The sequence below is a fragment of the Bradyrhizobium sp. CCBAU 51627 genome (genome assembly GCF_028128765.1).
Lineage (GTDB): Bacteria > Pseudomonadota > Alphaproteobacteria > Rhizobiales > Xanthobacteraceae > Bradyrhizobium.
In genome coordinates this window covers 1-55,209 of sequence record NZ_LBJG01000019.1, presented here as the reverse complement: position 1 = coordinate 55,209, position 55,209 = coordinate 1, and the positions used below count along the sequence as shown (strand labels likewise).

General features: G+C 63.7%; 56 protein-coding genes, 1 tRNA gene, 1 other RNA gene and 2 pseudogenes (1 of these 60 only partly in view). 34 read left to right on the top strand and 26 right to left on the bottom strand.

Annotated elements, in window-relative coordinates:
• Window positions 1-260, top strand: partial view of an Rrf2 family transcriptional regulator gene (locus XH88_RS10135; protein WP_271615247.1) — the 3' portion only. Its footprint begins 199 nt before the window's first position; only the last 260 of its 459 coding nucleotides appear in the window; its start codon lies beyond the left edge, outside the window; the stop codon is at window positions 258-260.
• Between the two features lie 62 nt (window positions 261-322).
• Window positions 323-970, top strand: a complete 648-nt coding sequence (locus XH88_RS10130; RefSeq protein ID WP_442868432.1) for a class I SAM-dependent methyltransferase — start codon at window positions 323-325, stop codon at window positions 968-970.
• Window positions 971-1,222: 252 nt separating this feature from the next.
• On the opposite strand, the gene XH88_RS10125 is transcribed toward XH88_RS10130, so the two are convergent.
• A complete protein-coding gene (locus tag XH88_RS10125; protein WP_271615245.1) occupies window positions 1,223-2,008 on the bottom strand; it encodes a transglycosylase SLT domain-containing protein in 786 nt (261 codons plus the stop codon).
• 814 nt (window positions 2,009-2,822) lie between these two features.
• Here XH88_RS10125 and XH88_RS10120 point away from each other — a divergent pair.
• On the top strand, window positions 2,823-3,560 hold the full coding sequence (locus XH88_RS10120; protein ID WP_271615244.1) for a DUF4396 domain-containing protein: 738 nt from the start codon (window positions 2,823-2,825) through the stop codon (window positions 3,558-3,560).
• Between the two features lie 103 nt (window positions 3,561-3,663).
• On the opposite strand, the gene XH88_RS10115 is transcribed toward XH88_RS10120, so the two are convergent.
• The 4 genes from XH88_RS10115 to XH88_RS10100 form a co-directional block, all read right to left on the bottom strand.
• Window positions 3,664-4,017 (bottom strand): hypothetical protein, encoded by a 354-nt coding sequence (locus tag XH88_RS10115; protein ID WP_271615243.1) that lies wholly within the window; start codon window positions 4,015-4,017, stop codon window positions 3,664-3,666.
• Window positions 4,018-4,325: 308 nt separating this feature from the next.
• Window positions 4,326-5,132: an ABC transporter permease gene (locus XH88_RS10110; protein ID WP_271615242.1), complete on the bottom strand. Its 807-nt coding sequence runs from the start codon at window positions 5,130-5,132 to the stop codon at window positions 4,326-4,328.
• Window positions 5,129-5,725, bottom strand: coding sequence for an ABC transporter ATP-binding protein (locus XH88_RS10105; protein WP_271615241.1), 597 nt, complete (start codon window positions 5,723-5,725; stop codon window positions 5,129-5,131). The genes XH88_RS10110 and XH88_RS10105 overlap by 4 nt, the downstream gene beginning before the upstream one ends.
• Window positions 5,726-5,735: 10 nt before the next feature.
• Window positions 5,736-6,764 carry a Cj0069 family protein gene (locus XH88_RS10100; RefSeq protein ID WP_271615240.1) on the bottom strand — a complete coding sequence of 343 codons (1,029 nt, stop codon included), beginning with the start codon at window positions 6,762-6,764 and terminating at the stop codon, window positions 5,736-5,738.
• A 169-nt stretch (window positions 6,765-6,933) separates the two neighbouring features.
• Here XH88_RS10100 and XH88_RS10095 point away from each other — a divergent pair, with 169 nt between their 5' ends.
• The 3 genes from XH88_RS10095 to XH88_RS10085 all read left to right on the top strand — a co-directional run bounded on the left by XH88_RS10095 (window position 6,934) and on the right by XH88_RS10085 (window position 9,382).
• The gene (locus XH88_RS10095; RefSeq protein WP_271615239.1) at window positions 6,934-7,956 is read left to right on the top strand and encodes an LLM class flavin-dependent oxidoreductase; all 1,023 of its coding nucleotides are present in this window, start codon (window positions 6,934-6,936) and stop codon (window positions 7,954-7,956) included.
• Window positions 7,957-8,224: 268 nt separating this feature from the next.
• Window positions 8,225-8,572, top strand: a complete 348-nt coding sequence (locus XH88_RS10090; RefSeq protein WP_271615238.1) for a DUF1236 domain-containing protein — start codon at window positions 8,225-8,227, stop codon at window positions 8,570-8,572.
• 411 nt (window positions 8,573-8,983) lie between these two features.
• Window positions 8,984-9,382: a VOC family protein gene (locus XH88_RS10085; RefSeq protein ID WP_271615237.1), complete on the top strand. Its 399-nt coding sequence runs from the start codon at window positions 8,984-8,986 to the stop codon at window positions 9,380-9,382.
• Window positions 9,383-9,529: 147 nt separating this feature from the next.
• Here XH88_RS10085 and XH88_RS10080 read toward each other — a convergent pair whose 3' ends face one another.
• Window positions 9,530-10,150 carry a TetR/AcrR family transcriptional regulator gene (locus tag XH88_RS10080; RefSeq protein ID WP_271615236.1) on the bottom strand — a complete coding sequence of 207 codons (621 nt, stop codon included), beginning with the start codon at window positions 10,148-10,150 and terminating at the stop codon, window positions 9,530-9,532.
• Between the two features lie 76 nt (window positions 10,151-10,226).
• Here XH88_RS10080 and XH88_RS10075 point away from each other — a divergent pair, with 76 nt between their 5' ends.
• The 3 genes from XH88_RS10075 (at window position 10,227) to XH88_RS10065 (ending at window position 13,520) form a co-directional block, all read left to right on the top strand.
• Entirely contained in the window at window positions 10,227-11,537 is a 1,311-nt protein-coding gene (locus XH88_RS10075) for an MFS transporter (RefSeq protein WP_271615235.1), read from the top strand.
• A gap of 201 nt (window positions 11,538-11,738) precedes the next feature.
• Window positions 11,739-12,836 (top strand): glycoside hydrolase family 3 N-terminal domain-containing protein, encoded by a 1,098-nt coding sequence (locus tag XH88_RS10070; protein WP_271615234.1) that lies wholly within the window; start codon window positions 11,739-11,741, stop codon window positions 12,834-12,836.
• 21 nt (window positions 12,837-12,857) lie between these two features.
• A complete protein-coding gene (locus XH88_RS10065; RefSeq protein WP_271615233.1) occupies window positions 12,858-13,520 on the top strand; it encodes a hypothetical protein in 663 nt (220 codons plus the stop codon).
• 62 nt (window positions 13,521-13,582) lie between these two features.
• Here the strand turns inward: XH88_RS10065 and XH88_RS10060 are convergent, their stop codons facing one another.
• Window positions 13,583-14,446, bottom strand: a complete 864-nt coding sequence (locus XH88_RS10060) for a copper chaperone PCu(A)C (RefSeq protein ID WP_271615232.1) — start codon at window positions 14,444-14,446, stop codon at window positions 13,583-13,585.
• A gap of 335 nt (window positions 14,447-14,781) precedes the next feature.
• On the opposite strand from XH88_RS10060, the gene XH88_RS10055 reads away from it, so the two are divergent.
• The 4 genes and pseudogenes from XH88_RS10055 (at window position 14,782) to XH88_RS10045 (ending at window position 17,707) form a co-directional block, all read left to right on the top strand.
• Window positions 14,782-15,021, top strand: coding sequence for a hypothetical protein (locus tag XH88_RS10055; protein WP_271615231.1), 240 nt, complete (start codon window positions 14,782-14,784; stop codon window positions 15,019-15,021).
• Window positions 15,022-15,705: 684 nt separating this feature from the next.
• Window positions 15,706-16,332, top strand: a pseudogene (locus XH88_RS39210) (integrase core domain-containing protein); the annotation flags it as partial.
• A gap of 569 nt (window positions 16,333-16,901) precedes the next feature.
• Window positions 16,902-17,222: a Rap1a/Tai family immunity protein gene (locus XH88_RS39205; RefSeq protein WP_442868430.1), complete on the top strand. Its 321-nt coding sequence runs from the start codon at window positions 16,902-16,904 to the stop codon at window positions 17,220-17,222.
• The gene (locus tag XH88_RS10045; protein ID WP_271615229.1) at window positions 17,201-17,707 is read left to right on the top strand and encodes a hypothetical protein; all 507 of its coding nucleotides are present in this window, start codon (window positions 17,201-17,203) and stop codon (window positions 17,705-17,707) included. The genes XH88_RS39205 and XH88_RS10045 overlap by 22 nt, the downstream gene beginning before the upstream one ends.
• 42 nt (window positions 17,708-17,749) lie before the next feature.
• Here the strand turns inward: XH88_RS10045 and XH88_RS10040 are convergent, their stop codons facing one another.
• Window positions 17,750-18,508, bottom strand: a complete 759-nt coding sequence (locus XH88_RS10040) for a hypothetical protein (protein WP_271615228.1) — start codon at window positions 18,506-18,508, stop codon at window positions 17,750-17,752.
• Between the two features lie 731 nt (window positions 18,509-19,239).
• Between XH88_RS10040 and XH88_RS10035 the strand changes: the two genes are divergently transcribed.
• Window positions 19,240-19,791 (top strand): recombinase family protein, encoded by a 552-nt coding sequence (locus tag XH88_RS10035; protein ID WP_271615227.1) that lies wholly within the window; start codon window positions 19,240-19,242, stop codon window positions 19,789-19,791.
• A 572-nt stretch (window positions 19,792-20,363) separates the two neighbouring features.
• Here the strand turns inward: XH88_RS10035 and XH88_RS10030 are convergent.
• From XH88_RS10030 to XH88_RS10010, 6 genes and pseudogenes are all read right to left on the bottom strand, one after another.
• Window positions 20,364-21,773, bottom strand: a complete 1,410-nt coding sequence (locus tag XH88_RS10030; RefSeq protein ID WP_271615226.1) for a hypothetical protein — start codon at window positions 21,771-21,773, stop codon at window positions 20,364-20,366.
• Window positions 21,774-21,852: 79 nt separating this feature from the next.
• A complete protein-coding gene (locus tag XH88_RS10025) occupies window positions 21,853-22,206 on the bottom strand; it encodes a hypothetical protein (protein WP_271615225.1) in 354 nt (117 codons plus the stop codon).
• Window positions 22,207-22,210: 4 nt separating this feature from the next.
• Window positions 22,211-23,509: a site-specific integrase gene (locus XH88_RS39200; protein WP_442868431.1), complete on the bottom strand. Its 1,299-nt coding sequence runs from the start codon at window positions 23,507-23,509 to the stop codon at window positions 22,211-22,213.
• 357 nt (window positions 23,510-23,866) lie between these two features.
• Window positions 23,867-24,040: pseudogene (locus XH88_RS39045) on the bottom strand (DUF6538 domain-containing protein); the annotation flags it as partial.
• Window positions 24,041-24,166: 126 nt separating this feature from the next.
• Window positions 24,167-24,243, bottom strand: a tRNA-Arg gene (locus tag XH88_RS10015).
• A 262-nt stretch (window positions 24,244-24,505) separates the two neighbouring features.
• Window positions 24,506-26,023 carry a sensor histidine kinase gene (locus XH88_RS10010; protein WP_271615223.1) on the bottom strand — a complete coding sequence of 506 codons (1,518 nt, stop codon included), beginning with the start codon at window positions 26,021-26,023 and terminating at the stop codon, window positions 24,506-24,508.
• Window positions 26,024-26,380: 357 nt separating this feature from the next.
• Here XH88_RS10010 and rpmH point away from each other — a divergent pair, with 357 nt between their 5' ends.
• The 12 genes from rpmH to dapE all read left to right on the top strand — a co-directional run bounded on the left by rpmH (window position 26,381) and on the right by dapE (window position 36,362).
• Entirely contained in the window at window positions 26,381-26,515 is a 135-nt protein-coding gene (gene rpmH / locus XH88_RS10005; protein WP_008542748.1) for a 50S ribosomal protein L34, read from the top strand.
• A gap of 28 nt (window positions 26,516-26,543) precedes the next feature.
• Window positions 26,544-26,945, top strand: coding sequence for a ribonuclease P protein component (gene rnpA / locus XH88_RS10000; protein WP_271615222.1), 402 nt, complete (start codon window positions 26,544-26,546; stop codon window positions 26,943-26,945).
• Between the two features lie 16 nt (window positions 26,946-26,961).
• Window positions 26,962-28,815 carry a membrane protein insertase YidC gene (gene yidC / locus XH88_RS09995; protein ID WP_271615221.1) on the top strand — a complete coding sequence of 618 codons (1,854 nt, stop codon included), beginning with the start codon at window positions 26,962-26,964 and terminating at the stop codon, window positions 28,813-28,815.
• A 112-nt stretch (window positions 28,816-28,927) separates the two neighbouring features.
• On the top strand, window positions 28,928-29,581 hold the full coding sequence (gene yihA, locus XH88_RS09990; RefSeq protein ID WP_271615220.1) for a ribosome biogenesis GTP-binding protein YihA/YsxC: 654 nt from the start codon (window positions 28,928-28,930) through the stop codon (window positions 29,579-29,581).
• Window positions 29,581-29,940, top strand: coding sequence for a DUF423 domain-containing protein (locus tag XH88_RS09985; protein WP_271615219.1), 360 nt, complete (start codon window positions 29,581-29,583; stop codon window positions 29,938-29,940). Before yihA ends, XH88_RS09985 begins: the two co-directional genes overlap by 1 nt.
• 174 nt (window positions 29,941-30,114) lie before the next feature.
• Window positions 30,115-31,002, top strand: a complete 888-nt coding sequence (gene argB / locus XH88_RS09980; RefSeq protein WP_271615218.1) for an acetylglutamate kinase — start codon at window positions 30,115-30,117, stop codon at window positions 31,000-31,002.
• 155 nt (window positions 31,003-31,157) lie between these two features.
• Window positions 31,158-32,144 carry a DUF1036 domain-containing protein gene (locus tag XH88_RS09975; protein WP_271615261.1) on the top strand — a complete coding sequence of 329 codons (987 nt, stop codon included), beginning with the start codon at window positions 31,158-31,160 and terminating at the stop codon, window positions 32,142-32,144.
• 14 nt (window positions 32,145-32,158) lie between these two features.
• Window positions 32,159-32,851: a pyrimidine 5'-nucleotidase gene (locus XH88_RS09970; protein WP_271615217.1), complete on the top strand. Its 693-nt coding sequence runs from the start codon at window positions 32,159-32,161 to the stop codon at window positions 32,849-32,851.
• A gap of 130 nt (window positions 32,852-32,981) precedes the next feature.
• Entirely contained in the window at window positions 32,982-33,827 is an 846-nt protein-coding gene (dapD, locus tag XH88_RS09965) for a 2,3,4,5-tetrahydropyridine-2,6-dicarboxylate N-succinyltransferase (protein WP_271615216.1), read from the top strand.
• Window positions 33,828-33,911: 84 nt separating this feature from the next.
• The gene (locus XH88_RS09960; RefSeq protein ID WP_271615215.1) at window positions 33,912-34,445 is read left to right on the top strand and encodes a DUF805 domain-containing protein; all 534 of its coding nucleotides are present in this window, start codon (window positions 33,912-33,914) and stop codon (window positions 34,443-34,445) included.
• 160 nt (window positions 34,446-34,605) lie between these two features.
• Window positions 34,606-35,199 carry a DUF805 domain-containing protein gene (locus XH88_RS09955; protein WP_271615214.1) on the top strand — a complete coding sequence of 198 codons (594 nt, stop codon included), beginning with the start codon at window positions 34,606-34,608 and terminating at the stop codon, window positions 35,197-35,199.
• The gene (dapE, locus tag XH88_RS09950; RefSeq protein ID WP_271615213.1) at window positions 35,196-36,362 is read left to right on the top strand and encodes a succinyl-diaminopimelate desuccinylase; all 1,167 of its coding nucleotides are present in this window, start codon (window positions 35,196-35,198) and stop codon (window positions 36,360-36,362) included. Before XH88_RS09955 ends, dapE begins: the two co-directional genes overlap by 4 nt.
• A 40-nt stretch (window positions 36,363-36,402) precedes the next feature.
• Here the strand turns inward: dapE and truA are convergent, their stop codons facing one another.
• From truA to def, 3 genes are all read right to left on the bottom strand, one after another.
• A complete protein-coding gene (gene truA, locus XH88_RS09945; protein WP_271615212.1) occupies window positions 36,403-37,140 on the bottom strand; it encodes a tRNA pseudouridine(38-40) synthase TruA in 738 nt (245 codons plus the stop codon).
• Entirely contained in the window at window positions 37,140-38,063 is a 924-nt protein-coding gene (fmt, locus tag XH88_RS09940; protein WP_271615211.1) for a methionyl-tRNA formyltransferase, read from the bottom strand. Before fmt ends, truA begins: the two co-directional genes overlap by 1 nt.
• An 86-nt stretch (window positions 38,064-38,149) precedes the next feature.
• Entirely contained in the window at window positions 38,150-38,674 is a 525-nt protein-coding gene (def, locus tag XH88_RS09935; RefSeq protein WP_271615210.1) for a peptide deformylase, read from the bottom strand.
• Between the two features lie 171 nt (window positions 38,675-38,845).
• Between def and XH88_RS09930 the strand changes: the two genes are divergently transcribed.
• The 3 genes from XH88_RS09930 (at window position 38,846) to XH88_RS09920 (ending at window position 41,940) form a co-directional block, all read left to right on the top strand.
• Window positions 38,846-40,045 (top strand): DNA recombination protein RmuC, encoded by a 1,200-nt coding sequence (locus XH88_RS09930; protein WP_271615209.1) that lies wholly within the window; start codon window positions 38,846-38,848, stop codon window positions 40,043-40,045.
• Window positions 40,046-40,107: 62 nt separating this feature from the next.
• A complete protein-coding gene (locus tag XH88_RS09925; RefSeq protein ID WP_271615208.1) occupies window positions 40,108-40,446 on the top strand; it encodes a GIY-YIG nuclease family protein in 339 nt (112 codons plus the stop codon).
• Between the two features lie 126 nt (window positions 40,447-40,572).
• Entirely contained in the window at window positions 40,573-41,940 is a 1,368-nt protein-coding gene (locus tag XH88_RS09920) for an AmpG family muropeptide MFS transporter (protein ID WP_271615207.1), read from the top strand.
• Window positions 41,941-42,098: 158 nt separating this feature from the next.
• Here the strand turns inward: XH88_RS09920 and XH88_RS09915 are convergent, their stop codons facing one another.
• From XH88_RS09915 to ffs, 5 genes are all read right to left on the bottom strand, one after another.
• Window positions 42,099-42,533, bottom strand: coding sequence for a hypothetical protein (locus XH88_RS09915; protein WP_271615206.1), 435 nt, complete (start codon window positions 42,531-42,533; stop codon window positions 42,099-42,101).
• A 27-nt stretch (window positions 42,534-42,560) separates the two neighbouring features.
• Complete coding sequence (gene recR / locus XH88_RS09910; protein ID WP_271615205.1) at window positions 42,561-43,163, bottom strand: recombination mediator RecR; 603 nt, start codon at window positions 43,161-43,163, stop codon at window positions 42,561-42,563.
• A gap of 1 nt (window position 43,164) precedes the next feature.
• Window positions 43,165-43,485, bottom strand: a complete 321-nt coding sequence (locus XH88_RS09905) for a YbaB/EbfC family nucleoid-associated protein (RefSeq protein ID WP_212303945.1) — start codon at window positions 43,483-43,485, stop codon at window positions 43,165-43,167.
• Between the two features lie 26 nt (window positions 43,486-43,511).
• Window positions 43,512-45,350, bottom strand: coding sequence for a DNA polymerase III subunit gamma/tau (locus tag XH88_RS09900; protein ID WP_271615204.1), 1,839 nt, complete (start codon window positions 45,348-45,350; stop codon window positions 43,512-43,514).
• A gap of 95 nt (window positions 45,351-45,445) precedes the next feature.
• An RNA gene (gene ffs, locus XH88_RS09895) (signal recognition particle sRNA small type) lies at window positions 45,446-45,542 on the bottom strand.
• A 251-nt stretch (window positions 45,543-45,793) separates the two neighbouring features.
• Here ffs and XH88_RS09890 point away from each other — a divergent pair.
• The 5 genes from XH88_RS09890 to XH88_RS09870 all read left to right on the top strand — a co-directional run bounded on the left by XH88_RS09890 (window position 45,794) and on the right by XH88_RS09870 (window position 49,669).
• The gene (locus XH88_RS09890) at window positions 45,794-46,549 is read left to right on the top strand and encodes an SDR family NAD(P)-dependent oxidoreductase (protein ID WP_271615203.1); all 756 of its coding nucleotides are present in this window, start codon (window positions 45,794-45,796) and stop codon (window positions 46,547-46,549) included.
• Between the two features lie 212 nt (window positions 46,550-46,761).
• A complete protein-coding gene (locus XH88_RS09885; RefSeq protein WP_211405294.1) occupies window positions 46,762-47,181 on the top strand; it encodes an HIT domain-containing protein in 420 nt (139 codons plus the stop codon).
• 11 nt (window positions 47,182-47,192) lie between these two features.
• Window positions 47,193-48,131: an NAD(+) diphosphatase gene (gene nudC / locus XH88_RS09880; RefSeq protein ID WP_271615202.1), complete on the top strand. Its 939-nt coding sequence runs from the start codon at window positions 47,193-47,195 to the stop codon at window positions 48,129-48,131.
• A gap of 6 nt (window positions 48,132-48,137) precedes the next feature.
• Window positions 48,138-49,061, top strand: coding sequence for a sugar kinase (locus XH88_RS09875; RefSeq protein ID WP_271615201.1), 924 nt, complete (start codon window positions 48,138-48,140; stop codon window positions 49,059-49,061).
• Between the two features lie 98 nt (window positions 49,062-49,159).
• Window positions 49,160-49,669, top strand: coding sequence for an Lrp/AsnC family transcriptional regulator (locus XH88_RS09870; protein ID WP_271615200.1), 510 nt, complete (start codon window positions 49,160-49,162; stop codon window positions 49,667-49,669).
• An 87-nt stretch (window positions 49,670-49,756) separates the two neighbouring features.
• Here the strand turns inward: XH88_RS09870 and XH88_RS09865 are convergent, their stop codons facing one another.
• The 4 genes from XH88_RS09865 to XH88_RS09850 form a co-directional block, all read right to left on the bottom strand.
• Window positions 49,757-51,256 carry a phosphomannomutase/phosphoglucomutase gene (locus XH88_RS09865; protein WP_271615199.1) on the bottom strand — a complete coding sequence of 500 codons (1,500 nt, stop codon included), beginning with the start codon at window positions 51,254-51,256 and terminating at the stop codon, window positions 49,757-49,759.
• Window positions 51,257-51,437: 181 nt separating this feature from the next.
• Window positions 51,438-51,950: a TIGR02281 family clan AA aspartic protease gene (locus XH88_RS09860; RefSeq protein WP_271615198.1), complete on the bottom strand. Its 513-nt coding sequence runs from the start codon at window positions 51,948-51,950 to the stop codon at window positions 51,438-51,440.
• A 119-nt stretch (window positions 51,951-52,069) separates the two neighbouring features.
• Window positions 52,070-54,544 carry an ATP-dependent helicase HrpB gene (gene hrpB, locus XH88_RS09855; protein ID WP_271615197.1) on the bottom strand — a complete coding sequence of 825 codons (2,475 nt, stop codon included), beginning with the start codon at window positions 54,542-54,544 and terminating at the stop codon, window positions 52,070-52,072.
• A gap of 118 nt (window positions 54,545-54,662) precedes the next feature.
• Window positions 54,663-55,209 (bottom strand): UDP binding domain-containing protein (locus XH88_RS09850; protein WP_271615196.1); only part of this gene is annotated, 547 nt, incomplete at its 5' end.

Here is a 55,209-nt window from a genome sequence, read left to right as displayed (position 1 = left end):
GCGATCTTTCCAGAGTGACGCTGCGCGACGTTTACAAGGCGCTCGGCAGCCCTGCACTTCTGGCCATGGCCAACCGGACGGAGGCGCCGGGTTGCCTGGTCGAGCAGGCGGTCAATGCGGCCCTCGACCAGGCCTTCTACGATGCTGAAGCGCTGCTGCTGGCGCGCCTCGGTGAGGTGACGCTGGCGATGCTGAGCGACGATCTGCGCCGGCGGCTGGGAGCGCGAAAGCATCGGGCCATCAGCGCCCATCATCCGTGATCCGAGCCATCGAGCAGGACAACACCGTGACCGACCTTCAAAGCGCGTTTGCCGATCCGCAAATGGTGGCGAAATACACCGAAGGACCGCCGCGGTTCGTTCCGGGCTACACCTCCATGCTGTCCATGGCGGCGATCCTTCTGGCCGAGCGTGCGCGTGAGGATGCGCGCATTCTCGTGCTCGGCGCCGGCGGCGGGCTTGAACTGAAAGCCTTTGCAGAGGCGCAGCCGCGCTGGAGTTTTGATGGCGTCGACCCGTCGGCGGCGATGCTGGATCTCGCAAGGCAGACGCTGGGACCGCTCGCCTCGCGCGCGCGGCTTCATCAAGGTTATGTCGACTGTGCGCCGGAAGGGCCGTTCGACGGCGCGACGTGCCTTTTGACCCTGCACTTCGTCGATGCCGAGGAACGGCATCGCATCGCCTGCGAGATCCGCCGCCGCCTCAAGCCGGGTTCGCCGTTCGTGGCAGCCCATTTCAGCATCCCCAGCGGCGACGATGAGCGGCCGATCTGGCTCTCGCGCTATTCGGCGTTCCTGCTAGCTGCCGGCATCGAGCCCGACAAGGCGGCTGCTGCGCGCGCAGCCATCGACGCGCAATTGAGCATTCTGCCGCCGCATCAGGACGAGGCGATCTTGCGCAGCGCCGGTTTTTCCGCGCCCAACCTGTTCTATACGGGCTTCACCTTCCGCGGCTGGGTCGCCTACGCCTGATCCGGCCTGCTTCGTCGGGACCGATCGACTGCGCTGGTTTGCGGGAGGAAACGAGGGCAAGCGCGAGGCCGTGAACTCGCAGGCTGGGTAGCGCGCCAGCGAAACCCATCAATCCCTCCGCCCGTGGCAAGGCATGATGGGTTTCGCAAGGGCTCAACCCATCCTACGCGCTTCTGGTCAATCACATCGGCACGCCCAACAGCCGAGCATCATCGATCGCTCCCTGAAAGCGGACGCGCCGCGACAACCGAATTACTGGTTTGCCGCCGCAGCGGCGGTCGCCACATATTTCGTGTAGAATTCGGTGACCCGGCTGCGCCACATGCCGACGAACGCCTCTGACGTCACGTTGTCCACCGATTTCCAAATGCGCTTGAACGCCGGAAGTGCATTGCCCCAGATCGCGCGTTTGCACCACCTCTCGCCCTTCTCCTTGCCTTCGCTGGTGGCGCACATTGATTTCCAGGCGGAGCGAGCGGGCTGGCTGATGTGCTCGGCGGCGCCTTCCCAGCCCTGCTGATGGATCAGGTAAAGGTCGCTCATGTCCGGCGTCCGGTGCGTGACCCACTCGAACTGGACGCCTTCGGTAATGATTTTGTAGGCCGCCGCAACGGCGTTGTCCCGCGGATTGCGAATCTGCCCGAAGCCGAACTTCCCGAACTCATATTGGCTCAGCTGAAACAGGCCGATATACGACCCGGTGCGTTGATTGGGGTTGAAGCCGGATTCGATCTTGGCAACCGCCATCATGAAATTGGAATCGAGACCAAACGCGTCGGACGCGCGCTTGATCTCTTCGGCCGGCGTTCCGACCGGAATGTCCTTGAACGCACGCAACACGGTCTCCGCCGGTTTCTCGGCGGGCGGCAGTTCGGACCAGACGTAGTAGATCAGATAACGGAAATCCTGCGTCGAGGCCGCTTTCGGAGCATCGTGGGACGCATCGCGTTCTGCCGGCAGCGGTTGGATGATATCCTGTCCCAACGACGCCAATTTGGGCGCGACGGGTTCATCGACGATCTCGGGTCCGCTGCTCAACGGTCCGGAACCTGCCGACGTCACCGAGCCCAGCTCTGCTCTTTCTGCCCGAAGCGCTGTCGCAAGTCTGGCCGATGCCTCGGCGTACAAGGCAGGCGTCACCATGATCGCAGGAGCCGTTATGTTCGCTGCCGCTTCCGGCATGACATCCGACACCGTCGCGGCCGGTCTGTTACCGGCGGCCAGACAAAATCCAACGGACGCGATGACGGCCGCGATGCAGCTGGTCTGCCAAACCTTCATTGCCCGAAGTCCACGGATGGCCTCTGTACGAAGGCTGTTCGCATGTTCCTGCGGCCTGTGGTGAGTCCCCTTCGTATAATCTTAAGGTTTAAATGTGGTGAACGACCGCAGATTTTCCGCCTCGCCGCGCATCGGACGTGTCCGGATTTCGGTCGCGAACGGCCCTTGGCGGGAGACGCGCGTGGGGTCGGCTATGGGGCACGGGACTAAACCGCTCGCGCGGTAGCGCACGGCGGCAAACAGGGTGGCCAAGCCGATAGCGCCAAGGGACGTCCTGCGCAATTTGATAGGAACGGCGATATAGCGCCTTCGTTGCCCAAAACCACGCGTCGCAGAAGCCCGGAACTACCGTCCGGAACGATGTGGTGATCGCCCTCACGATTGCCGCACTTTATTTGGTCGTCCGCCACGAGCGATGACTGCGATGTCTTGGGAGAGCCGGGCCCTTGGGCTGCGATCGCGCCGCCGCTCGTGACCGCCGCCGTCATCTGGTTCGTTCGACTATCAGCCAGAACAATGGCTGCCGTCGCGTACGCCGTTCAGTTCTGCTCCGAGAAGGAGGAGTGTTCGTTTGGCCTCGGTTCCACACTGGTTGTATGCGCTTTCCGTCGCTTCGCTTTCACTCGGCGCGCTTTGCTTCCTCATCATCGCATTCGATTTGTTCGGACATCCGCAGCACATGTGGATCATGAATGTCGTGTGGCCCGTCACGGCGTTGTTTGGTTCGGTCTGGATCGTCTGGCAGTACTTCAAATATGGCCGGCTGGCGGAACATCGCCTCGTTCATGAGGCGAAACGAAAGGGCGAAGACCCTCCGAACAAAAGGCTGACACCCTTTCCCATCATGGTCGCCAATGGCACGCTCCACTGTGGCAGCGGATGCACTCTTGGCGACATCGTGGCGGAATCGCTGATGATCGCCGCTCCGGCAGTTTTGGTCGCGTTCGGCTGCAAGAGCATATTTTCCGACCCAATCTTCGCACGATGGATCGTCGATTACATTTTCGCGTATGCCTTCGGTATTGTCTTTCAATACTTCACCATCGCACCCATGCGAGGGCTGTCGGTCAGTCAAGGAATTCTGGCAGCTCTAAAGGCAGACACGCTCTCGCTCACTGCGTGGCAGTTTGGCATGTACGGCTTCATGGCCGTCGCGCACTTTGTCATCTTTCGGGAGTTTAAGAGAACGCTCGAACCAACCGCTTCCGAGTTTTGGTTCATGATGCAGATTGCGATGATCTGTGGATTCTCGACATCCTATCCCGTCAACTGGTGGCTGATCACGAGCGGGATTAAGGAGAAAATGTAATCATCCCGACTTCTGGTTTGGGAAGGCGATACGGCTAGCCCGTAGGATGGGTAGAGCGCCCGCGAGGCGAGGCATGATGGGTTGCGCAAGAGCTCAACCCATCCTACGCGCTGAACCCTTGGCAGTGGACCGCCCTACGCCAAGAGCGGAAGTCCGCGGCGGACAGACTGCGGAAATCCTGCCGTCCGGCGCGAACCCGATTACGTCGGATTCTGTTTTCCCGGTCCTCGAAGCGCACGCGCTTGGCCGAAGCAACCACATCTTGCGGGAGGTCGTCGTATTTGATCGACAGAGCAAATTCTGCAAATCTCTGCTCAAGCGAGGTTTTCTGGTCACCGCCGTCACCGGCAGCAAACGCCGGACTCACCAAATGAGCGCTCTCCAGCCGGACGTTGCTCAAAGCCAGACTTGCGGGAAAAGCCATCGCGGTTCGACGTAAGAAATCACGGCGATTCATGAATGCCTCCTGTTATGAAAAATGCAGGAACAGCGAGCGGCAATGAGAACGATCGTCGCCGAAACATCCGGACGGCGCGAACGTGACGCGAAAAGGGACCGGCATTTATGCGCAAGCGAGAGGGCAGTATGACCAGGGGCGCCAGTTTTCGAAAGCCAAAATGTCCGCCTCGCGTCCAATCGCGCCGGTTCAGCGGGCGGCCGAGCGAGGTGAGCGAGGCGCCAGAAGCGGAAGCAATCGACGTCCGTCGAAGTCGGCGCCGCCTCGATCGATGAGCTCACCCCTGGTTCGCGGGAGACTCGCAACCGTCAAGTCAGCTCTCGGCTCGAAATACGATCGAGGCGCAGCCGGTGGCGCTGGTCGGTCAGCAGCCGTGCGCCGCCGAGCACGGCGGCGAGCGTTCCAAATCCCGTTCCGCCCGCGATCAGGAACATGATCAAGAGCTGATATTTTGCCGCGTCGACCGGCGCGACGCCGGCGAGAATCTGGCCGGTCATCATGCCCGGCAAGGAGACAAGGCCGATGGCCGCCATGCTGTTCATGATCGGCGTGAAGCCGCTTCTCAGCGCGTCGCGTATGACCGGCAGCACGGCCTGATAGCGGGTGCCGCCGAGTGCGAGGCACGCTTCGATGGCACTTCGTTCACGCACGAGGCCGTTGATCAGGACGTCCAGTCCGAGACTGATTCCCGTCATGGTGTTGCCCAGGATCATGCCCAGCAGCGGCAGCGCGTAGCGGGGGTGAAACCAGGGGTCCGGCCGCAGTTCCGTCAGCAGCGCGAACATCGTGACGGTGCCGGCGGCGAGCAGCGTGCATCCGGCGCCCAGGCCGTAGCTCCAGATGCCGGGAAGCCGCCGCTTCTGCCGCGCGACGATTTCGCGCGACGCGAACAGGACCATGATGAATGCCGCAAGCGCGGTCCAGAACGGCGAGACAGCGGCGAACAGGAACGTCAGAACGTATCCGACCAGCACGAGCTGGATCACCATCCGCAACGTGGCGACGGCCAATTGCCTTTCGAGCTTGAGGTGGAGAACGAGCGAGAGTGCGCCGTCCATGACGACGAGCAGCGCGGGCAGGATCAGATCGCCGTAGCTTAAGGAGATGTACGTCACGTCAGGTGTTCCTCGATGCCGCCGCCCGAGTTCATCCGTAAAATCCTCGACCCGACCCTCCTTGCCTGGGCATCATCATGCGTGGTCCAGATCACGCTCGTTCCCTCCGAGACGCGGTCGGCGATCAGGGCTTCCACGGCGGCGGCCGATGCCGTGTCGAGGGCCGATGTCGGCTCGTCCAGCAGCAGCACACGCGATTGCAGCACGAGCGCCCGCACCAGCGCCAATCGCTGTCGCTCGCCCGTCGACAGTCTTTGGATCGGCCAAGAGGCGCAGTCGTGCGGCAGCCGCAGGCGTTCGACCAGCGGCAGCGCATCATCCCAGGCCGCGAAGTGATCCTGCACCGTCTCGGCCCACCAGCCGGGCTCGGCGGCGAGGTAGGTCACCTGCTTTCGCCAGGCGGGGGCGGGCATCGTTTCCCTGAGCTGTCCGTCCAGCCTGACCGCGCCGTCGTTGGGATCGAGATCCGCGATGGCGCGGAGCAGCAAGGTCTTTCCTGCTCCGGAAGGCCCCTGCAGGGCGACGCATTCGCCGCCCCTCACGTCGAACGACACGCGCAGGTGCAAGCGCTTGAGTCCGCTGACCGTCAACATGCGTCAAAGCCTAACGCTGCAGCCGCTCGGCGACGCGCCTCGCGATCTCCGCCGGCGCCTCCTGCGGGTAGGGATGCACCGAGCTGACATTGATCTCGCCGAGCACGTAGCTGTCGCTCCCGTCCGCCTGAACCGGGCCGAGCATGAAGTCGGCGTCCCAGATCGCGGGCAAGTCACCGCGCGCGATGTCCAGCAGCGAGATCAACTGTGGCGTCCACTCGTCCTCCATCAGCCGGCGCAGCCGCTGGAAGCGGGGGTCCGCGTTCGACGTGTAGAGCCGAGGTCCGGCTTGCGAGCGCGCGGCCGGCGACTCGATCAGCGCTTTGACCTTGTGATGGCCGAAGCCGGCGCAACGATCGCCGGCCATGTAGCAGCGCACCACGCCCTCGTTGAGGCGCGGCTGGAAGGCCTGATCGATCACACTGCCGTTTTCGAAATACTCCGCGCAGCGCCGCACGAAATCGTCCAGCGCCAATTGCTCGGGCGCCTCCTTTGTCGCGTCGAGCACTTTGAGCATGGGCGAGGCCGGCAGCTGCTCGACCTTCCAGACGCCCTGGCCGCCATTGCCCCGGCTGCGCTTGATGACGCGCGGACCGGCAGCAAGCCGCGTCGGCAGTTCGGCCCGCATCGCCTCGGCGGTCCGATACAGCGCCGTGTCCGAGCCCCAATTCATCGCGCGGGTGCGATAGAGGACGTCCTTCGTGCCCATCTTGATGATGACATCCGGGTGTGCACTCACCCATACGCCTTGCGCGGCGACGTCGCGGAGCAGGGCATCGAGACCGGCACGGTTTCGGCCGTCCTGAATCGGATTGACCCAGACGAGCACGCCATCCACCCCGAGCAATTGTTCGCGGACGGCTTCCGCGAAGCTCTCGTCGTAAATGGCGGGGTGAGCTTCGACGCCGACGGCGCCGAGCGCCTCGAAGACGTCGACGAAGCGGCCAGTTGTCGGGGTCGCGTCTCGACGGGCGACGGCATCTCCCCGCGAGAGGATGGCGACGGCAGGTCTGGAGGAGGGTCCTCTTTCGGTATTCATGCGCAAGCTCCACGTGTTGCGTGCTGCGCAGAGCTTGGACCGAAGTCTCGCCGGGAGTCTGCTTGGTCCCGCTCAGGCAGTCTACGTGAGGTCGCCTGGTCCGATCAAGTGGCCATTCCTTTCAGGCGGCCTATCGCAAATTGCGGTGATCACCCTTACCTTGGGGCTCATGAAAAAGATCGGATTCCTGTCCTTCGGACACTGGACACCCTCGCCGCAGTCGCAGACGCGTTCGGCGGCTGACACGCTGCTGCAATCGATCGAGCTTTCGGTCGCGGCCGAGCAACTCGGCGCCGACGGCGCCTATTTCCGCGTGCATCATTTTGCGCGGCAGCTGGCCTCGCCCTTCCCGCTGCTCGCCGCGGTCGGCGCGAAGACCAGCAGGATCGAGATCGGCACGGCCGTGATCGACATGCGCTACGAGAACCCGCTCTACATGGTGGAGGATGCAGGAAGCGCCGACCTCATCGCTGGCGGGCGGCTTCAGCTCGGCATCAGCCGCGGCTCGCCCGAGCAGGTGATCGACGGCTGGCGCTATTTCGGTTATCGCCCGGCCGAAGACCAGACCGACGCCGACATGGGACGGCGCCACGCCGAAGTATTCCTCGACCTGCTGCGCGGCGAAGGATTCGCCGAGCCCAATCCGCGGCCGATGTTTCCGAACCCGCCGGGGCTGTTGCGGCTCGAGCCGCATGCGGCGGGCCTGCGCGACCGGATCTGGTGGGGCGCCGGCTCGAACGCGACCGCGGTGTGGGCGGCCAAGCTCGGCATGAATTTGCAGAGCTCGACGCTGAAAAACGACGAAACCGGCGAAGCCTTTCATGTGCAGCAGGCCGCGCAAATCCGTAGCTATCGCGCGGCGTGGAAAGAGGCCGGGCATGCGCGCGAGCCCCGCGTCTCCGTCAGCCGCAGCATCTTTGCCCTGATGGACGATCGCGACCGAGCCTATTTCGGCGGCGAGCGCGGCGGTGAGGACCAGATCGGCTTCATCGATCCACAGACGCGGGCGATCTTCGGCCGCTCCTACGCCGCAGAGCCCGATGCGCTGATCGAGCAGCTCAGGCAGGACGGAGCCATTGCCGAAGCCGACACGCTGCTGCTGACGATCCCGAACCAGCTTGGCGTCGACTACTGCGCGCACGCGATCGAGGCGATCCTGAAGCACGTCGCGCCGGCGCTGGGGTGGCGCTGAGCCGATGGACCGCCCCTGTTTCTTCATGTTGCCCGGAAACCGGCGCCGCCGCACTCAGCGCATGTGGCCGATGAGATAGATTCCGCCACCTACGACCAGGATTGCGGGCACGGCCCAAAGATTCAAAACGGGCATCTGTCCTCTCCTCCAATTCCGCTCCCGGAAGGGAAAACAGGAAAACCGGCTGATGTTCCCTCGTTCCGTGAGGAACGAGCGGGCAGATCGCGAGTTCATCGCAGCGCCGCATCCAGCGGCGAGGGAGAACGCGATGAGAAAGTTGATGTTGATGTCAGCCGCCGCCCTGCTCGTGTCGACGGGCGCGATGGCGCAAACCACCGTGACCACGACCACCACCGGCGCAGCGCACGGTGCCACCGTGCAAATCGAGCCGGAGTATCGCACCAGGATCCATTCCTACATCACCGAGCACAAGATCCGCCCGGTCGAGACGCACGAGAAGATCGTGGTCGGCTCGCCGGTCCCGCGCGACGTCGAGCTCGCGACCGTTCCGAGCGATTGGGGTCCTTCGCTCACCAAGTATCGCTACGTCTATTCGGGCAGCCACGTGATGCTGGTCGATCCCGAGACCCGCATGGTCGTCCAGGAAGTCGACTAGCTTGGCGACACGGCGGGCCGTGGAGGAGCGGCCCGCCGCGTATCCGTTTGATTCATTTTGCAACAGCACCCGATTCCCATCATCCGATATATCTGTTCGCAGGCGCTGCGGGTGCGCCTTCGCAAGGCCGCTCCGTCCAATGATCGAGAGCCTCTTCTCTGCGCTGCGCAGAGAGCCGCGCATGAACAGCAGATGAGTGAATGCCGTGATGTCACTCCGTTCCGCGCGTCGCGGAATTGCGGATGCGGCGGAGCAGCTGCGAACGATGCGCATGCAGAGGAACGTTTGCACGATTGCCATTGATTCACGGCCTGATTTGGCGATTTTTGGAAACTGGAGGAGACGAGGATGAGGATATTGCTATCCTCGTCCTCCCGGCGGCGAGCCCACCGCCACCAGCCGGATTGCACGATGAATCAGCACCTGTCCCTCGTCAGTCTCCTTGTCGCGGATTATGACAAAGCGATCGCCTTCTTCACGCGCGCTCTGAATTTCGAGCTTTGCGAGGATACGCCGCTCGGTGGCGGGAAACGCTGGGTGGTGGTGCGGCCGCGCGGCAGTATTGGCTCTGGCCTGCTCCTGGCGCGGGCGGACGGCCCAGAGCAGACGGCGCGCATCGGCGACCAGACCGGAGGCCGCGTCTTCCTGTTCCTGGAAACGGTTGATTTCGAGCGCGATCATGCGCGCATGACCGCGGCCGGCGTGCACTTCGTCGAACCGCCACGACATGAGCCCTATGGCGTCGTCGCGGTTTTCGAGGACCTCTACGGCAACCGCTGGGACCTGATCCAGTCCATCAAACGCAGTTGACCCCCGCGTCCCGCCCGCGCTTCAGGGCCGTGTGGAGAGAGCCCTCACCCGGCGCTTCGCGCCGACCTCTTCCGCAAACGGGAGAGGTGGAGAGATCGCCCGCAATCCATTCAACCGCCGATCGGCATGATCGCTGGCCTCGATCCCCTATCCCGCCTTCACGCTCGCGTCGATCAGCAGCTTCGCCGCCGCGAGGGCCGACTGTGCGGGGCCGTCTTCGGACTGCTGGCCGGTGACGTAGATGCCTTCGATCAGCAGCAGGAGCGCATCGCCGAGCACGTTCGGCTGGCGCGCGCCCATCCCTGCTGCGAGCTCGCGCAGGCGCTTGCGGAAGACTTTCTTGTGCGCTTCGGCGACCTGGCGGGCGGGATTGTCTCGCGCCGGATATTCCACCGCGGCGTTGCTGAGACCGCAGCCGCGATAGCCCTTGGCGACGGCGCGCGGGGCGAGCTGGCCGATATAGGCGAGCACATGGTCGCGCGCATTGCTGTAGGTCTTGCCGCCGGGGCGCTCGAAATTCTCCCAGAAGCTCAGATCGTAATCGCGCAAATAGGCGGCGGCGAGATCGTCCTTCGAGGCGAAGGCGCGATAGAGGCTGGGCTTGGTGACGCCGGCGCGGTCCACGACCTCGTCGACGCCGACGGCGCGAATACCCTCGCGGTAGAACAGCTCGCTCGCGGAGGCGCGGATCCGGTCGGCGGCCCGGAGCGGGGCCTCCGCGGCTGTCTCGGCTTTCTTCGACATGCGGCTCGGTCTGGTCTCGGGCATGGCTTGGCTTCGGGCTTGACAATGTTACTGACCGGTACGTATTAGTACGGCATCGCAATACGTACCGGTAAGTAACATGCCCCAACCCGCATTTCAACAAGCCTCCGATCAGTCCCCCTCTGTCGCCCGCCGGCCGTTTGGCCAAAACTACGCCTTCGTGGTCGTTGCCGTGATCTTCCTGGCACTCCTGTCCTCCGCCGGCCTGCGCGCCACGCCGGGCGTCTTAATGCTGCCGCTGCAGAAGGCTTTTGGCTGGGACGTCAGCGTGGTCTCGTCGTCGGCCGCCATCGGCATCTTTCTCTACGGCCTCGCCGGCCCGTTCGCCGCGGCAGTGATGCAGCGCTTCGGCATCCGCCGCACCGTGCTCGGCGCCTTGACGCTGATGTCGGCTTCGACCGCCGCGAGCTATTTCATGACCGCGCCCTGGCAATTGTTCCTGACCTGGGGGCTGCTCTCCGGAATCGGCTCGGGTGCGGTCGCCAACGTGCTCGGCGCCACCATCGTCAATCGCTGGTTCACCACCAATCGCGGCCTCGTCATGGGGCTGCTGACGGCGAGCACCGCCACCGGCACGCTGATCTTCATGCCGGGCCTTGCGAGCCTGGTCGAATATGGCGGCTGGAGGCCTGTGGTGCTGACGGTCGCCGCGTGCTGCGCGGCGCTGATCCCGCTGGTGTATTTCCTGGTGCCGGAGCGGCCCGCCGCGATCGGCCTGCGCTCCTATGGCAGCACGCATGACGATCAGCCGGCGGGCCCGGCGCAGGGCAATCCCTTCGTCGCCGCGATCAGCAACTTGTTGCGCGCGACCAGGACGCCAACTTTCTGGTTCCTGTTCGCGACCTTCTTCATCTGCGGCTTCACCACCAACGGCCTTGTCGGCACGCATCTGATCGCGTTCTGCGGCGACCACGGGATCTACGAGGTGCAGGCCGCGAGCCTGCTGGCGCTGATGGGATTCTTCGACCTGTTCGGCACCACGCTGTCAGGCTGGCTCACCGACCGCTTCGATCCGCGCAAGCTGCTGTTCTTCTATTACGGCCTGCGTGGGCTGTCGCTGATCTACCTGCCCTACTCGGACTTCTCCTTCGTCAGCCTGTCGGTATTCGCCGTGTTCTACGGCCTCGACTGGATCGCCACCGTGCCGCCGACCGTGCGCATCGCCAACGAGGCCTTCGGCGACAAGAACGCGCCGCTGATCTTCGGCTGGGTGGTTGCGGGCCATCAACTCGGCGCGGCCTGCGCCGCGTTCTTCGCCGGCGTCATGCGCTCGTCGCAGGGCGATTACCTGCAGGCCTTCATGATCGCCGGCGCGACCGGCCTCGTGGCGGCCGTGCTGTCGCTGATGATCGGCCGTCGGCCGGTGCAGCCTGCGCTCGCTGCGGCGTAAAAAAGACACGCCGGCAAGGCGCTCACCGCTGACCTTGCCGGCGCAACTGCCCGTGCCATTGATTTGCAGATTGATTCCGTTAAGGAATCTGAAATACTGTCATGGAAGCGGGCAGCTTGGAGGCCCGCACGGGAGCTTGAGAGTTCGCGTTGCGTCCAGCTCCATCCCAATCAATCGAAACAATCTGTGGCGGCCCGGCGGATGAGCGATTCCCTTCTTGCAACGGTCGGCGATCATTTCTTCATTGGCCTGCGGCCGACCAGCATCCTCGATGACCGCGACCGCGCGCTGCTGCGGGATCTCAGGCCGGCCGGCGTCATCCTCTACAAGAGCAATTTCCGTCACGACCTTCCTTATCGAGAGTGGCTGTCGATCCACCGGGATCTGATCGCTGCGATCCGCGATGCCTCGCAGCGCGACAAGCAATTCATCGCCATCGACCACGAGGGCGGGCGCGTATGCCGCACGCCGCCCCCGATCACGCGCTTTTCCTATGCGGCGCGCTGGGCCGGAACCGCAGAGCAGGTCGGCGATGCCATGGGCGTCGAGCTCGCCTCGCTCGGCTGCAACCTGAACTTCGCCCCTGATCTCGACATTCACTCCAACCCCGCCAACCCTGTGATCGGCGAGCGCGCCTTCGGCCGCACGGCCGCGGAGGTGATCAAGTCGATGCTGCCGTTCACACGGGCGATGGAACGATGCGGAGTGCGGGCCTGCGGCAAGCATTTTCCGGGACACGGCGACACGCAGGTGGATTCACACCATGAATTGCCGGTGCTCGACCTCGATCTCGACCAGATCAAGGCGCGCGAACTGAAGCCGTTCGCCGCCGCGATCGAGGGCGGCATCGAGATGATCATGACGTCCCATATCCTCTACAGGAAGCTCGACCCCAACGATCCCGTCACGTTGTCGCGCACGATCACGCAGGGGCTGCTCCGCGAGGCCATGAACTTCCGCGGCGTCATCGTGTCCGACGATGTCGGCATGCGCGCGATGGCGGGCCGGCTGGATGCGCCCGATTCCGGTGCGCGCTTCATGGCCGCCGGCAACGACATGCTGATGATCTGCTCGCACCTGACCGACACCGAACGGGCGCGCTTCCTCGCGCAGTCGATCATCGACGGCGTGGACAAGGGCGCGCTCGATCCCGCGCTGCTGAAGGCATCAGCTAAGCGCGTTCAGGCGATGCTGGATGGCACCGCGCAGAACGAAGTCTCGGAGCTGCCCGCCGAGGTGCTCGCGCGCCATCGCGGCGCCGGCACCCAGTTCGACGCGGCCACCGTCGAGGTCGTCTAGCGGCGCATCCCCGCCGAGCGGTTGCCGAAGGTGCTCGAGGCGCTCTCCGAGCATTGCGACATGAGCGTGGAGGATCTCATCGAAGGCATCGTGTTGCACGCGTTCGAGGGCCGCGTTCCCTCCTCCCAAGGGACGCTCAGCGTGGGCGAACAGCTGAAACGGATTTACGGATTGGAGCTGACAGCCGCCGACAGGCGTCGGTCGTACGAGAAAGAAGAGTCGCTGATGAACCGCATCGAACGACACCATAACATCACGGTGGCCCGGCCCATCGACCAGGTGTTTCCGCTGTTCACGCCCGAGGGAGAGATCTTGTGGGTGCCGGGCTGGAATCCGGATTTCATCCACCCCGAGAGCGGAGAGACCTGCGAAGGCATGGTGTTTCGAACCGGCCGCGATCAAGACGAGACGCTCTGGTCCTGCATTGAATGGAAGCCGTCTGACCACCGGGTCCGGTATGCGCGCGTGACGCCAAGCTCGCGCTTTGGTTTCGTCGAGGTGAGCTGCAAACAGGCCGGCCTCGCGCTGACGGATGTTTCGGTGAGCTACACCTTCACGGCGCTGACGGAACAAGGGAAGATCGACCTCGCCAATCTGACTGATGATGCATTCAGCCAGATGATCGAAACCTGGCGGGTTCAGATCGAGCGGTGGTTCGAAGCGGCGGAAGAAAACGCCAGCTGAGCAAGGCGCGTCGGAAGGCCCGTCCAATCCCATCGCGCTTCAGGCGAAGCACGCAATCGGGATTACTCGATCAGGATCGGCGCAGCGATGTCGATGCGGTCGTCCTTCTTCATGTCGATGCCGAGCGCCAGCGACCACTTCCCGCTCACTGCAGTCGTCATGCTGACGCGCCATTTGTCGGCCGCGATCCGCGTCGCAGATGCCGTGATTGGCGCAACGGCCTTGTCGGGATTGGCCAGCGTCACCGACAGCGCATCGACGCTCAGCGGCTGCTCGTCACCGTCGTAGAGCTGAACCAGAACGTCGACCGGTCCGCTGCGTCCGGGCGTGACGGTGACATCGGCCATCACGCGCGTGCCGCAGATGTGGGTGAAGAAGGGCTCGTCGACCTTCGTAGCAGCGTTCGTCTTCTGCTGTGCCGGAGGCAACGCCGGCGGCGTGGCTTCCGTCGAAGCGATTTGAAGCCTCGGCCCCTTGCCGACGCTGCCGACGTCGAACGTCGTCTCGATCGTCCCCGAACGCTGGAAGTTCAACGTAACCGGGATGCGCTGCCCCTCCTCGAAGGACGCGGCCAGAGAGATGAACATGATGTGGTTGCCGCCCGGCGCAAGCGTGACGACCCCCTCCGGCGGAATCACCAGACCCTGCTCGAGCTGACGCATCGTCATGATGCCGTCCTGCATCGTCATCTGATGGATCTCGACCGCTGCGGCGGCCGGGCTGGAGGCGGACAAAAGGCGGTCCGGCACGGTGCCGCGGTTCTCGATGGTGAGATAACCGCCCGCGACCTTCGCGCCCTTCGGCGTGGCGCGGCTCCAGGCCTGGCTGACGACGATATCGGCATGACCGGCAAGGGTCGGCGCGGATCCGACGAACGCCAGAACGGCGGCCAGCACCACGGCGAGACTTCCGAATTTCTCGAACATGACGATCTCCATCTCAGCGGGAACGAAAGCCGCGACCGGCACTCCAGGCACGATGCATCTGCATCGCCGCCATGGCAGCTGAGCTTGGACACACCTTGGGCCATGACGAGCGGCAGCTCTTTGTCTGGACACAAACTAGGGCGCCATTCGCCGCCGAGCTTGATCTTCGACAAAGATTGCGCGGCTTGCGCTGGTATTGCTCGTGACGTGGGACAATTCGAAGCTTACCCGTTCGTTAAGCTGCAGCGTCCCGCATTTTCCGGCTGGCACTTTCACCAAATTGCAATCCGCTACTCAGGAACAAAGCTTGTAAATCCAACGAGCAGGAGCGAGCGATGATCGGGGCGATCGAGCTATTCCGTAGAAAGGCCGACGAGTGCGAACGCCGCGCCAGGCGCGCCATCGACAAATCAACCCAGGCCGAGTTGATGGACATGTGCGCCGCGCTGCACTGGCTGTCCGGCGAGGCCGCGCGGCTCCAGAGTCGGATCACGCTCCTTGAAGCTTCCGAGTCCTTCGGGACCGATCGCCGGATCACGCCGGCGCCCGCAAACCTCGAAGCGCCCATCAGCTGAGCGGCAAGACTCAGATCGTCTGATGCGGCATCCGATTGTTGGGAGCGAAGACGTTCGGGAAGCAGCCGTCGCCGGCAAGCAAATCGAGAGCGTGCGAATGGCGCGCCACGGCCGATGAAGATGGGCACTACTGTTTCGCCGTGGCGCTATGACGTAGCACGCAGCCCCTCTCTATTGTCGGCCTGCCTTCGCTGGAACAGCAGCTTAGCACTGGCCGCCCAACTCGTGGCCTAGATAGCCGTCATGCAACTCCAATGTTTCGTCCAACCAGTTGAAGACCACTTCGTGCAAGTAAGACAAAGCCCCTGATTGGCAATGATTCTCGGCGCCGTCTTCGCTGGTGAATGCGAAAAAGGTCTTCGGCGCCTTCAGGTTGTCATACACCTTCGCGGGCTGGTTGACGAAGAACATGTCCCCGGCGCCCTCCAGGACGAGGCTGGGGCACTGTATCTGCTGGACGACGTCCTTGATCGTGTGTTGCTTCGTCTTTTCCAGGAAGTCAGCAATGCCGGACGCGCCAAACGTCCATATGCCGTTCTCAATCGTCCAGCGCAAAGCCGTACTGTTTTCCATGGCCTTGCGGACGATCTCTTCGCACTTTTCCGCCTCACCCGCATGGAAGGCGGCAAGCGCCTCCTTCGGCAACATGCCCTGGAGGCATTCGAAGAAATCCCACACACCGTTGAGCGGCTGTTCCGCGAACGCGGCCTGCCGCTTGCCATCCGTTCCGACAATGGTGTGCCCTTTGCCAGTCCCAATGCCTTGTTCAACCTCTCAAAGCTGTCGGTGTGGTGGCTCAGGCTCGGCATCGCGATCGAGCGCATCAAGCCGGGTCATCCGCAGCAGAACGGCCGTCACGAGCGCATGCATCTCACGCTCAAAAAGGAGGCGACCAGGCCACCGAGGTTCAACAGCCTGCAACAGCAGGAACGCTTCGAGGCCTTCCGGGGCGAGTTCAACATCGAACGCCCGCATGAGGCGCTCAACATGAAGTGCCCCGCCGAACTCTACACAGCCTCACCGCGTCCCTATAGCGGCCTGCCGGAGCTGACCTATCCCTTCCACGATCGCGACGTACTCGTTACCAATTGCGGGCGCCTCTGCCTGCACCGCAAGAAGATCAACATCTCTGTTGTGCTGGCGGGTCAAAAGCTTGGAATCAAAGAGGTCGATGACGGCATTTGGCTCGTCAGCTTCATGCACTACGATCTCGGATACTTCGACCTCGAGCAGAGGACCTTGCAACCCCTCGACAACCAATTCGGCCCGAAGCCCATCACCCGTGTCTCAGGTACAACGTCGGCGTCCTGAGAAAAAGACGCGCTTGTCTGCATTCTTGGCATGGTCGGCCCTTGCTTGGCCGCGCTGAGCAGTCACCCCCCGAAGCCCGCAGGGGCGCGGCCTTCGCCGCGCGGGGTTGACGGCGAAAGCGCCGGCCGAGCAATAATGGCCATGCCAAGAATGCGTCACACCGTATTGCATCAATCGGATGCGTTCGATGCATCCTGGATCGACCCTGGAGAAATGATCTTGCAACCCCGCGACAACCCGCTCGGCACGAGGTTGTCACCTATGTCTTAGGTACGATCTGTTACCTATGTCTCCGGGTCGGACAAAATCGTAGACTGGCGCGCCCGGAACGAGGCGACCGACGCGCGGCCTTCACATTGAAATATCAGCACAAATCAGCGTAGCTGCTTGCTTCTTCGTACCACCTTCAGTGACCACCTTCAACGGTGGACGCTCGCCATTACCGGCGGTGAGCGCAGTGACATGAGCTGCGGCACCGATAGACTGCGACCGGGATCGTTTGCACTATTTCTGGCTGCTAAATTTCCTTCTTGCGCAGCGCGGGACAGTCTTATTGGAGGGAAAGCACAATGCGAAGGGCATTAACGTTTGGCATGCTGCTGATGACCTTGTTGTCAGCGGCTATAGCCAAGCCTCGAACGTGCGGCCAGCTCAAAGGCGCAATAGACGGGACGGCGCCAGACCTGAGCTTTGATCCCGGTGCAGAACTTCTGGCCGTCGTGGCGACCCATCGTGATTTGTGCGTGCCTAACCACACCACTCTTGCCGTGTTACAGGCTGTCTTCGTCCATTGGGGCGATGGCAATCCTCGTCTTATGAACACGCCATCATGGGACTGCGCAGCACAGGCATTTAGAGAGGCATTTCCATGCAACTCCGCTCCCAGATAACGCGTGCAACTCCCCTGTCACTGCTGATCCTTGCTTTGGTCGTGAACACAGCAGACGCACAAGCCCCGCTGCGCCGGTCCGCTCCCGACACCAGTAACCCATGCCTTGGTGTCGAAGCCGCTGAAGAGCTTGCCTCTTGTGGCTTGGAGGCGTCTCGAAACCAGAATTACGCCGTAGCTAAGGCCGCATGGACAAGCGCCGCAGAGCGCGGAGACCGTCTTGCCGCAACGTGGCTCGCGACCTTGTACGCATCAGGAGACTTAGGCGAGAGGGACTATGTGCAGGCGTACAAATGGTATGACATCGCCGCTTACATGCACGGAGCCGAAATTGAACGCCTTCCTCCCGGAACGCGGGAGGACAATCAACAGGAAATCAACTTCCGGGACGCGACAGGACGCAAGCTCTCTGCTGAGCAAATGGTGGAGGCACAAAGGCAGGCAAAGGAGTGGGTGGCCCGGAAGGTTAAGAAGACAGCCCGTTAATCTCGCAGCCGAAGTATAGCGGCCAATAAGCCTGCGAGCGCCCTATGCGGCAGCCTTGCGGTAAAGCTCGTCGGCCTGTCCCTGCTCCAAGACCTTAGCAGGACTGAGCAGCGCCAACTTCTGACCGAGCGACGCGGTATCCTTCACCACGGCAATCAGCCTCGGGCCGGATTTTAGGGCCGAGAGGTCTCGGAACTCGGTTGACGCTTTGTAGATCGAGTTCGAATGGCTTCCGACAGCCTGAAAGACCGCGTTGTGGTCGGGGAACTTCACAATTGCGGAAACAGTCCATTCGTTGGTGGAAGCTCCGAAAACGGTCGCCTTCGGATCCACCATCCCCTGCCCAAACAGGCCAATCAACTTGCTCGTCAATGTTTCCGCGAGCGCTTCTTCTTCCTCATTGTCGGCAAATGCCCGCTCGAAGAGGCGGTCAATGATGCGCCAGGAGGTTTCTGCCACGTCGCAAATAGCGCGATGAAGCATCACGACCGGCACCTCAACGTATAGAAGCCTCTCGTCAACGGTGACCCCAATGCCTTCAGCAATCGCCCCCGCGATTTGCCCAAAGGAGCGCTTAGAAACGTCAATGTCCTCTGCTTCGCGCCAAGTAAATCCGTTGTCACTCACACGGAAGAGGTCGCCGCGCTGCTCGATACGGACGGTCGCGAACGATCCATCAGGGTAAATCAGCGGCAAGCTTACGAACCACGAGCCGCCAATGCGCTCTGCGCGCACAAGGTCTCCAATGGCCGCATCAACAGCCCTATGGACGGTCGGGGTTATGATTTCGCTGCTGGACATTGAACAAATCATACTCCCAAGGAGGCAGAGGGACAAGGCCTATGTTGTTGATTTTAAAGGCACTTCCTACGAAGTCCCTAACGTCCTCGAACGTCCGTAGGTCTTCCTTAACCTCTTCAGCGCACGGGAGTTTCCCGCGCTTCATCCACTGCCTTTGCTCATCCCAATTCGCTTCGAAGCTATGAAAATGGGTCGGAGACAATCGCAGACCCGACAAAGCACCTGAGCATTTTCGTCGATGGTTAGAGTGTCCGCCCTTCAGTGAACGCCAATCGAGCCGCATGAGGCGCGTCCGCCTTTGACCGTTCACGCCCTCAACTGCCAATTCGAATGTCACATGCTGATCGGGAATTTGCGCGTAGGCCCCGCCACTGAGCGTTACACCAGCTTCGACCACTCCGCCGATCGACAGTGGTACTTGAAAGCGGGTGTAGCCATCCCTGTCGTCGGGAGGCGTCCAGACGACGGACGGCAGGGCGATTAGTTTGTCGGCGTTTACCAACGTCCGCAGCATCGGACCAATGGTAGCGGACTTCGCGCAAAGCACGAAGATGGTCCAAGCAATATCCGAAGCATCCCCCAGCTTTCGCGGCGCGACCGCAACGCCTCAAATGCGTCTACCCTCCTGAGACATTCCCCTGAGACACAAAAGTCGTCTCAATAGGGTTGACATTTTAATTTTGAGACGCCACTGTCTCATGGTCTAAACCCTAGTGAGACAGGACTGGCGAATGACCGTCATCGGGTACGCCCGCGTGAGCACCACCGATCAACACCTCGACCTCCAAGAGAACGCATTGCGCGCGGCAGGTTGCGACCTGATCCGCTCTGAGAAGCGCAGCGGCACCAGCACCGCGGGACGGGAGCAGCTTCGCACCGTGCTCGATTTCCTTCGCGCTGGGGACGTGCTGATGGTGACGCGCATTGACCGGCTGGCGCGCAGCATTGGTGATCTGCAAGACATCGTGCGCACCGTGAAGGCCCATGGCGCTTCCCTGCGTGCAACCGAGCAGCCCATCGACACCAGCACAGCAGCCGGGAAATGCTTCCTCGACATGCTTGGCGTGTTCGCTGAGTTCGAGACCAACCTACGCCGCGAACGTCAACTCGAAGGCATCGCGGACGCTAAGGCCCGTGGCGTCTACAAAGGTCGCAAGCCCTCGGTGGACGTTGCAAAGGTGCAGGCGATGCACGCGGAAGGCAAAGGACCGTCAGCCATCGCGAAGGAGCTTGGGATAGGCCGCGCGTCGGTCTATCGCGCTCTGGAAGGCAAAGGGGGCTGAGCCCATGCGGAGGATCATCGGCTCACTCACTGACGCTGCCGCCCAGCTAATCGGCAGCTAAGGGACTCCGGCTCTCGGTGGGGCCCCGGGCCATTCGCGGGTGGGGCCCCGCTCCAAAATCGGCGGGCTAAAGCCATCGGCCTCTGCTCGGCTGAAGCGGGCGGTGTGCTTCGCCAGAAGTACCGTGTGGAGCCCCAACATGCCCGGGCTCGATAGGAACAGGATGCCCCCAGGGGCCACTCCGGCGCGCCTATCCCTCTAGGAGACTCAGCGGAGTCCTCTGGGGGGCACTATAGCTAGCCGCCGGTGCTCCCTGGGCTTAGCGTCAAAGGCGCCCGCGGGCTTCCTAGAGTCCTACAGGGACATTGTGATTCAGCCCTATTGGGCCCCAAAGCCAGAACACCGGCCGTGTGCACATATACGGGCCGGTTGGCACGCCCTCGTCAAACATTCGTTCCACGATATGGTTTGGTCCGCGCACTGGGGTAACAGGGTAGACCAACCATAGCTAATACCAGAGAGTTATAGCTAGTAATAATAGATAGTTAGCTGCTGCATGAATGTTGGCTGCATCAGAAGCCTGACCTGCTGACATCCAGCTTCGGAACCGCCCCAGTATGGGTTTCGAATTGGCGGGACAGGGTATCGACGGCCAAGGCTTCCTTGCTCGCTTGAACAATCAAACTGTCGTGGACCGGCATACTGGGAACGCCCTTAGCCATCAGCTCTTGCATGGTGGCGATGATGACTTCGCTCTCCACGAACATCAGATCAGCCCAGCCTCTCACCCGACCTCGGATTTCTCCACCCCATCGCCCAAGGAGGGGGTGACGCTGTAGAGCGCGCTCCTTGATCCGAGACATCGGGTACGCCTTGGTGTCGAATGCGTCTGGCGGGAAGCCCTTCTTTGCCAAGCGCTCGCGGAAACCCTTAGTGAACTTGGCCCACCGTGTCAGCAGACTGCCGTTGCCGAATGACGCATTGATCCAAAACTTAGCAACCTGCCGATCAAGCTCCGTAGGCCCAAGGATGCCAGCGTAGGCATCCGGGTCGGTGTCGAGTTTCTGATCGCACCACGCATAGAAGATGGTGAGGTACGAGGACGAGATGTCAATCTCGACCACACTCTCGCCGTCGATCCGCATCCCAAGTCGTGTGTCCTCCCCTAAGCGCTGATAGCACTCGGCATTTTGCGGGTAGGAATACAGGCGACCACCCTTGTCCCACCTGTAAGTCTGGAGGTCGTTCGCTTGGTGAAACTTTCTTACCCAACCAAGATGCTTCACCTTGACCTGTGGGTGCGTGAGCGTGTGCTTAGCGAGGAAGGAGTTGAACTCAGCAACCTGCGCGCGGAGCTGTTGCACCTTCTCGGTGTTCGGCGTCTTGTGCGATGGCGAGGTTAGCTGCACCAGCTCTGAAGGCATCACCTCGTCGAATTGGAAACATTGCCGCACGTTCGCTGGTGTAACGCCATGAGCTTCGCACGCAGCGAGAAGCAAAGATGTTGCCCTGTAGCGGGTGAGCTTTCCAACCATCGGCCCCGGGTTATCGAACTGATACGAAGGCGGATACCCCGGCTTGTGCTCCACGAGCCCTGCCTCAGCGAACGCTTGGCGCACCGCGTCGAACATGCGCCATGTGACGCGCTGATTGGTGTAGTCGCTCTTCCTGAGCGAACACCTAAGCCAGCCCTCGCTGCGGTCACTTTCGATAGCGGCCAGCAGATCAGCAACGAACGCAGCCACTGCTGTCACATGCTTCATCAGGGTTTTGTCCCGCGCGTATGATTTGCCCTTCGCGGAGTTCGGCCTCCTATATCGCTGGGCTAACCCGCTCACGAACGCCGCTACCTGCGCATTCGCTGGTTGGGCACGCAGGGTTGCCAAGGGAGCCTTGTCGAGCGCCTCCCGTTCCTCCTTTGGAGTTTTTGGCTCCCATGCGGTGCGCTCGGTCAGAGTGGTGTCATCGGTATTGTCGGTCATTATGCTTGCGTCTGCTCTGCTATCAATTGCCGGTAGCCGCACCGAAAAGCTTAGGACGCCCCGGTGCGGCCTTTCTGCCTTATTGGCAGGTGGTGTTAGTGCCGCCGATGCCGTTGGGCATGGTGGAACAGTGAACCGTAGGCGGGTTGATGCTCTGCATTGCTTCGCTGGCTCTCTGCAACCTCTGTCCCACCTCGTGGAGACGTGCTTGCCGGTTCGCTTCTTCTGCGGCAGCTAGCTGTTGATCTTGCAGATACAGGCTTTCGAGACACTTGCTGTAATCGGGCGTGCCCAGCTTGTAGCCAAAGGAAGTACACTGTTTCTCCCTGTTGGCTTGTGCCATCTGCCTTTTGGCCGCCATCTCCTCCTCAGAGACGCACGCGGAGAGCGCGAGGCCCGCAAGCATCAGCGCCACAATTGCATTCCATTTCATGGTGTCAGCCCGCCCTATTTTCTTTGGTGTCGTCGCGTGTACGCGGTGGCACGCCCAGCGGCTTGACCCGCGACAGGTCAAGGCCGGGATAGGAAATGCGGTTGATAGCGTCCGACAATCCGGCAGCACCGAACCTCGACAACATGGCGTTAGCGCCGTAGCCCCAGCTTACCGAGGATGCCTGTGCGTGCCCAATCAATGCCTCGCGCATCTCGTGGTCCGCCCTGCCTCTGCGTAGCGCGTCCTTCACCGTGTGGCGGAAGGAGTGGAAAACCTTAGCCTTGTCCGTCACGCCCGCCGCACGCAGATAACGGCCAAACCACTGTGACCATGCAGGTACGCCCGCGCGGCCTCTGTCTGGCGCCACTGAGGGGAAGAGCCAAGCGTCTGCACCATCGGCCTTCCGTCGCTCCCCGACATAGCTGAGGAAGCCCAAGCGAATCACTTCGGGATGCACGGGCACAACACGCTCGGAGGCGTCCGTCTTAACGCGCTTCCCTCGTGCCCTCTCGGTTACGAAGTAGAGCAGCGCCACACCCGTCTCTGCATCTGTCTGCACGTTGGCTGCGGTGAGACTTCCTAATTCCGCCTGCCGTGCGCCTGTGAAGAGAGCCAACAACGGCAACCAGAACCCAGCGGCCCCATGTGCCCCTAGCGGAAACTGGTGTTCGGTAAACACCGACGCATTGAACAGCGATTGAAGCTCCGCAATCTCAAATGACGTGCGCTCGGAGCGCTCCTCGGGAAGCCTGAGTTTGCTAAAGGGATCGGTCCACTGCATGTCATCCGGCACAAGCCCGTTGTCGCTGGCCCAGATGCAGATGGACTGCACAGCGCCAAGTTGCTTGTTGATCGTGGCGGCAGTGATCCTCGGCTCTTCTGAGTGCTCACGCCCCCAAGCGGCCTGAGCAGGAAGCGTTGCGCGCAGCAAGTCGCCAGTTCGCTGGCGGGGCACGTCCTGTAGGGCTTTGCGAAACTCCAGCGCGTGAGCCTTCTTAATCGCTGCTACAGGCATGTTGCCGTGAAGCTGGATAAACATCTCCACGCTGCGGCTAAACTCATCCCCCGTCCGCTTCGGCCGAGCACGGTGCTTCTTCCATCCCTCTAGCGCGTCCTTGAGCGTGCCTCCGTCTGCCGTTGTCGCAGCAGTACTCGGCAAAGCGACTGTCGGGGTTTCAACTGTAATGCCTTCGTCCCGCTTCCTGATGTCCTCAAGGGATCGCAGATACGAATGCAGGCAGGCAGTTCCGAGCCTGAGATAAGCGGCGCTGTGCTCGTCCAACTCGATATTGAAAGCCCACATGGCCTCCTGCACATGATCCTGAACAGCGGAGATGTCGCCCATAGCGGCTGCCTTCCGCATCTCTTGTAGGGTATCTAACAGCTCGGCCGCTTCCTCTTCGTACAGCTCACGGGGCACGCCGAACTGCGGCCAATCATCGTGCGGAAAGCGCGGTGGAGGCAGCGGTCCTTCAAGGCGTTCAAGCTCCGCATACCTCCGCTTCTCTTCCTCCCGTCCGGTGAAACGGCCGCGCTCATCCCAAGCCAGCGCCTTGGCGTACACCCACTCGGCCATGCGCTTGATTTCAGTTTCGTTGAGGCTGATGCGCTTGACTACCGACACCGTGGTTGCGGCAAGACTCGCCTTGGCCTTGGCAATGATGCGGTCGAACTCAGCCAATACCGGCTTAGCGCGTATGTTGGCCTCACGGCGGTCCTTGGTGCCCAACGACCGCTTCAGATTTGCCTGAGAAGTCTTGCCGTTCTTCAGCACAAGCGCGACGGCTGCTCGCAGCCCCTTCGGCTTCGCAGGCACCGTTTTCAACGCGTAGTAGGTGTTGTGTCGGTCTTTATTACGCCCATCAGCACACGCATTCCCACCACCGCTTCATACCACCGCGCGGCAGCTAAGCGCTTGTATCTGCGCTACTTATTGATTTCCAATGGGAAGTTGTGCGACTGGCGCGCCCGGAACGATTCGAACGTCCGACCCTCAGATTCGTAGTCTGATGCTCTATCCAGCTGAGCTACGGGCGCGTTTTTCGCAAACAGTGCGGGTCTGGCCCGCAAGCAGCCCCCGGCAAAACCGGAGGGGGTGCGAAAGAGCGCTCTGACTAACCGCTCTTGCCGGCGTTGGCAAGGTCCGGGATGGGGAGATTTTGCAGGGAATGACGGTCGCTCGACCGTCATTCCGGGGCTCGCGCAGCGAGAACCCGGAATCTCGCGCCAAAACCTCTGGATTCCAGGGCCGGCGCGCTGCGTCGCCCCGGAATGACGAACAACTCGGCCTTTGGCCGAATTACGCCCGCGCCCGCTCGTTGCGGATGGAGAGCAGTTCCACGGGGCGGTCGGGGATGACGATCCGGAAGGTGGCGCCGATGGTGCCCTCGACCAGGTGGATGTCGCCGCCATGGGCACGGACGAGCTCAGCGGCGATGGCAAGGCCAAGCCCGCTGCCGCCCGGACGGCCGGAGGTCTGGAACGCCTCGAACAGATGCTCCCGGGTCTTCTGGGGCACGCCGGGTCCGGTATCGGAGACCTCCAGGATGGCGACCGCGCCTTCGCGCTTTCCCGTGATTCGGATCTGCTGCGGCCCGCCGTCTCCGGAGGCATGGCTCTCCAAGGCCTGGGCGGCGTTGCGCACGAGGTTGAGCAGCACGCGAAACAGCTGGTCGGGATCGGCATCGACCGTGAGCCCGCGCTCGATCGCGGCGACCCAGGCGATCGAGGCGTCATTGGCAAGGCCGGCGGTCTCGCGCACCTCCAGCACGACCGGCTCGATCAGCATCATGCGGCGGTCGGGCGCGGCCTCCTGGGCGCGACCGTAGGACAGCGTCGACTGACAGAACGCGATGGCGCGCTCGAGCGAGCGCACCAGCTTTGGCGCAAAGCGCTGCACCCGCGGATCCGGCACGCTGGCGAGCTGGTCGGACAAGAGCTGCGCCGAGGCCAGCAGATTGCGCAAATCGTGGTTGATCTTGGAGACGGCGAGGCCGAGCGCGGCGAGCCGGCTCTTCTGATGCAGCATCGACATCAGGTCGCGCTGCATGTCCGACAATTCGCGCTCGGCAACGCCGATCTCGTCGCTGCGCTGGCTCGGCACGATGATCCGCGCCGAACTCTCGGGGTTTTCGTGGAAGCCGACCAGGCTCGCCGTCAGCCGCCGCATCGGCCGCACGAACAGGTAATGGAGCGCGAGATAGACGAGGCCGGCGGTCAGAATGCCGATGATCAGCGCGACCACCACGAGGTTGCGGGAGAAGCGGTACATCGACTGCCGCAGCGGCAATTCGTCGGTCACGATCTCGATGAACTGGGCGTTGCCGACGCCGGGACCGACGATGCGGATCGGCTGGTTGCCGGTCTCCAGCATCATCTGGAACGAGCCGGTGATCGCCTCCCATACCGTCATGTCGCGCAGGTCGATGTCGTGCTCGATCGTCGCAGGCAGATTGTCGCTGGCGAGCAGGCGGCGCTGCTGGCCCATCTTGATCGCGACCGCGCGCGCATTGATGCTCTTCAGGATCTCGCGCGACAGCGAGTCCGGCACCATGCCGAGCGGCGCGGCGTCGAGCACCAGCGCCGCCGTGTTGGCTGCCGCAACGCGGTCGTTGAGCCGGTTGACCCAGAAGTTCGCGATCGCGGGCACATAGAGCAGGACGGCTGCGATCATCACCAGGGGAACGGTCAGCAGCAACAATTTTCCGGACAGGCCAAGCCCGCCCGGTCCGCGGGACCGCGTGACCGGCTGGTCCGCTGGCTGATCCAGATCTTGATCCAGATCTTGGGTCGGCTGCTGGAGGTCTGTCGCTAGCACGAGATTCGCCCCTGCTGGCCTTAGAGCTTGGCTGGTAGAGGATGCGACCCGTCCCTGACGGTGGTCAAATTACAGATCGCTAATCTACCAAGGTGGGATGTAGGCGCTCATCCCGCCATCCGCCACCTCAACGGTTAAAAACCCCAAGGAAACAGCGATATTCACCGGAACTGCGCGGACCTGCGGCGTTGACGAAAACAAGACGCTCCCTTATAAGCCGCGCAAATTGTCCGCGATGACCCGGTGCGATACCGGGAGCGGCTCTTCTGCGGCCGGAAACGGCCCGTTTTGGGTCGCATCTTCCGGACTTTACCTTCAATTCTACAGGCAAATTGCCCGGTCAGCGGAGAAAAACCCGTGAAGCGGACTTATCAACCCAGCAAACTGGTGCGCAAGCGCCGTCACGGTTTCCGTGCCCGTCTCGCCACTGCCGGCGGCCGCAAGGTCCTCGCCGCCCGCCGCGCCCGCGGCCGCAAGCGTCTGAGCGCCTGAGCCGGACCCCCTTTTCCGGGATTTCATCATGGATCGGCTGAGGCAGCGAGCGGATTTCCTCGCCGTTGCCAATGGCGCGCGGGCGAATAGTCCCGCGTTCGTCCTGCAAAGCCGCCGCCGCGATGACAGCGGCCCTGTCAGGATCGGCTTCACCGTTACCAAAAAGAACGGCAACGCCCCCGAGCGCAATCGCATCCGGCGCCGGCTTCGCGAATTGGTGAAGCGGCTCGATCCGGTGTCGATGCAACCCCATCATGATTACGTGCTGGTCGGCCGCAGGGACGCGCTCTCGCGCGACTTCGCCGCCATGCTCGACGATCTGCGCATAGCGTTCACGAAGCCTGCGCGGCATACGCACAAGGGACGCGGCCCAAGAACCGACGGCTCGAGGCCCGGCCCCGCTCCTGCGACCAGCCGCAAACCGGATTGATGACGAGACAATAGTGATGACCGACAATCGCAATACCATCCTCGCCGTCATTCTGTCGGGCCTCGTCCTGATCGCCTGGCAATATTTCTACAACGTGCCGGCGATGGAGAAGCAGCGCGCCCAGCAGCAGGCGCAGGCCGAGCTCCAGAAGGCCAATCCGCAGCCGACGGCCTCTGCGACGCCGGGCACCACGCCGCAGGCCGGCAGCGCGACCCAGCCATCGGCGGCTCCCGGCGCGAACCAGCAGGCCCAGCCGGTGGTCGCCCGCGACACCGCGATTGCGGCGACCCCGCGCGTGAAGATCGACACGCCGCGGATTGCCGGCAGCATCTCGCTGAAGGGCGGCCGCATCGACGACATCGCGCTGGTGCAATTCCGCGAAACGGTCGACCCGAAGTCGCCCCCGATCATTCTTTATTCGCCGTCGGGCACGGCCGAACCCTATTACGCCGAGTTCGGCTGGGTGCCGGCAACGGGCGTGACGGCCAAGCTGCCTGACGCCCAGACCCTCTGGCAGCAGGACGGCAGCGGCAGCCTGACGCCATCAACGCCGGTGAAGCTGAAATGGGACAATGGCGAGGGCCTCACCTTCCGCCGCACCATCTCGGTCGACGACCATTACCTCTTCAGCGTCAAGGACGAGGTGAGCAATGTCGGTAACGCGCCCGTCACGCTCTATCCGTTCGCGCTGATCTCGCGCCACGGCACGCCGCACGTTTCGGGCTATTACATCCTGCATGAAGGCCTGATCGGCTATCTCGGCGAGCACGGCCTGCAGGAATATGCCTACAAGAAGATCGACGAAGCCAAGCAGGTCGACTTCAAGGCCACCAATGGATGGCTCGGCATGACCGACAAGTACTGGGCTTCGGCGCTGCTGCCCGACACCAGTGCGCATCTTCAGGCGAAGTTCTCCTCGAACCTCGCCGGAAACGTCCACACCTACCAGACCGACTATCTGCTCGATCCCGTCACCGTCGCGATCGGTGGCACCGCGACCGCGAATGCGCGCCTGTTCGCCGGCGCCAAGGAAGCCGGCGTGGTCGGCGTATTCCCGTTCGCCGGCCTCGGCGGCTACAACAAGGAGCTCGGCCTCAACCATTTCGACCTGTTGATCGACTGGGGCTGGTTCTACTTCATCACCAAGCCGATGTTCCTCGGCCTCGACTTCTTCTACCGCTTCTTCGGCAATTTCGGCATCTCGATCCTGCTCGTCACCGTGATCGTGAAGCTGCTGTTCTTCCCGCTGGCGAACAAGTCCTACGCCTCGATGGCGAAGATGAAGTCGATCCAGCCGCAGCTTCAGGCGCTCAAGGAACGCTATCCCGACGACAAGGTGAAGCAGCAGCAGGAGATGATGGAGATCTACCGCAAGGAGAAGATCAACCCGGTCGCCGGCTGTCTGCCCGTGGTGATCCAGATCCCGGTGTTCTTCTCGCTCTACAAGGTGCTGTTCGTCACCATCGAAATGCGGCATGCCCCGTTCTTCGGGTGGATCAAGGACCTCTCCGCGCCGGATCCGACCAACCTGTTCACGCTGTTCGGCCTGATCCCGTTCGACCCGACGACCATTCCGGTGTTTGGCCACTATCTTGCGCTCGGCATCTGGCCGATCATCATGGGCATCACGATGTGGTTCCAGATGAAGCTGAACCCGACACCGCCGGATCCGACGCAGCAGATCATCTTCAACTGGATGCCGCTGATCTTCACCTTCATGCTCGCGGGCTTCCCGGCCGGCCTCGTGATCTACTGGGCCTGGAACAACACGCTCTCGGTGATCCAGCAGAGCTTCATCATGCGCCGCAATGGCGTGAAGGTGGAGTTGTTCGACAATCTCAAGGCGACGTTCGCGAGGAAGGCGACGTAGGCGTCGTCATTGCGAGGAGCGAAGCGACGAAGCAATCCAGAACCCCTCCGCGGATACATTCCTGGATTGCTTCGCTTCGCTCGCAATGACGCGAGGAAACAGCGAGCTTCGCATGACCGACGACAAAGATGCGAAGCTGATCGAAGCCGGGCGCAAGCTGTTCGCGCGCGACTGGCAGTTCATCTGGGCCTCGCCTTCGATCCAGACCCTGCCGCCGATGGCAGGACCGGAGATCGCCTTTGCCGGCCGCTCCAATGTCGGCAAGTCGAGCCTGATCAACGCGCTGACCGGCCGCAACGCGCTGGCGCGCACCTCCCATACGCCCGGACGCACCCAGGAGTTGATCTTCTTCGAGGTCCCCGGCAAGACCGACCTCCGCCTCGTCGACATGCCGGGCTATGGCTATGCCAAGGCCCCCAAGAGCCAGGTCGCGTCGTGGACCGAGCTGATCCACACATTCCTGCTCGGCCGCGCCTCGCTCGCGCGCGTCTACGTGCTGATCGATGCGCGCCACGGCCTCAAGGATGTCGACCTCGACGTGCTGAAGACGCTCGACCGCTCCGCTGTCAGCTACCAGATCGTGCTGACCAAGGCCGACCAGGTGAAGGCCTCCGAGCTGCAGTCGCGCATCGCCGAGACCGAGGCTGCGCTCGCCAAGCATCCGGCCGCGTTCCCGAACGTGATCGCGACCTCCTCGCGCTCATCGACCGGCATGGCCGAGCTCCGCGCCGCCATGGCCAAGCTGCTGGAAGAGCGGAGCTCGTGATGGCGCGCCTGCTGATCGCGCTCGCCGGCTTGATGGGCGCCGCCGGCGTCGCGCTGGCCGCCGCCTCCGCCCACGGCACCGACGCCAGCCGGCTTGGCCCCGCAAGCGCCATGCTGCTGTTTCATGCAACTGCCATATTGGCCTGTGTGGCCCTGCTCGCGCGCGGCCTTCTGCACGGCGGAATTGGCCTGGTCGCCGCGTTCGGCTTCGTGATCGGCGCGGCGCTGTTCGCTGGTGACCTCACCTTGCGGCAATATGCGGGGCATTCGCTGTTTCCGTTCGCGGCGCCGACGGGTGGGACGATCATGATTCTCAGCTGGCTGGTCGTGACGCTGGCGGCTGTGGTGGCTGCGCGCTGATCCGTGGCCCGGATGGAGCGCAGCGCAATCCGGGATTCTTACCGCGGACACCGGCCCCGGATTGCGCTGCGCTCCATCCGGGCTACAAGTCCCGCATGCCAGCCACACTTTGCGCCTCGCCCGCCAATCGGATAGAACGCGAACCCGCGTTAGTCCCGCCAGCGAGATCGTGACATGACCGAAATCTCCCCGCTCGACCAGGCCCGCATCCTGTCCGAAGCGCTGCCGCACATGCAGCAGTACGACGAAGAAACCATCGTCATCAAGTATGGCGGCCATGCCATGGGCGACGAGGAGACCGCGAAGAATTTTGCCCGTGACATCGTGCTGCTCGAGCAGACCGCGATCAATCCTGTCGTGGTGCATGGTGGCGGGCCGCAGATCGCGACCATGCTCAAGCGTCTCGGCATCGCCTCGGAATTCGCAGCCGGCCTGCGCATCACCGACGCTGCGACCATCGAGATCGTCGAGATGGTGCTCGCCGGCTCCGTCAACAAGCAGATCGTCGGCTACATCAACGAAGCCGGCGGCAAGGCCGTTGGTCTCTCGGGCAAGGACGGCAACATGGTGAAGGCGTCGAAGACGACGCGCACCATCATCGATCCGGACTCGCATATCGAGAAAGCGGTCGATCTCGGCTTCGTCGGCGACCCAGAGAAGGTCGACCTCACGCTGCTCAACCAGCTGATCGGCTACGAGCTGATCCCGGTGCTGGCGCCGCTGGCGACCTCCAAGGAGGGCCAGACGCTGAACATCAACGCCGACACCTTTGCGGGTGCCGTTGCCGGCGCGCTGAAGGCCAAGCGCCTGTTGCTGCTCACCGACGTCCCCGGTGTGCTCGACAAGTCGAAGAAGCTGATCCCGCAGCTCTCGGTGAAGGACGCACGCAAGCTGATTGCCGACGGCACCATCTCCGGCGGCATGATCCCGAAGGTCGAGACCTGCATCTACGCACTCGAGCAGGGCGTCGAGGGCGTCGTCATCATCGACGGCAAGATGCCGCACGCCGTGCTGCTCGAGCTCTTCACCAACCAGGGCACGGGAACGCTGATCCACAAGTGATGGGCTGGTCGCCTCGACAAAGGAACGTCATGGCCGGGCTGGTCCCGGCCATCCACGATCTTTCGCGCGGCACGGACGTGAATGCCCGGGTCCAGCCCGGGCATGAGGGGCGGAGAGAGCAGCGCTCCCGCCGCTCGATCCTGACGCGCTTGCTGATGACGCTGCCGGCGGCGGCCGTGTCGTTCCTCTTTTCCTCCGCTCCGGCGTTCGCCGACCTCAAGATCTGCAACCGCATGTCCTACGTGGTCGAGGCCGCGATCGGCATTGACGACAAGGCGGCGACCGCGACGCGAGGCTGGTTCAGGATCGATCCCGCCACCTGCCGCGTGGTGGTGCAGGGCACACTCACCGCCGACCGCATCCTGCTCAACGCCCGCGCGCTCGGCGTCTATGGCGCCTCACCGATTCCGCAGAACGGACGCGACATGTTGTGCGTGGCGCAGGACAATTTCGTCATCGCGGCTGCGCGACAGTGCCGCAGCGGTCAGACGCAAGCGCCCTTCACGCAAGTGACGCCGACGCAGGCCGACGACGGCAATCTCGTCGCCTATCTCGCCGAGGATTCCGAATATGACGACGAGCAGGCGCGGCTCGCCGGCATCCAGCGGCTCCTGGTGATCGCCGGCTATGACGTCGGCGCCATCGACGGCGTCGACGGACCGAAGACGCAAGGAGCTCTCGCCGCCTTCCTGAAGAGCCGCGGGCTGTCCTCCGACGTGGTCGCCTCGCCGAACTTCTTCAAGATCATGGTCGATGCGGCGCAGACCCCGTCCACCAGCGGTCTCACCTGGTGCAACGACACGCCTCACAAGGTGATGGCCGCCATCGCGACCGACGACGGCAAGTCCGTGACCAGCCGCGGCTGGTATCGCATCGATCCCAAAACATGCCTGCATCCCGATGTGACCGGCGCCCCGAAGCAGATTTTCAGCTTCGCGGAAGCCGTGGATGCCGACAACCGCGCCATCAAGCTGAAGGACAAGCCGCTGAACTGGGGCGGCGACAAGCAACTCTGCACGCGCGACACCAAGTTCGAGACCGCTGAGCAGACCGATTGCGGCGCGCGCGGATTCGTGGCGACCGGTTTTGGCGCGATCGACATGTCGAGCGGCGGCAAGACGCTGCGCTTTGCGTTGCCGTGATTGAGAGCATTCTGATGAAGTCTCCCCGCGCCTTCACCCATATCGACACCTGGGTGTTCGACCTCGACAACACGCTGTACCCGCATCACGTCAATCTGTGGCAGCAGGTCGACGCCAGAATCGGCGAGTTCGTCTGCAACTGGCTGAACGTCTCGCCCGAAGAAGCGCGCAGGATCCAGAAGGATTACTATCGTCGCTTCGGCACCACCATGCGCGGCATGATGACCCTGCATGGCGTTCGTGCCGACGATTATCTCGCTTACGTCCACAAGATCGACCATTCGCCGCTGGAGCCGAACCCGGCGCTCGGCGAAGCCATCGCAAGGCTGTCCGGACGCAAGCTGATCCTGACCAACGGCTCGGTCGACCATGTCGATGCGGTGCTGGCGCGGCTTGGCCTCGCCACGCATTTCGACGGCGTGTTCGACATCATCGCCGCCGAATTCGAGCCGAAGCCGGCGGCGCAGACCTACCGGAAATTCCTCGCCGATCATTCGGTTGACCCGACGCGCGCGGCGATGTTCGAGGACCTCGCCCGCAACCTCACCGTTCCGCACGAGCTCGGCATGACCACCGTGCTGGTGGTACCTGACGGGACCAAGGAAGTGGTGCGCGAGGATTGGGAACTGGAGGGCAGCGATGCGGCCCATGTCGACCACGTCACGGATGATCTGGCGGGGTTTTTGGCGGGGTTGTCGCCGAAATAACGGCTGTCGTCCCGGGCTCGCGCTACGCGCGCCCCGGGACGGCGACCGGGTATGCCTTGACTCCGCCTCTCCAAATCCCGAAAAAGCGCACCAATCCATCAAAATTCCCCGGTCCCAAGAGGAAAGTCCGATGTCCTTGTCCGCCCTCGAATCCACCATCAACAGCGCCTTCGACGCGCGCGAGACCATCTCGACCTCGACCAAGGGCGAGGTGCGCGAGGCCGTGAACCAGTCGCTGGAGATTCTGGACCGGGGCGAGGCGCGCGTTGCCGAGCGCGGCATCGATGGCAAGTGGAAGGTCAATCAGTGGCTGAAGAAGGCCGTGCTGCTGTCCTTCCGCCTCAACGACATGGACGTCATTCCCGGCGGCCCGGGCCAGGCCAACTGGTGGGACAAGGTGCCCTCGAAGTTCGAAGGATGGGGCCCGAACCGTTTTCGCGACGCCGGTTTTCGCGCCGTGCCGGGTGCGGTGGTCCGCCGCTCGGCCTTTATCGCCAAGAATGTCGTGCTGATGCCGTCCTTCGTCAACCTCGGCGCTTATGTCGATGAGAGCACCATGGTCGACACCTGGGCCACCGTCGGCTCGTGCGCGCAGATCGGCAAGCGCGTGCATATCTCCGGCGGCGCCGGCATCGGCGGCGTGCTCGAGCCGCTCCAGGCCGAGCCCGTGATCATCGAGGACGACTGCTTCATCGGCGCGCGCTCCGAAGTCGCCGAGGGCGTGATCGTGCGCAAGGGCGCGGTGCTCGCAATGGGCGTGTTCCTCGGCGCCTCGACCAAGATCGTCGACCGCGAGACCGGCGAAGTCTTCATGGGCGAAGTGCCCGAATATTCGGTGGTGGTGCCCGGTGCGCTGCCGGGCAAGCCGATGAAGAACGGCCAGGTCGGCCCGAGCACTGCCTGCGCCGTGATCGTCAAGCGCGTGGATGAGCGGACCCGCTCGAAGACCAGCATCAACGAACTGCTGCGGGATTAAGCGGCGCGGCGCCAATCGAACCGAACTCCACCGGGCGCGACCAATATTCCAGACCGCAAGCCCAAGAGCGGTCTGGAGGTTGCGATGGATTTCGTCCGGCTATTGTTCGGCTTCAAGGGCCGCCTCAACCGCGCCAGATACCTCATTGTGGAGCTGGCTCTCCTCGCGCTCTGGGTCGCGGCCTTGTACGGGTCCTCGTTTCTGGTTTCCTCACCGGAGGCTTTAAGCTGGCTCGTCGCGATCCCGATGATCTGGATCAACATGGCCACGACGGCCAAACGGCTTCACGATCGCAACCGGAGCGGCTGGTGGGCGGTTGCGGTCTTCGTCGTTAATCGCCTCTCCTACCTGTATTACGGGCTCTTTTTCGGGCTCTCGTTCGGCGTCGATATCTCGACCGTCTGGGAGATGCTGCTCGTGATGCTTGCGGTTGCCCTGTCCCTTCTGCAGACTTGGGTCGTTATCGAGTTGTTTTTCCTGGCAGGGACCGATGGGCCCAATCGGTTCGGGCCGGATCCGACGCGCACGGCTCGGGTTGCTGCCGTCGCTTCGCGCCCGGAGACGCAAGGCGTTCCGGATTTTCTCGTGCGCCGTTCTGGACCCCTCCCGGGGGGCTGAATATTCGGCTGGAAAGCTGGGGGCAGGATCAAGGCCTCCCTGCAACCAGACTGCTTCTTCGCCACCTCGAGGTGGATGACAGGTCAGGTGAACTATCGAACCGCATGTTCCTCCATCGCGACCAGCATCCGGGCGGTCGCTTCCGCCCGGAGCTTTTTGCATGGATTGGACCTGGTATCTTTTCCGCTTCGACGGCCGCATCAACCGCGCCAAATATTGGCTTTCCGGACTCATCATCGTCTGCTGGATGATCTTCCTGGCGGCAATCGTGGCGGCGTTCGGCGCCCGCTCGTTCGGTTTCTCGGTCGACGACATCTTCAAGGCCGTCGATCCCGACACTTATCGCACGCTGTCGCGCGCCGACCTTCCGCTGGTCCCGGCCAAGCTGATCGGCACGCCGCTGTTCGTCTGGGTGTTTGCCGCGACGTCCATCAAGCGGCTGCATGACCGCGACAAGAGCGCCTGGTGGGCACTGGCCTTCTTCGTCCTGCCTGGTCTGATCAACCAGTTCCTGGACCGGATCGGCAACGACTATATCGGCTTCATGCTGGCCCTGGTCTCGTTCGTGCTCGCGACCTGGGGCGGGATTGAGCTGCTGTTCTTCCGCGGCTCGAGAAAGACCAATCGCTTCGGCGCCGACCCGCTCTACGTCCCGCCGACGGGCAGGCCGGGCTGGGATCAGGCGCGTGAGCTTGAAATGCATGCGCAGAAGGCTGGCCCGCCGCCGCAATGGCGTGTTAAGCCGGAGGCATGACCGATGCTCTCTCCATTGCCCGTGACCTCATCCGCTGCCCCTCGGTAACTCCTGAAGACGCCGGTGCGCTGGGCGTGCTTGAAAAAGCCCTTGGTGCAGCCGGCTTCACCTGCCACCGCGTGACCTTCAGCGAGGAAGGCACCGCCGACGTCGACAATCTCTATGCACGGATCGGCACCGAAGGACCGCACATCACCTTCGCCGGTCACACCGACGTCGTGCCGCCGGGCGACGAGAGCGCCTGGAGCGTCGGCGCCTTTTCCGGTGAGGTGAAGGACGGCTGCCTGCACGGCCGCGGCGCGGTCGACATGAAGGGCGGCATCGCCTGCTCGGTCGCCGCTGTCCTGGAGCATCTCGCCGCGAATGGCGGCAAGCCGCGCGCGGATGGCAAAGGCTCGATCTCGTTCCTGATCACCGGCGACGAGGAAGATGTCTCCATCAACGGCACCATCAAGCTGTTGAAATGGGCCGCCGAGCGCGGCGAAAAATTCGATCACTGCGTGCTGGGTGAGCCCTCCAATGTCGAGTCGCTCGGCGACACCATCAAGGTCGGCCGCCGCGGCTCGCAGTCGGGCACGCTCTATGTCGACGGCGTGCAGGGGCACGTCGCCTATCCGCACCGTGCAGCCAATCCCGTGCCTGATATTTCGCGGTTGATCGTGGCCATCTCTGACGAGCCGCTCGACCATGGCAGCGCGCAGTTCCAGGCTTCCAATCTCGAATTCGTCTCGGTCGACGTCGGCAACAAGGCCTTCAACGTCATCCCCGGCGAGGCCCGCGCCAGGTTCAACATCCGCTACAACGACAACCATACGCAAGCATCCTTGCGCGAGCTGGTCGAGACGCGCCTCGCCAAAGCCTGCGGCAACCGCATCAAGGCCCGCATCGTCTGGGAGCCATCGAACTCGAACGTGTTCGTGACCAAGCCGGGTCCGTTCACCGACCTCGCGGTGTCGGCGATCGAGGAGGTCACGGGCCGCAAGCCGGAGCTGTCGACCTCAGGCGGCACCTCGGATGCGCGCTTCATCTCCAGCTACTGCCCGGTGATCGAGTTCGGGCTGGTCGGCCAGACCATGCACCAGGTGGATGAGCGCGTACCGGTGACGGATCTGGAGAAGCTGACCAAGGTGTATCGCGGGATTTTGACGCGGTATTTCGAATGAGGTGCTGCCCTCGCCCGGCACACCACTGTCATCGCCATCTCTAATAATCCACCTGCATCAGATACAGCCCCTCCGGCGGGGCGACGATGCCGCAGGCGGCGCGGTTGCGGGCGGCGAGCGCTGCGGAGAGATCATCCGCGGTCCAGCGGCCCTCGCCGACCCAGACCAGCGATCCCACCATCGAGCGCACCTGGCTGTGCAGGAACGAGCGCGCCGAGGTGACGATGATGATCTCGCGGCCGTCGCGCATCACGTCGAGCTGATCGAGCGTCTTCTCCGGCGATTTGGCCTGGCACTCGGTGTCGCGAAACGTGGTGAAATCGTGCTTGCCGAGCAGGCGCTGTGCCGCCGCATGCATCGCCTCGGCATCGAGCTTGCGCGGCACGCGCCAGGCATGGCCGACATCGAGCGCGAGATTGGCGCGGGTGTTGATGACGCGATAGCGATAGTGGCGCTTCACCGCCGAGAAGCGCGCCTCGAAGCTATCAGGCACGATCTCGGCCTCGAGCACCGCGATCGGATGCGGGCGCAGATGCGCGTTCAGCCCATCGCGAAATCGCCCCGGCGGAAACTGCTTCTCGACATCGACATGCGCGACCTGGCCGCGCGCATGCACGCCGGCATCGGTGCGGCCGGCGCCGTGCACCCGCAGATCGGCGCCGGTCATCGCCTTTACGGCCGCTTCCAGCGCCCCCTGCACCGACGGCAGCGTGTCCTGCACCTGCCAGCCGAAGAACGGCGCGCCGTCATATTCGATGGTGAGCTTGTAGCGGGGCATCAGGAAAGCCGCATCGGCGGCTTCACAGTTGCGCCGCGCAAGAAGTCAGCGGCCTGCATCCGGCCCTTGCCCTCGCGCTGGAGCTCGAGGATGCGGATCGCGCCCTCGCCGCAGGCGATGGTGAGCTGCTCGTCGAGCACCGCACCCGGCTCGCCGGAGCCTTTGGCAAGCTCGCAGCGCAGGATCTTGACGCGTGCATTCTCAAGCTCGGCCCAGGCGCCGGGAAACGGCGACAGGCCGTGAATGTGGCGCAGCACCGCATGCGCCGGCTTGCTCCAGTCGATCCGCGCCTCGGCCTTGTCGATCTTGGCGGCATAGGTGACGCCGTCCTCGCTCTGCTTCTTCAGCTGCAGCCCGCCGCGATCGAGCGCGGCCATGGCGCGCACCATCAGATCGGCGCCGAGGCGGGCGAGCCGGTCGTGCAGATCGAGTGCGGTCATGTTGTCGGTGATGGCGAGACGCTCGGCCATGGCGACGTCGCCGGTATCCAAGCCGACATCCATCTTCATCACCATCACGCCGCTCTCGGCGTCGCCCGCCATGATCGCGCGGTTGATCGGCGCCGCGCCGCGCCAGCGCGGCAGGAGCGAAGCGTGCAGATTGTAGCAGCCAAGTTTCGGCGCATCGAGGATCACCTGCGGCAGGATCATGCCGTAGGCGACGACGACGGCCGCATCGGCGCCAAAGGCTTTGAACTCGTCGAGCGCCTCCTGCGACTTCAACGTCTTCGGCGTCAGCACGGGCACGCCGAGTTTTCGCGCGGCCTCTTCAACGGGAGTTGGCTGCAATTGCAGCCCGCGCCGACCGCCCGGCTTCGGTGCGCGGGTATAGACGGCCGCGATCTCGTGGCCGTGCGCGACCAGTTCGAGCAGCGTCGGCACGGAGAAATCGGGCGTGCCCATGAAGATCAGGCGGAGGGGCATGACAGGACTCAGGTACGTTCCCTCCTCCCCTTGCGGGGGAGGGAGCACAGGGGAGCGTGGGGCAACGCTAGTCGCTTACCACTTACTCACTCCGCGCGCTTGGCGGCTTTCTCGAACTTCTTGATCACGCGGTCGCGCTTGAGCTTCGACAGATAGTCGACGAACAAGACGCCGTTGAGATGGTCGATCTCGTGCTGGATGCAGGTGGCGTAGAGGCCTTCGGCGTCCTCCTCGTGCACCTTGCCGTCGAGATCGGTGAAGCGCACGCGCACCTTCGCAGGGCGCTCGACCTCCTCGTAATATTCGGGGATCGAGAGGCAGCCTTCCTCGTAAATGGAGAGCTCCTCGGACGAGGCGAGGATCTCCGGATTGATGAAGACGCGCGGTTCCGGCTTGGTCTCGCCGTCCTGGTTGGGCTTGGCGAGGTCCATGGTGATCAGGCGCAGCGGCTGCGCGATCTGGATCGCGGCGAGGCCAATGCCGGGCGCGTCGTACATGGTCTCGAACATGTCGTCGGCAAGCTGGCGGATCTCCGCGGTGACCTTCTCGATCGGCTTGGAGACCAGGCGCAGCTGCTTGTCGGGCAGGATGATGATTTCTCTGAGGGCCATGGCGGGCGATTTAAGCCGCGCGCGACATCGGGTCAATGCGGCCGGGAACACGTTAATGGTTCGCTAACCATAAAACTTCAGCTTTCGTTAACCATAAAAATGAGGGGGCGGTTACCGCTATCGTTCTCCCTTCGTTCGCTCCTGGCTGCCGAATCGGCTAGAAGGGCAGCCATGAACGAGATCATTTTCATGCTGGGCGACTGGCCGGTGCGCGGAATCGATGCGCTGATCGGCTTCGGCGTCCTCGTCCTCATCCTGCTGGTCGTGATTGCGGTCGTACTCGCGCGGTCCGGGCGGCGCGGCGCGGAACTTGCGATGGCGAGCGCGATCCGGGCCGACGAGCTCGAGGAGCGCCTCGCCCAGGTCCTGCGCGCCCAGAGCGAGGCGTCCGGCCGGGTCGATGCCATGACCCAGGCGCTGGCGGGACGTCAGGCCGAAATAGCGCGGGCGGTCAACGAGCGGCTGGATTCGGTGACCCATCGGGTCGGTCAATCCATGGAACATCAGACCCGCAACACGATGGAGAGCCTGCGCGCGTTGCACGAGCGGCTCGGCATCATCGACAGCGCGCACAAGAACCTCACCGACCTCACCACCCAGGTGACGACGCTCCGCGACGTGCTCGCCAACAAACAGTCGCGCGGCGCCTTCGGCCAGGCGCGGATGGAGGCGATCGTCCAGGACGGTCTCCCCAAGGGGTCCTACGAATTTCAGTTCACGCTCTCGACCGGAAAGCGGCCGGACTGCGTCGTGTTCCTGCCCGACCAGCGCCCGCTCTGCATCGACGCCAAATTCCCGCTGGAAGCGATGACCGCGCTGCACGACGCCCGCACTGACGAGGAGACGCGCCTCGCCGCGCAGCGGCTGCGCGGCGACGTGATGAAGCATGTCAGCGACATCGCGGAAAAATATCTCATCACCGGTGAGACCCAGGAGATGGCGCTGATGTTCGTGCCGTCGGAATCGGTCTACGCGGAAATCCACGACGGTTTCGACGACGTGATCCAGAAGGCCTATCGCGCCCGCGTCGTGCTGGTGTCGCCCTCGCTGTTGATGCTCGCGATCCAGGTGATGCAGCAGATCATGAAGGACGCGCGCATGCGCGATGCCGCCGACCAGATCCAGACCGAGGTGATCAAGCTCGGCGACGATCTCGGCCGCCTGCGCGATCGCGTGCTGAAACTGCAGAAGCATTTTGCCGACGCCAACGAGGACGTCCGCCAGATCCTGATTTCCGCCGAGAAGATCGAGAAGCGCGCAGGCCGGATCGAGGAGCTCGATTTCAGCAAGACCGATGCGCCGCCGGAGGGCCCGCGGCTGGTGTCGGGAGCACCGGAGCTGTTTCCGCGGAAGCTCCAGGCGGGGGAATAGGATCTAGAGCACACTGTCGTCGCCCGGCTTGACCGGGCGACCCAGTATCCCAGAGACGGAAGATGGGCGCACGCTGCTACTACGTGTACATCCTCGCCAGCAAGGTCGGCGGGACGCTCTACATCGGCGTGACGAACGATCTCATCCGTCGCGTGGCTGAACACAAGTCAAAACTCAGCTTCACGGAAAAGTACGACGTCGCAAGGCTCGTTTATTTTGAGCAATTCGATGATCCTGAGAATGCCATCAGGCGGGAGAAGCGGCTGAAGAAGTGGAATAGAGCCTGGAAGGTCCGATTGATCGAGAAAGAAAACCCGAATTGGGATGACCTTTACCCCACCATGATGGTGTCATACCCCGCGAAGGCGGGGTATCCAGTACGCCGCAGCAGTTGTGATTGAGCCGAGGCGCCGGTGATTACTGGATCGTCCGCCTTCGCGGACGATGACACTGAGGATGTCGAAGGCGTTCCCGTCCCACGGGCTCACGCGAGTCTTTTGCCCCAGAATCTGCTAACACCCTCCCCTATGACAGCACCCGACGCCACTTCCGGAACTGCCACCACCGATGCCCCGGCCACGTCCTGGCGCGACAGCTTGGCCGTTTACCTGCAGCCGCGGGTGCTGATCGTTCTGTTCCTCGGCTTCTCCTCGGGGCTGCCGCTGGCGCTGTCGGGCTCGACGCTCCTGGTGTGGATGCGCGAGGCCGGGGTTGACCTCAAGACCATCGGGCTGTTCGCGCTGGTCGGCACGCCCTACACGCTGAAATTCCTGTGGGCGCCGCTGGTGGATGCGCTGCATGTGCCGCTGTTCACGCGCGCCTTCGGCCGGAGACGCGGCTGGCTGCTGTTTTCGCAACTGCTGCTGATCATCGCGATCCTGCTGCTGGCGATGACCGATCCGGCGAGCTCGCCGTTGTATGTCGCGCTCGGCGCGCTGCTGGTGGCGACGACGTCCTCGACGCAGGACATCGTGGTCGATGCCTTCCGCGTCGAGAGCCTGCCCGAGAGCGAGCAGGCGGCCGGCATGGCGGCTTACGTCGCGGCCTATCGCATCGGCATGCTGATCTCGACCGCGGGCGCGCTGTTCATCGTCTCCGGTTTCGAGAGCACCGGCATCACCCGCGGCTCGGCCTGGATGTGGGGCTATGTGGTGATGGCGGCAATGGTGCTGATCGGGACGATCACGGCCCTCGTTGCAACCGAGCCCGAACAATCAGTAAGGGCGGAAGCCGCGACACACGACGAAACCGCGTTCACACGCGTGCTGCACGCGGCAATCGGCGCCTTCTCGGAATTCCTGTCGCGCAAGGACGCGATCGCGGCGCTTGCCTTTGTCGTGCTGTTCAAGTTCACGGATGCGTTCTCCGGCACGATGACCGCGCCGTTCGTCATCGACCTCGGCTTCAGCCGCAATGATTATGCAGCGATCGTCAAGGGCGTCGGCCTTGCCGCGACGCTGATCGGCGGGTTCGCCGGCGGCTTTGTCGCGCGACGCTATTCGCTGGCAAATTCGCTCTGGATCGGCGGCGTGGTGCAGGCGCTGGCCAATCTCACCTTTTCCTGGCTCGCGGTGGTCGGCACCAATCAATGGGCGCTGGCGCTCGCGATCTGCGCCGAGAATTTCACCAGCGCCATCGGCACCGTGATCTTCGTCGCCTATCTGTCGGCGCTGTGCCAGAACCCGCTGCACACGGCGACGCAATATGCGCTGCTCACCGCACTGGCGGCGGTGGGGCGGACCTATCTGTCGTCAGGCGCGGGCTTCGTCGCTGCCGCGACCGGCTGGCCGCTGTTCTTCGTGATCTGCGTGCTGGTGGCGATCCCGAGCCTGATGCTGCTGACCTGGCTGCAGAGGCGCGGACATTTCGAGGCGCTGGGGCCGGTCAGGGTTTAAGGCTTACCTCTCTCCTTCGTCATTGCGAGGAGCCCGCGACAAAATTGCGAAGCAATTTTGCGCTGGTGCGACGAAGCCCATCAAGACTGCTTTCGCGGAGAGATTTCTGGATTGCTTCGCTTCGCTCGCAATGACGGCGGAGAGAGCAATCCCCCTTCCTACTTCTTCACCAAACTCCACTTCGTCACCACAGCTTCGCTCATCTGGCCGGGATCGCTGGCACAGGCGATTTCGCCGACCTTGACCGAGATTTCCTTGCCGACGAACGATTTCAGCTGCGAGGCCTGCGCCTCGCTTGAGGTCACGAGCTGGAACGTCTCCGGCCCCGTCTCGAGATCGCACAGCCCGTTCGGCGCCGGCAGGCGGCGCGGCTCGGAGGTGATCTGATACATCGCAATGCGCTTGCCGGCGTTCTTGGTGTCACGAATCTTCATGGCGTTCAGCTCGCCCGAGAGCACCTCGCCGGCGCTGATCGGCTTGCCGGGCTTCGAGGGCGGCGGCGCCTCGTCCTCCTGCTGCGCGGCGATCGCCGGGGTCACCAGCAGCAACATCGACGCGGCCAAAGCGAAGCGTGTGGCGAAAAGTTTCGTCATGTCGTCCGTTCCGTGAGATCTGGATGGCTAGAACAAGGTCCGCTGCCGCATCGCGGCCGATAGCGTGCCCTCGTCGAGATAATCAAGCTCGCCACCAACAGGCACGCCGTGCGCCAGCCGGGTGACTTTAACGTTGGCGTCCTGAAGCAGGTCGGTGATGTAATGCGCGGTGGTCTGGCCGTCCACGGTCGCATTCAGCGCAAGAATGATCTCGTGCACTTCGGGCGCATGCGCGCGGGCGACCAGCGCGTCGATGGTGAGGTCCTGCGGGCCGACGCCGTCGAGCGGCGACAGCGTCGCGCCCAGCACGTGGTAGCGCCCCTGCGTCGCATTGGCCCGCTCCAGCGCCCAGAGATCGGCGACATCGGCGACGACGACGATGATGGCGGGGTCGCGTTTCGGATCGGTGCAGACGGTGCAGGGATTTTGCGTGTCGATATTGCCGCAGGTCTTGCAGACCTGGACCTTGTCGAGCGCGACCTGCAAGGCGGTGGACAGCGGCATCATCAGCGCTTCGCGCTTCTTGATCAGATGCAGCGCTGCACGCCGTGCGGAGCGCGGACCGAGGCCCGGCAGCCGCGCGAGAAGCTGAACCAGCCGTTCGATCTCAGGACCTGCAACCGCGCCCATATTACTGGCCGAACAGCCCCGGCGGCAGGCCGAGCCCACCGGTGAGCGACTGCATCTTCTCCTGCATCGCGGTCTCCGCCTTGCGGCGGGCATCACCGAGCGCGGTGACGAGCAGATCTTCCAGCACCTCGCGCTCTTCGGCCTTCATCAGCGAGGGATCGATCTTGATGCCCTTGACGTCCATCTTCGCGGTCATGCGCACGGCGACCAGGCCGCCGCCGGAGATGCCTTCGACCTCCACATTGGCGAGCTGCTCCTGCATCTCCTGCATCTTGGATTGCAGCTGCGCCGCCTGCTTCATCATGCCGAGAAAATCAGCCATCGGTGTCTATCCTTGGAAGGGTCGGCTCAGAGATCGTCGTCGGCATCGGAACCGTCGATCGGATCGTCGCTGCCATAGTCCGCGTTAATATTGGATTCCGGCGTCTCGGGGGCAAGCCTGCGGACCTCGACGACCTTCGCACCGGGAAAGCGCGACAGCACCTCCTGCACGCGTGGATCGGCCTCGGCGGTACGCGCGTGTTCCTGTTTGGCCGCCTGATTCACCGAGCGCAGCGTCGGCTGGCCCTGCTCGTTGGAGACGATCACGGTCCAGCGCCGGCCGGTCCACAGTTCGAACTTCTTCGCAAGCTCCGAGATCATGGTCTTGGAGGCGTTCGGCTCGAGCGCGACCTCCAGCCGGCCCTCCTCGAAACGGACGAGGCGCATGTCGCCTTCGAGCGCACCCTTGGTCATGAGATCGCGCTTCTGCCCGGCAAGCGCAACGAGCTGGGTGAAGCTCGTGATGCGCAGCTGCGGTGCGACGCCTTGCCGATCCGGTGCGGGCGCCGCCATCTGCGGCCGGGCGCCACCGCCGAACGCTGATGGCGACGACGTCGGCATGCGAACCGGCGCGGCTGACGTGACCGGCGCCGCGGAGGCCATCGGTGCCGCCGGCGCGCTGCCGCGCGCCGCACCGCCGCCCACGACTTGCGAGCCGCCGCCATTCTGCTCCAGCATCCTGATGGCTTCGTCCGGCGTCGGCAGGTCGGCGACATAGGCGATGCGCACCAGCACCATTTCGGCGGCCGCGGCGGGTCGCGTCGCAGCCTGCACCTCGGTGATGCCCTTGAGCAGCATCTGCCACATCCGCGACAGCACCCGCATCGAGATCTTCGCGGCGAATTCCTTTGCGCGCACGCGTTCGGTCTCGCCATAGGCGACGTTGTCGGCCGTAACAGGCACGATCTTCACGCGGGTGACGAAATTGACGAACTCGGCAAGGTCGGAGAGCACAACGATGGGATCGGCGCCGACATCGTACTGGTCGCGGAACTCCTTGAAGGCCGCCGCGATGTCACCGCGCGCCAGCGAATCGAACAGGTCGATGACGCGGGTACGGTCGGCGAGGCCCAGCATCTGCCTGACCGCATCGGCCTTCACGGTGCCGGCCGCATGCGCAATCGCCTGGTCGAGCAGCGACAGCGAATCGCGCACCGAGCCTTCCGCCGCGCGGGCGATGATGCCGAGCGCTTCCGGCTCGATCTCGACGCTTTCCTTCGCGGCGATATTGGCAAGATGCTTCATCAGCACGTCGGCCTCGACGCGGCGCAGGTCAAAACGCTGGCAACGCGACAGCACGGTCACCGGAACCTTGCGGATCTCGGTGGTGGCAAACACGAACTTGGCGTGCTCCGGCGGCTCCTCCAGCGTCTTCAGGAAGGCGTTGAACGCCGCCGTCGACAGCATGTGGACTTCGTCGATGATGTAGACTTTGTAGCGGGCGCTGGCCGGCGCGTAGCGCACGCTGTCATTGATCTGGCGGACGTCGTCGACGCCGGTATGCGAGGCCGCGTCCATCTCCAGCACGTCCATGTGCCGGCTTTCCATGATCGCCTGGCAATGCACGCCCAAGATCGGCATGTGGATGGTCGGCCCCTTCACCGAGCCGTCCGGCATCTCATAGTTGAGTGCGCGCGCCAGGATGCGCGCGGTGGTGGTCTTGCCGACACCGCGGACGCCGGTGAGGATCCAGGCCTGCGGAATCCGCCCGGTCTCGAAAGCGTTGGAGACGGTGCGAACCACGGCCTCCTGGCCGATCAGGTCGTCGAATGAGGAGGGGCGGTATTTGCGCGCCAGCACCCGGTAGGGCGCGTTGCCAGCCGGGCCGGCGCTATCGGGAGTTGGAGGGGCGCCAGCGTCGGTCATCGGTCAATCCGCAATGGAATGTCTCTCGGCTGGCTTTTGCGGACAGGAGCGCGCTGGCGGGAAGCCCGCCGGCGCTGGTTCGCTCGGAAAAACAGGTAGGAGACTGACGAGCGACCCGATCCGGACCTCGTTAGGGCTGCTTCCTTCCGGACCTGACCCGGTTGGCGAGTGGCTCGTCCACCGCCAATCTCCCGGTCCCTATTTGGGGCCAAAGGGAGCGGAAAGCAAGCGGGTATCGGCTTTGAACAGGTTGATCTTGCCCAGCATCCGGGCATTTCCGGATCTGCCCAGCCGATAGGCTTACGCTTTCGCTGATCGGACCACCTTGCTAAGAACGGCTGCCGGAACTCCATCCAAGCAGCTTTCGCCCGCGAGGTCGCCTAGGAAGCCGCGACGCGCACCATTTCCATTCCGGCACTGCCGTCAGCCACCGCAGCACCCTGATGTCCGATATCAACCGCGTCTATCTCGTCACCGGCGCCGCCAGCGGAATCGGCCGCGCCACCGCAAAGCTGCTTTCTGCACCGGGGATCGCGCTTGTCTTGCACACGCGCGCGAATGCAGAAGGTCTCGATGCCACCGCGGTGGAGGCCGAAGCCAAGGGCGCAGTGGTCGCGAAGTGCCTCGGCGATCTCGCCGAGGAAGCAGCCGCCGGCGATGCCATCGCGGCCGCGCAAGCCGCCTTCAGCCGCCTCGACGGATTGATCCTGGTCGGCGGCCACGCCCGCCGCGGCAGCGCCATCGGCACGCCGGCAGATCAATTCCGCCAGGCGATGGACGAATCCGCGTTGGCTTTCACCCGCATGGTCGAGGCCGCACTTCGGCTGCTGCGTGCCGGACAAGATCCACGCATCGTGGCGGTGTCCTCCTTCGTCGCGCATGCGATCCGGCCCGACTTCGCGCCGTTCGCGGCAACCGCCGCGAGCCGCTCCGCGCTGGAAGCACTGGTGAGGTTGACCGCGATGGAGCTCGCGAAAGATGGCATCACGGTCAACGCGGTTTCGCCCGGACTCATCGTCAAGGACAGGCCGAACGAGAGCCGGCTGTCACCCGAGCAGATCGCCGCAACCGAGGCGCTGATCCCGATGCGGCGCAGAGGACGGCCGGAGGAGGTCGCCGAAATCATCGCCTTCCTGGCGTCCCCGAAAGCATCCTACGTCACGGGCCAAGTCTGGCACGTCAATGGAGGCCTGACATGACCGAATCAACTTCGAATGCATCCTGATCGAAGTCGCAATCGAGATGATGTTGCTCGACATCTCGAGACGATTCGGAGGAAAATCGGCGCACTTGTCCGTGACGACGACCGTGTATGCGGTGACAGCGGGGCACGATCCTTCCCCTCAGGGAATCGGTATCGTATGGTCGGAGCCAACCACGCCCGACCCCATCGGGCCATCCGGAAACCTCCATGCCCGAACCCGCCTGGTCGCTGCACTCCCGCCTGAAAGAGGACACCATCGACATCGGCGATCTGCCGCTGTCGAAGGTACTGGTCATCAAGGACGCCCATTATCCCTGGCTGCTATTGGTGCCGCGGCGGGTGGATGCGGTCGAGATTATCGACCTCGATGAAGTCCAGCAGGCGCAGTTGATGACGGAGATCTCCCGCGTGTCGCGCGCGCTGAAGGAGATCACCAAATGCGACAAGCTCAATGTCGCGGCGCTCGGCAATCTGGTGCCGCAGCTTCATGTCCACATCATCGCGCGCCGCACCAGCGACGCCGCCTGGCCGCGGCCGGTCTGGGGCGTGATGCCGCCGCTCGCGCATGACGCCGCAGAGGTTCAGAATTTCATCAGCGCGCTTCGCCGAAAAATCTGGTTGGGTTGAAAGAACAAGAAATGTCAGCATTCGACGCGTTTCCGCTGGGGCAACCTGCCTTCGTCAACAACATCCTCGACCGCGCCGCGCATCTGCGCCGCGACGACGAAAAGCTGTTCGCGATGGAGCAGAAGCCCTCGTCGCGCGCCTATGTCGTCTACCGCGACTCGCTGCTGGTGAAGCGCGAGGGCGACAAGGTGCGCGCGCTGCTCTCGATCGATGAAGCCCTGAAATGCGGCGCCAATCCCGGCACGATCTTCCTCGGCCTGCGCGATGGCGCCGCGGTGTTCGGCATGGGCCTCGCCCAGGCGGCAGCCGAGAAGCTGATCGGCCGCGAGGACTACACCGTCACCGAATTGCGCGGCATGGCGATGCAGGGCGCCGTCCCGCCCGAGGAACTGTCCGCGATCGCGATGGCGAAGTCGATGGTCGGCTGGCACCAGCGTCACGGTTATTGCGCCAATTGCGGCACCCGTACCGCGATGAAGGAGGGCGGCTGGAAGCGCGACTGCCCGGCTTGCAAGGCCGAGCACTTTCCGCGCACCGATCCTGTCGTGATCATGCTGGTAGCCTCGGGCGACAAATGCCTGCTCGGCCGCCAGAAGCAGTTTCCGCCGGGCATGTATTCCTGCCTCGCCGGCTTCGTCGAGGCCGCCGAGACCATCGAAGACGCGGTCCGCCGCGAGATCCTCGAAGAATCAGGCATTCGCTGCACTGACGTGCAGTACTATATGACGCAGCCCTGGCCCTATCCGTCGTCGCTGATGATCGGCTGCAGTGCGCGGGCCGTGAGCGAGGACATCGTCGTCGATCGCATGGAACTGGAAGATGCGCGCTGGTTCGCGCGCGAGGAAGCGGCGCTGATGCTCACACGGACGCATCCGGACGGGCTCGCCGGGCCGCATCCGTTTGCGATCGCCCATCACCTGCTCGGCCGCTGGGTCCACGACAAGAGCTGACCGCCGATGGCGCCATCCGAGATCGCGCCGCGCATCCTCTGCGTCGGCATGCCCGTGCGCGACCTCACCTTTCGGGTGGAGACCGTTCCGGCGCGCGGCAGCAAGGCCAATGCCACGCACCTCGCCGAGATCTGTGGCGGCAACGCGCTCAATGCCGCGATCTCCATCGCGCGGCTCGGCGGGCGCGTCGCGTTTGCCGGACCGATGGGCGATGCGCGCGAGACGTCGAGCGATTTCATTCTCGAACGGATGGCCGCCGAGGGCATTGAGATCACGCACATCATGCGCATGCCTGATTCGGCCACGCCCGTCTCAGCGATCATCATCGATGCTTCAGGCGAACGAACGCTGACAATCTATCGCGATCCCACGCTTTGGACCGTGAAGCTACCTCACGCGGACGAACTCCTGGCCGACTGCCAGGCTGTCCTGGTCGAGAGTCGCTGCGGCGCCTTCTGCATCGATCTTTGCACCGAGGCGCTCCGGCGTGGCATTCCCGTGATCGTCGGCGTCGATCGCGCAATGACGTTGCACGATGGCCTGCTGAAGGCCGCCTCGCATATGCTGTTTGCCAGCGAACAGGTGCAGGAGACTGCGGGTATCGCCGATGACGGAGCGGCCTTGAAGCGCCTCGCTACGCTGACACCAGCCTTCCTCGCCGCTACCCGCGGCCCTCGCGGGACGATCTGGCTAAACGAGGCGGGCACGCTGGAGGAGACTCCGGCTTTTCCCGTCGAGGCGGTCGATACGCTCGGCGCCGGCGACGTCTTCCACGGCGCCTTCACGCTTCGGTTCGCCGAGGGAGGCGGGGTGCGGGAGGCGCTGCGATTCGCCGCGGCCGCCGCTGCATTGAAGTGCACCCGCCATGGCGGCGGTCCAGCCGCCCCGCAACGCTTTGAAATTGAAGAGTTTTTCAGGCATCGGCGGTAGCGCCCCTCCTGCTGAGGCGCCCGAGTTACGGGCTTGCGATAGAAGATTTTTCTCTATATGAGTGAACTAACCCATCATATTGGAACAAAGTTCTTCAAATGACCGATGCCGCCGTCCAGATCCCCGAGACCAGCCGCCGCCTCGATGCCATCGATCGCAAGATCCTGATGGTGCTCCAGGAGGATGCCTCCCTGTCGGTTGCCGAAATCGGCGACCGCGTCGGCCTGTCCTCGACCCCCTGCTGGAAGCGCATCCAGCGCCTGGAGGCCGACGGCGTAATCCTCAAGCGGGTGGCGCTGGTCGATCAGAACAAGATCGGGCTCGGCATTTCCGTATTCGTGTCGGTGGAGAGCTCCGATCATTCCGACGCCTGGCTCAAGAGATTCGCCGAGGCGGTCAGCGCCATGCCCGAGGTGATGGAGTTCTACCGCATGGCCGGCGACGTCGATTACATGCTGCGCGTCGTGGTCGCCGACATGCAGGCCTACGACGTCTTCTACAAGAAGCTGATCGCCGCCGTGCCGCTGAAGAACGTCACCTCGCGCTTTGCGATGGAGAAGATCAAGTCGGTGACCGCGCTGCCGATCCCGGCCGTGGTGGCGGCTTAAGTTTACGATCCGCGGAAGGTGTCATCGCCCGCTTTCGCGGGTGATGACAGTGGTGGATACGGAAAGCGCGAGCGCTGCGGCCCCGCCTCAGATCTTCTGATTGTATTCGCCGACTTCGGGATGCGTCCGCAGCACGCTGTTCACCATCTCGAACATGTCGTGCATGCGCTGCTCGGAGACCGGGCTCTCGACCACGACGACGAGCTCGGGCTTGTTGGAGGAGGCACGCACCAGCCCCCAGCTGCCGTCCTCGACCGTGACCCGCACGCCGTTCACCGTGACGAGATCGCGGATCGCCTGGCCGCCGATCCTGGCGCCCTTGGCCTGCAAGCCCTCGAAGTGCTCCACCACCTTGTCGATGACGCCGTACTTCACCTCATCGGAGCAATGCGGCGACATCGTCGGCGACGACCAGGTCTTCGGCAGCGCGTTCTTCAAATCGGCCATCGACTTGCCGGGCGCGCGGTCGAGCATGTCGCAGATCGCGAGCGCCGACACCAGGCCGTCGTCATAGCCGCGGCCATAGGGCTTGTTGAAGAAGAAATGGCCTGATTTCTCGAAGCCCGCGAGCGCGCCCGTCTCGTTGGTGCGGCGTTTCATGTAGGAGTGGCCGGTCTTCCAATAGGCGGTTTTGGCGCCCTGCTTCTGCAGGACGGGATCGGTGACGAACAGGCCGGTCGACTTCACGTCGACGATGAACTGCGCGTCCTTGTGGATCGCCGACATGTCGCGCGCCAGCATCACACCGACCTTGTCGGCGAAGATCTCCTCGCCGGTATTGTCGACGACGCCGCAGCGATCGCCGTCGCCGTCGAAGCCGAGACCGACATCGGCGTTGTGATGCAGCACCGCGTCGCGGATCGCGTGCAGCATCTCCATGTCTTCCGGATTCGGATTGTATTTCGGGAAGGTGTGATCGAGCTCGGTGTCGAGCGGGATCACCTCGCAGCCGATCGCCTCCAGCACCTGCGGCGCGAACGCGCCGGCGGTGCCGTTGCCGCAGGCCGCGACGACCTTGAGCCTGCGCTTGAGCTTCGGGCGATTGGTGAGATCGGCGATGTAGCGCGCCGGATAGTTCTCGTGGAACTGGTACGAGCCGCCCGCCCTGTTCTTGAATTCGGCGCCGAGCACGATCTCCTTCAGCCGCGTCATCTCGTCGGGGCCGAAGGTCAGCGGACGATTGGCGCCCATCTTCACGCCGGTCCAGCCATTGTCGTTGTGAGAGGCCGTGACCATGGCCACAGCAGGCACGTCGAGATCGAACTGCGCGAAATAGGCCATCGGCGTCACCGCAAGGCCGATGTCGTGCACCCTGCACCCCGCAGCCATCAGGCCGGAGATCAGCGCGTATTTGATCGAGGCCGAATAGCCCCGGAAATCATGGCCCGTGACGATCTCCTGTTTGACGCCGAGTTCGGCGATCAGCGCGCCCAGCCCCATGCCGAGCGCCTGCACACCCATCAGGTTGATCTCCTTCTGGAACAACCAGCGCGCGTCGTATTCGCGAAAGCCGGTGGGCTTGACCATCGGCTCGGATTCGAAGGCGTAGGTGTTGGGCAAAAGCACGGATTTCGGCTTGGGAAACATTGAGACAGTCTCGTGAAAGGGGGCAGATTTTTGTGGAGGCTTAGCGAATGCCGGGCCGCAGCGGAAGGCGGGAATGAAGGCATATGGCCGATAATTGCGGCGGTTTGACAACGGAAAAACTGACCCGCCGCAGGGCGGGCTCGAGAAGATAACGACTTGATCCGGAGACAGTCCGCCCGGATTACTGCTCCAGCACCATCTGCCCGTTGGCGTATTCGAATCGCTTGAGCCGGGACAGGAAGGAAAGACCGAGCAGGTTCTCCGACAGCGCCGCGTCGGGGAGCACCATGGCATCGACATCGCGCACGATGAGGCCGCCGACGTCAAGCATGGCGATGCGGGTGCGCGCGGCCTTGATGGTGCCGTTCGCGGTGGTGACCGTGGCGTTGTATTCGCTGCGCGAGGGACGCAGACCGAAGCGCGCGGCCGAACTCTCGTTCAGCGCCACGACGGAAGCGCCGGTGTCGACCATGAAGCCGATGCGCTGGCCGTCGATGCGGCCTTCGGTCTGGAAGTGGCCGCGGACGTCGCGGGGAATGTTGAGGCTACGGCCGCCGGCGGGCGCCATCGTCGCAACGGCAACAGTCGTGCGCGGCGCCGAGGTGGCGGACGCGGAGCTCATTCTGTCCGCCATCTGCGCCATGAAGGTGCCGAGGCCGATCATAATGGCCGCGAAGATCATAATGTTACGCATCACACCACTTCCGAGCCGGAGAGCTCGATTTGACCACGCAGCCCACCCGTCCGCGAGCGAGCCCACGGCAGGGCCTGTGCTATTTTGACAAAAAGGATGAGCGGACGGTTAATGCGGCTTCAGGTGCCGCGCGGCTTTGCACGCCGGGTCGGCAGCGCAGTCGCAGGATCATCCGGCCAGGGATGGCGTGGATAGCGGCCGCGCAGGTCGGAACGGACAGCGGCATAGCTGCCGCGCCAGAAGCCGGGGAGATCGCGCGTCACCTGCACCGGCCGCTGCGCCGGCGACAGCAATTCGAGCACCAGCGGCACCTTGCCGGCGGCGATCGACGGATGGGTGTTGAGGCCGAACAATTCCTGCAGCCGTACCGCAATGGTCGGCCCCTGCTCGGCCTCGTAATCGATCGCGAGCACGCTCCCCGTCGGCGCCTCGAAATGCGTCGGCGCCTCCCGGTCGAGCCGCGCGCGCATCTCCCACGGCAACAGCGCCATCAGCGCATCGGAGAGATCGCCGGCGGAAATGTCCTTTAGCGCGATCTTGTCGTAGAGAACAGGCACCAGCCAATCGTCGCGCCGCGCGATCAATCCGACGTCGGAGAGATCGGGCCAGCTATCGCCCTCGGCCTTGCGCAAGAACATCACGCGGTCGCGCCATTGTTTTGCGGCCTTCGACCATGGCAAGCGGTCGAGGCCGGCGGCGATGAGACCATCTGCGAAGATGCGCGCGGTATCCTCCGAGGGCGACACAGCAAGCGTCGCTTCGGACAGGGTGATCGCATGCAGCACACGCTTGCGCCGTGCGCGCAGCGCCATCGCCCCGCGGTCGAACGAGATCTCGTCGACGCTCTCGATATGCTCGGCGAAGTGCCGCTCGATGTCGCCCTCGGCGATTTGGGCGGCGAGCAGGATGCGGCCACTCGCAGCCGTGCCGGTCATCTCGCCGATCGCGATATAGGGCGCGCGTGCGAGCGAGGAGGTCTGCTCCACCGCAGCGCCGCGGCCGTTGGCAAGCACGAAACTGCCGTTGCCACGGTTCCGCGCGACGCGGTCGGGAAAGGCATAAGCCAGCATCAGGCCGGTGGAGAGATCCTCCTGCTGCCCCGCCTTCTCGGACGCGGCGACCTGCGAGGCCCAGCGGCGCGCGAGATCGCGTGCACTCGCCGCCCGCGGTGAGCGGTCGCGGCGGAACTGGTCGCGCCGGTGCTCGAGATCGACGCTGTCGCCGCCGAGCCCGCGCTCGGTGATAACAGCGGCGATCTCGGCCGCCTCTTCGCCGCAGCCTGCGCGCTGCGAATCCACGATCATGCGCGCCAGCCGCGGCGGCAGCGCCAGCGCGCGCAGGCTCTTGCCTTCTGCCGTGATGCGGCCATCGCTGTCGAGCGCGTTGAGCTCGCTGAGCAGATTTTTTGCTTCCTTCCAGGCCGGCTGCGGCGGCGGGTCGAGGAATGACAACGCCGCGGGATCGGCAACGCCCCATTGCGCGAGATCGAGCACCAGCGAGGACAGGTCGGCGCTGAGGATCTCAGGTTGCGTATAGGGCGCCAGCGAGGCCGTCTGCGGCTCGTCCCAGAGCCGGTAGCAGACGCCGGGCTCGGTACGGCCGGCGCGACCACGGCGCTGATCGACCGCCGCGCGCGCGGCGCGAACCGTCTCGAGCCGGGTCAGGCCGATGTCGGGCTCGTAGCGCGGCACGCGTGCGAGGCCGGAATCGACCACGATGCGCACTCCCTCGATGGTGAGCGAGGTTTCCGCGATCGAGGTCGCCAGCACCACCTTGCGCGTGCCCTTCGGCGCCGGCGCGATGGCGCGATCCTGCACGGCGGCATCGAGCGCGCCGAACAGCGGCACGATCTCGATGCTGGCGTCCTGCACGCGCTCGCTGAGGAAATTCTGGGTGCGGCGGATTTCGGCCGCGCCCGGCAGAAACGCCAGCACCGAGCCACTGTCGGCACGGAGCGCGGACGCGATCGCATCCGCCATCTGCCGCTCGATCGGCGCATCCGCCTTGCGGCCCAGATAGCGTGTCTCGACGGGGAAAGCGCGGCCCTCGCTCTCGACGACGGGGGCATCGCCCAGCAGCTTGGCGACGCGAGCGCCATCAAGCGTTGCCGACATCACGAGGATGCGCAGGTCCTCGCGCAGGCCGGTTTGCGCATCCCGTGCCAGCGCGAGGCCAAGATCGGCGTCGAGGGAGCGCTCGTGGAATTCGTCGAACAGAATGGCGGCAACGCCGGAAAGTTCGGGATCGTCGAGGATCTGGCGGGTGAATATGCCCTCGGTCACCACCTCGATGCGCGTAGCGCGCGAAATCTTCGAGCCGAACCGGACGCGATAACCAACGGTTTCCCCGGCGCGCTCGCCAAGCGACTTGGCCATGCGGTCGGCGCTGGCGCGCGCGGCGATGCGCCGCGGCTCCAGCACGATGATTTTCTTGCCTTTGGCCCAGGGCACATCGAGCAGTGCCAGCGGCACGCGTGTGGTCTTGCCGGCGCCCGGAGGGGCGACCAGCACGGCCGCATTGTTCGCCTCCAGCCTGCGCGAGAGATCGTCGAGCACGGCATCGATCGGCAGGGGCGTGTCGAAGGTACGGGGCAAAAAAGTCTATCCGTTCGTCATGTCCGGCCTTGTGCCGGGCATCCACGTATTCGACTAGAAAACAGACGTCGATGGCCGGGACAAGCCCGGCCATAATGGAATTATGTGCGCTGGTGGATCAGGCCTGAGACGACCGTCCCACGCTCTCATAGGTGAAACCGGCGGCCGCCATGTCTTCGGGGCGGTAGATGTTGCGCAAGTCGACGACGACGGGCCGGGCCATGGTGGCCTTCAGCCGGTCGAGATCGAGCGCGCGGAACTGGACCCATTCGGTGACGATGACGAGCGCATCGGCGCCTTGCGCGCAGGAATAGGCGTCCTCGCTATAGGTGATGTTCGGCAATTCGCCCCTGGCCTGCTCCATGCCGACGGGATCGAACGCCTTCACCTTGGCGCCCATGTCGAGCAAGCCCGTCACCAGCGGGATCGAGGGCGCATCGCGCATGTCGTCGGTGTCGGGCTTGAAGGTCAGGCCGAGCACGGCGATGGTCTTGCCACGCAAGGAGCCGCCGAGCGCCTGGCTCACTTTCCGCGCCATCGCGCGCTTGCGGTTCTCGTTGACCGCCAGCACGGATTCCACGATGCGCAAGGACACGTCGTAGTCCTGCGCGATCTTGATCAGCGCCTTGGTGTCCTTCGGGAAGCAGGAGCCGCCGAAGCCGGGA

What these genes read in the sequence shown, in the direction of transcription:
- XH88_RS10130 (WP_442868432.1), top strand. Translation starts at nt 323, where the DNA reads ATGGTGGCGAAATACACCGAAGGACCGCCGCGGTTCGTTCCGGGCTAC.
- XH88_RS10115 (WP_271615243.1), bottom strand. Translation starts at nt 4,017, where the DNA reads ATGAATCGCCGTGATTTCTTACGTCGAACCGCGATGGCTTTTCCCGCA.
- XH88_RS10105 (WP_271615241.1), bottom strand. Translation starts at nt 5,725, where the DNA reads ATGTTGACGGTCAGCGGACTCAAGCGCTTGCACCTGCGCGTGTCGTTC.
- XH88_RS10100 (WP_271615240.1), bottom strand. Translation starts at nt 6,764, where the DNA reads ATGAATACCGAAAGAGGACCCTCCTCCAGACCTGCCGTCGCCATCCTC.
- XH88_RS10095 (WP_271615239.1), top strand. Translation starts at nt 6,934, where the DNA reads ATGAAAAAGATCGGATTCCTGTCCTTCGGACACTGGACACCCTCGCCG.
- XH88_RS10090 (WP_271615238.1), top strand. Translation starts at nt 8,225, where the DNA reads ATGAGAAAGTTGATGTTGATGTCAGCCGCCGCCCTGCTCGTGTCGACG.
- XH88_RS10085 (WP_271615237.1), top strand. Translation starts at nt 8,984, where the DNA reads ATGAATCAGCACCTGTCCCTCGTCAGTCTCCTTGTCGCGGATTATGAC.
- XH88_RS10080 (WP_271615236.1), bottom strand. Translation starts at nt 10,150, where the DNA reads ATGCCCGAGACCAGACCGAGCCGCATGTCGAAGAAAGCCGAGACAGCC.
- XH88_RS10075 (WP_271615235.1), top strand. Translation starts at nt 10,227, where the DNA reads ATGCCCCAACCCGCATTTCAACAAGCCTCCGATCAGTCCCCCTCTGTC.
- XH88_RS10070 (WP_271615234.1), top strand. Translation starts at nt 11,739, where the DNA reads ATGAGCGATTCCCTTCTTGCAACGGTCGGCGATCATTTCTTCATTGGC.
- XH88_RS10060 (WP_271615232.1), bottom strand. Translation starts at nt 14,446, where the DNA reads ATGTTCGAGAAATTCGGAAGTCTCGCCGTGGTGCTGGCCGCCGTTCTG.
- XH88_RS10055 (WP_271615231.1), top strand. Translation starts at nt 14,782, where the DNA reads ATGATCGGGGCGATCGAGCTATTCCGTAGAAAGGCCGACGAGTGCGAA.
- XH88_RS39205 (WP_442868430.1), top strand. Translation starts at nt 16,902, where the DNA reads ATGCGAAGGGCATTAACGTTTGGCATGCTGCTGATGACCTTGTTGTCA.
- XH88_RS10045 (WP_271615229.1), top strand. Translation starts at nt 17,201, where the DNA reads ATGCAACTCCGCTCCCAGATAACGCGTGCAACTCCCCTGTCACTGCTG.
- XH88_RS10040 (WP_271615228.1), bottom strand. Translation starts at nt 18,508, where the DNA reads ATGTCCAGCAGCGAAATCATAACCCCGACCGTCCATAGGGCTGTTGAT.
- XH88_RS10035 (WP_271615227.1), top strand. Translation starts at nt 19,240, where the DNA reads ATGACCGTCATCGGGTACGCCCGCGTGAGCACCACCGATCAACACCTC.
- XH88_RS10030 (WP_271615226.1), bottom strand. Translation starts at nt 21,773, where the DNA reads ATGACCGACAATACCGATGACACCACTCTGACCGAGCGCACCGCATGG.
- XH88_RS10025 (WP_271615225.1), bottom strand. Translation starts at nt 22,206, where the DNA reads ATGAAATGGAATGCAATTGTGGCGCTGATGCTTGCGGGCCTCGCGCTC.
- XH88_RS39200 (WP_442868431.1), bottom strand. Translation starts at nt 23,509, where the DNA reads ATGTGGGCTTTCAATATCGAGTTGGACGAGCACAGCGCCGCTTATCTC.
- rnpA (WP_271615222.1), top strand. Translation starts at nt 26,544, where the DNA reads ATGGATCGGCTGAGGCAGCGAGCGGATTTCCTCGCCGTTGCCAATGGC.
- yidC (WP_271615221.1), top strand. Translation starts at nt 26,962, where the DNA reads ATGACCGACAATCGCAATACCATCCTCGCCGTCATTCTGTCGGGCCTC.
- yihA (WP_271615220.1), top strand. Translation starts at nt 28,928, where the DNA reads ATGACCGACGACAAAGATGCGAAGCTGATCGAAGCCGGGCGCAAGCTG.
- XH88_RS09985 (WP_271615219.1), top strand. Translation starts at nt 29,581, where the DNA reads ATGGCGCGCCTGCTGATCGCGCTCGCCGGCTTGATGGGCGCCGCCGGC.
- argB (WP_271615218.1), top strand. Translation starts at nt 30,115, where the DNA reads ATGACCGAAATCTCCCCGCTCGACCAGGCCCGCATCCTGTCCGAAGCG.
- XH88_RS09975 (WP_271615261.1), top strand. Translation starts at nt 31,158, where the DNA reads ATGACGCTGCCGGCGGCGGCCGTGTCGTTCCTCTTTTCCTCCGCTCCG.
- XH88_RS09970 (WP_271615217.1), top strand. Translation starts at nt 32,159, where the DNA reads ATGAAGTCTCCCCGCGCCTTCACCCATATCGACACCTGGGTGTTCGAC.
- dapD (WP_271615216.1), top strand. Translation starts at nt 32,982, where the DNA reads ATGTCCTTGTCCGCCCTCGAATCCACCATCAACAGCGCCTTCGACGCG.
- XH88_RS09960 (WP_271615215.1), top strand. Translation starts at nt 33,912, where the DNA reads ATGGATTTCGTCCGGCTATTGTTCGGCTTCAAGGGCCGCCTCAACCGC.
- XH88_RS09955 (WP_271615214.1), top strand. Translation starts at nt 34,606, where the DNA reads ATGGATTGGACCTGGTATCTTTTCCGCTTCGACGGCCGCATCAACCGC.
- dapE (WP_271615213.1), top strand. Translation starts at nt 35,196, where the DNA reads ATGACCGATGCTCTCTCCATTGCCCGTGACCTCATCCGCTGCCCCTCG.
- truA (WP_271615212.1), bottom strand. Translation starts at nt 37,140, where the DNA reads ATGCCCCGCTACAAGCTCACCATCGAATATGACGGCGCGCCGTTCTTC.
- fmt (WP_271615211.1), bottom strand. Translation starts at nt 38,063, where the DNA reads ATGCCCCTCCGCCTGATCTTCATGGGCACGCCCGATTTCTCCGTGCCG.
- def (WP_271615210.1), bottom strand. Translation starts at nt 38,674, where the DNA reads ATGGCCCTCAGAGAAATCATCATCCTGCCCGACAAGCAGCTGCGCCTG.
- XH88_RS09930 (WP_271615209.1), top strand. Translation starts at nt 38,846, where the DNA reads ATGAACGAGATCATTTTCATGCTGGGCGACTGGCCGGTGCGCGGAATC.
- XH88_RS09925 (WP_271615208.1), top strand. Translation starts at nt 40,108, where the DNA reads ATGGGCGCACGCTGCTACTACGTGTACATCCTCGCCAGCAAGGTCGGC.
- XH88_RS09920 (WP_271615207.1), top strand. Translation starts at nt 40,573, where the DNA reads ATGACAGCACCCGACGCCACTTCCGGAACTGCCACCACCGATGCCCCG.
- XH88_RS09915 (WP_271615206.1), bottom strand. Translation starts at nt 42,533, where the DNA reads ATGACGAAACTTTTCGCCACACGCTTCGCTTTGGCCGCGTCGATGTTG.
- recR (WP_271615205.1), bottom strand. Translation starts at nt 43,163, where the DNA reads ATGGGCGCGGTTGCAGGTCCTGAGATCGAACGGCTGGTTCAGCTTCTC.
- XH88_RS09905 (WP_212303945.1), bottom strand. Translation starts at nt 43,485, where the DNA reads ATGGCTGATTTTCTCGGCATGATGAAGCAGGCGGCGCAGCTGCAATCC.
- XH88_RS09900 (WP_271615204.1), bottom strand. Translation starts at nt 45,350, where the DNA reads ATGACCGACGCTGGCGCCCCTCCAACTCCCGATAGCGCCGGCCCGGCT.
- XH88_RS09890 (WP_271615203.1), top strand. Translation starts at nt 45,794, where the DNA reads ATGTCCGATATCAACCGCGTCTATCTCGTCACCGGCGCCGCCAGCGGA.
- XH88_RS09885 (WP_211405294.1), top strand. Translation starts at nt 46,762, where the DNA reads ATGCCCGAACCCGCCTGGTCGCTGCACTCCCGCCTGAAAGAGGACACC.
- nudC (WP_271615202.1), top strand. Translation starts at nt 47,193, where the DNA reads ATGTCAGCATTCGACGCGTTTCCGCTGGGGCAACCTGCCTTCGTCAAC.
- XH88_RS09875 (WP_271615201.1), top strand. Translation starts at nt 48,138, where the DNA reads ATGGCGCCATCCGAGATCGCGCCGCGCATCCTCTGCGTCGGCATGCCC.
- XH88_RS09870 (WP_271615200.1), top strand. Translation starts at nt 49,160, where the DNA reads ATGACCGATGCCGCCGTCCAGATCCCCGAGACCAGCCGCCGCCTCGAT.
- XH88_RS09865 (WP_271615199.1), bottom strand. Translation starts at nt 51,256, where the DNA reads ATGTTTCCCAAGCCGAAATCCGTGCTTTTGCCCAACACCTACGCCTTC.
- XH88_RS09860 (WP_271615198.1), bottom strand. Translation starts at nt 51,950, where the DNA reads ATGCGTAACATTATGATCTTCGCGGCCATTATGATCGGCCTCGGCACC.